General features: G+C 64.8%; 49 protein-coding genes and 1 pseudogene (2 of these 50 cut by a window edge). 38 read left to right on the top strand and 12 right to left on the bottom strand.

What is annotated here, in order from left to right; all coding sequences use genetic code 11:
- The 4 genes in view from dnaK to MLB1_RS08040 are tightly spaced (at most 47 nt apart) and all read left to right on the top strand, a layout consistent with a single transcriptional unit that may run on beyond the window.
- A protein-coding gene (dnaK, locus tag MLB1_RS08055) for a molecular chaperone DnaK (RefSeq protein ID WP_180749143.1) crosses the window boundary here: on the top strand, positions 1-38 show its 3' portion. The gene continues 1,831 nt to the left of window position 1, outside the view; only the last 38 of its 1,869 coding nucleotides appear in the window; its start codon lies beyond the left edge, outside the window; the stop codon is at positions 36-38.
- Complete coding sequence (grpE, locus tag MLB1_RS08050; RefSeq protein WP_180749142.1) at positions 35-727, top strand: nucleotide exchange factor GrpE; 693 nt, start codon at positions 35-37, stop codon at positions 725-727. Before dnaK ends, grpE begins: the two co-directional genes overlap by 4 nt.
- Positions 728-774: 47 nt before the next feature.
- Positions 775-1,956 (top strand): molecular chaperone DnaJ, encoded by a 1,182-nt coding sequence (gene dnaJ, locus MLB1_RS08045; protein ID WP_180749141.1) that lies wholly within the window; start codon positions 775-777, stop codon positions 1,954-1,956.
- Between the two features lie 28 nt (positions 1,957-1,984).
- Positions 1,985-2,377 (top strand): heat shock protein transcriptional repressor HspR, encoded by a 393-nt coding sequence (locus tag MLB1_RS08040; protein WP_180749140.1) that lies wholly within the window; start codon positions 1,985-1,987, stop codon positions 2,375-2,377.
- Positions 2,378-2,423: 46 nt separating this feature from the next.
- Here MLB1_RS08040 and MLB1_RS08035 read toward each other — a convergent pair whose 3' ends face one another.
- Together MLB1_RS08035 and MLB1_RS08030 are read right to left on the bottom strand one after the other, a co-directional pair.
- Positions 2,424-3,578 carry an FAD-binding oxidoreductase gene (locus MLB1_RS08035; protein ID WP_180749139.1) on the bottom strand — a complete coding sequence of 385 codons (1,155 nt, stop codon included), beginning with the start codon at positions 3,576-3,578 and terminating at the stop codon, positions 2,424-2,426.
- A gap of 274 nt (positions 3,579-3,852) precedes the next feature.
- Positions 3,853-4,887 (bottom strand): ABC transporter permease, encoded by a 1,035-nt coding sequence (locus MLB1_RS08030; RefSeq protein WP_255485606.1) that lies wholly within the window; start codon positions 4,885-4,887, stop codon positions 3,853-3,855.
- 97 nt (positions 4,888-4,984) lie between these two features.
- Here MLB1_RS08030 and MLB1_RS08025 point away from each other — a divergent pair, with 97 nt between their 5' ends.
- The 6 genes from MLB1_RS08025 to ttfA all read left to right on the top strand — a co-directional run bounded on the left by MLB1_RS08025 (position 4,985) and on the right by ttfA (position 11,316).
- Complete coding sequence (locus MLB1_RS08025; protein ID WP_180749138.1) at positions 4,985-5,608, top strand: TetR family transcriptional regulator; 624 nt, start codon at positions 4,985-4,987, stop codon at positions 5,606-5,608.
- Positions 5,609-5,680: 72 nt separating this feature from the next.
- Positions 5,681-6,190, top strand: coding sequence for an SRPBCC domain-containing protein (locus tag MLB1_RS08020; RefSeq protein ID WP_371750572.1), 510 nt, complete (start codon positions 5,681-5,683; stop codon positions 6,188-6,190).
- A gap of 37 nt (positions 6,191-6,227) precedes the next feature.
- The gene (locus MLB1_RS08015; RefSeq protein WP_180749137.1) at positions 6,228-6,764 is read left to right on the top strand and encodes an SRPBCC domain-containing protein; all 537 of its coding nucleotides are present in this window, start codon (positions 6,228-6,230) and stop codon (positions 6,762-6,764) included.
- A 39-nt stretch (positions 6,765-6,803) separates the two neighbouring features.
- Entirely contained in the window at positions 6,804-7,721 is a 918-nt protein-coding gene (locus MLB1_RS08010) for an SRPBCC domain-containing protein (RefSeq protein ID WP_180749136.1), read from the top strand.
- Between the two features lie 141 nt (positions 7,722-7,862).
- Entirely contained in the window at positions 7,863-10,409 is a 2,547-nt protein-coding gene (gene clpB / locus MLB1_RS08005; protein WP_180749135.1) for an ATP-dependent chaperone ClpB, read from the top strand.
- 169 nt (positions 10,410-10,578) lie between these two features.
- Positions 10,579-11,316, top strand: coding sequence for a trehalose monomycolate transport factor TtfA (gene ttfA, locus MLB1_RS08000; RefSeq protein ID WP_180749134.1), 738 nt, complete (start codon positions 10,579-10,581; stop codon positions 11,314-11,316).
- Here ttfA and MLB1_RS07995 read toward each other — a convergent pair.
- Together MLB1_RS07995 and MLB1_RS07990 are read right to left on the bottom strand one after the other, a co-directional pair.
- On the bottom strand, positions 11,313-14,111 hold the full coding sequence (locus MLB1_RS07995) for an RND family transporter (RefSeq protein WP_180749133.1): 2,799 nt from the start codon (positions 14,109-14,111) through the stop codon (positions 11,313-11,315). The two genes, ttfA and MLB1_RS07995, sit on opposite strands and share 4 nt — an antisense overlap.
- On the bottom strand, positions 14,111-14,578 hold the full coding sequence (locus MLB1_RS07990; protein WP_180749131.1) for an MmpS family transport accessory protein: 468 nt from the start codon (positions 14,576-14,578) through the stop codon (positions 14,111-14,113). The genes MLB1_RS07995 and MLB1_RS07990 overlap by 1 nt, the downstream gene beginning before the upstream one ends.
- 120 nt (positions 14,579-14,698) lie before the next feature.
- Between MLB1_RS07990 and MLB1_RS07985 the strand changes: the two genes are divergently transcribed.
- From MLB1_RS07985 to MLB1_RS07960, 6 genes and pseudogenes are all read left to right on the top strand, one after another.
- Positions 14,699-15,496, top strand: a complete 798-nt coding sequence (locus MLB1_RS07985; RefSeq protein ID WP_180749129.1) for an SDR family oxidoreductase — start codon at positions 14,699-14,701, stop codon at positions 15,494-15,496.
- The gene (pyrE, locus tag MLB1_RS07980) at positions 15,477-16,043 is read left to right on the top strand and encodes an orotate phosphoribosyltransferase (RefSeq protein ID WP_180749126.1); all 567 of its coding nucleotides are present in this window, start codon (positions 15,477-15,479) and stop codon (positions 16,041-16,043) included. Before MLB1_RS07985 ends, pyrE begins: the two co-directional genes overlap by 20 nt.
- Positions 16,040-16,942 (top strand): hypothetical protein, encoded by a 903-nt coding sequence (locus tag MLB1_RS07975; protein WP_180749124.1) that lies wholly within the window; start codon positions 16,040-16,042, stop codon positions 16,940-16,942. Before pyrE ends, MLB1_RS07975 begins: the two co-directional genes overlap by 4 nt.
- On the top strand, positions 16,914-17,627 hold the full coding sequence (locus MLB1_RS07970) for an RNA methyltransferase (RefSeq protein WP_180749122.1): 714 nt from the start codon (positions 16,914-16,916) through the stop codon (positions 17,625-17,627). Before MLB1_RS07975 ends, MLB1_RS07970 begins: the two co-directional genes overlap by 29 nt.
- Positions 17,628-17,657: 30 nt before the next feature.
- On the top strand, positions 17,658-18,755 hold the full coding sequence (locus MLB1_RS07965) for a glycoside hydrolase family 76 protein (RefSeq protein WP_180749121.1): 1,098 nt from the start codon (positions 17,658-17,660) through the stop codon (positions 18,753-18,755).
- Positions 18,756-18,781: 26 nt separating this feature from the next.
- Positions 18,782-19,212, top strand: a pseudogene (locus MLB1_RS07960) (acyl-CoA thioesterase).
- Here MLB1_RS07960 and MLB1_RS07955 read toward each other — a convergent pair.
- Entirely contained in the window at positions 19,209-19,898 is a 690-nt protein-coding gene (locus MLB1_RS07955) for a VTT domain-containing protein (protein WP_219602884.1), read from the bottom strand. The pseudogene MLB1_RS07960 and the gene MLB1_RS07955 overlap by 4 nt on opposite strands.
- Before the next feature lie 120 nt (positions 19,899-20,018).
- Between MLB1_RS07955 and fbaA the strand changes: the two genes are divergently transcribed.
- From fbaA to MLB1_RS07940, 3 genes are all read left to right on the top strand, one after another.
- On the top strand, positions 20,019-21,062 hold the full coding sequence (gene fbaA / locus MLB1_RS07950) for a class II fructose-bisphosphate aldolase (RefSeq protein ID WP_180749116.1): 1,044 nt from the start codon (positions 20,019-20,021) through the stop codon (positions 21,060-21,062).
- Between the two features lie 81 nt (positions 21,063-21,143).
- Positions 21,144-21,638: a hypothetical protein gene (locus MLB1_RS07945; protein ID WP_371750571.1), complete on the top strand. Its 495-nt coding sequence runs from the start codon at positions 21,144-21,146 to the stop codon at positions 21,636-21,638.
- Between the two features lie 346 nt (positions 21,639-21,984).
- Complete coding sequence (locus MLB1_RS07940) at positions 21,985-31,866, top strand: hypothetical protein (protein ID WP_180747721.1); 9,882 nt, start codon at positions 21,985-21,987, stop codon at positions 31,864-31,866.
- Here MLB1_RS07940 and MLB1_RS07935 read toward each other — a convergent pair.
- Complete coding sequence (locus MLB1_RS07935) at positions 31,863-32,642, bottom strand: DUF4878 domain-containing protein (protein WP_180749114.1); 780 nt, start codon at positions 32,640-32,642, stop codon at positions 31,863-31,865. The genes MLB1_RS07940 and MLB1_RS07935 overlap by 4 nt on opposite strands.
- Before the next feature lie 149 nt (positions 32,643-32,791).
- Here MLB1_RS07935 and MLB1_RS07930 point away from each other — a divergent pair, with 149 nt between their 5' ends.
- Positions 32,792-33,208: a DUF3151 domain-containing protein gene (locus tag MLB1_RS07930; RefSeq protein WP_180749112.1), complete on the top strand. Its 417-nt coding sequence runs from the start codon at positions 32,792-32,794 to the stop codon at positions 33,206-33,208.
- Positions 33,209-33,340: 132 nt separating this feature from the next.
- On the top strand, positions 33,341-34,252 hold the full coding sequence (locus MLB1_RS07925; protein ID WP_180749110.1) for a cation diffusion facilitator family transporter: 912 nt from the start codon (positions 33,341-33,343) through the stop codon (positions 34,250-34,252).
- Positions 34,253-34,284: 32 nt separating this feature from the next.
- Here the strand turns inward: MLB1_RS07925 and MLB1_RS07920 are convergent, their stop codons facing one another.
- Together MLB1_RS07920 and MLB1_RS07915 are read right to left on the bottom strand one after the other, a co-directional pair.
- Positions 34,285-35,049 carry a site-2 protease family protein gene (locus tag MLB1_RS07920; RefSeq protein WP_180749108.1) on the bottom strand — a complete coding sequence of 255 codons (765 nt, stop codon included), beginning with the start codon at positions 35,047-35,049 and terminating at the stop codon, positions 34,285-34,287.
- A 9-nt stretch (positions 35,050-35,058) separates the two neighbouring features.
- Positions 35,059-35,724 carry a peptidase M50 gene (locus MLB1_RS07915; RefSeq protein ID WP_180749756.1) on the bottom strand — a complete coding sequence of 222 codons (666 nt, stop codon included), beginning with the start codon at positions 35,722-35,724 and terminating at the stop codon, positions 35,059-35,061.
- A 148-nt stretch (positions 35,725-35,872) separates the two neighbouring features.
- Between MLB1_RS07915 and MLB1_RS07910 the strand changes: the two genes are divergently transcribed.
- Together MLB1_RS07910 and MLB1_RS07905 are read left to right on the top strand one after the other, a co-directional pair.
- Positions 35,873-37,168: an adenylosuccinate synthase gene (locus MLB1_RS07910; protein ID WP_180749106.1), complete on the top strand. Its 1,296-nt coding sequence runs from the start codon at positions 35,873-35,875 to the stop codon at positions 37,166-37,168.
- A complete protein-coding gene (locus tag MLB1_RS07905) occupies positions 37,165-37,827 on the top strand; it encodes a PaaI family thioesterase (RefSeq protein WP_180749104.1) in 663 nt (220 codons plus the stop codon). Before MLB1_RS07910 ends, MLB1_RS07905 begins: the two co-directional genes overlap by 4 nt.
- 4 nt (positions 37,828-37,831) lie before the next feature.
- Here MLB1_RS07905 and MLB1_RS07900 read toward each other — a convergent pair whose 3' ends face one another.
- Positions 37,832-39,412 carry a Na+/H+ antiporter gene (locus tag MLB1_RS07900; protein ID WP_180749102.1) on the bottom strand — a complete coding sequence of 527 codons (1,581 nt, stop codon included), beginning with the start codon at positions 39,410-39,412 and terminating at the stop codon, positions 37,832-37,834.
- A 60-nt stretch (positions 39,413-39,472) separates the two neighbouring features.
- Here MLB1_RS07900 and MLB1_RS07895 point away from each other — a divergent pair, with 60 nt between their 5' ends.
- The 7 genes from MLB1_RS07895 to MLB1_RS07865 all read left to right on the top strand — a co-directional run bounded on the left by MLB1_RS07895 (position 39,473) and on the right by MLB1_RS07865 (position 46,890).
- Complete coding sequence (locus MLB1_RS07895; RefSeq protein ID WP_180749101.1) at positions 39,473-39,799, top strand: UBP-type zinc finger domain-containing protein; 327 nt, start codon at positions 39,473-39,475, stop codon at positions 39,797-39,799.
- A 62-nt stretch (positions 39,800-39,861) separates the two neighbouring features.
- Positions 39,862-41,235, top strand: a complete 1,374-nt coding sequence (purT, locus tag MLB1_RS07890; RefSeq protein ID WP_180749099.1) for a formate-dependent phosphoribosylglycinamide formyltransferase — start codon at positions 39,862-39,864, stop codon at positions 41,233-41,235.
- Positions 41,232-41,681, top strand: coding sequence for a nuclear transport factor 2 family protein (locus MLB1_RS07885; RefSeq protein ID WP_180749095.1), 450 nt, complete (start codon positions 41,232-41,234; stop codon positions 41,679-41,681). The genes purT and MLB1_RS07885 overlap by 4 nt, the downstream gene beginning before the upstream one ends.
- Before the next feature lie 14 nt (positions 41,682-41,695).
- Complete coding sequence (locus MLB1_RS07880; protein ID WP_180749093.1) at positions 41,696-42,121, top strand: rhodanese-like domain-containing protein; 426 nt, start codon at positions 41,696-41,698, stop codon at positions 42,119-42,121.
- Positions 42,118-43,350 (top strand): O-succinylhomoserine sulfhydrylase, encoded by a 1,233-nt coding sequence (locus MLB1_RS07875; protein ID WP_180749091.1) that lies wholly within the window; start codon positions 42,118-42,120, stop codon positions 43,348-43,350. Before MLB1_RS07880 ends, MLB1_RS07875 begins: the two co-directional genes overlap by 4 nt.
- A gap of 62 nt (positions 43,351-43,412) precedes the next feature.
- The gene (locus MLB1_RS07870) at positions 43,413-43,886 is read left to right on the top strand and encodes a hypothetical protein (protein ID WP_180749089.1); all 474 of its coding nucleotides are present in this window, start codon (positions 43,413-43,415) and stop codon (positions 43,884-43,886) included.
- A 10-nt stretch (positions 43,887-43,896) separates the two neighbouring features.
- The gene (locus tag MLB1_RS07865) at positions 43,897-46,890 is read left to right on the top strand and encodes an RND family transporter (protein WP_180749087.1); all 2,994 of its coding nucleotides are present in this window, start codon (positions 43,897-43,899) and stop codon (positions 46,888-46,890) included.
- Positions 46,891-46,905: 15 nt separating this feature from the next.
- Here MLB1_RS07865 and MLB1_RS07860 read toward each other — a convergent pair whose 3' ends face one another.
- On the bottom strand, positions 46,906-48,411 hold the full coding sequence (locus tag MLB1_RS07860; protein WP_180749085.1) for a carotenoid oxygenase family protein: 1,506 nt from the start codon (positions 48,409-48,411) through the stop codon (positions 46,906-46,908).
- Positions 48,412-48,508: 97 nt separating this feature from the next.
- Here MLB1_RS07860 and MLB1_RS07855 point away from each other — a divergent pair, with 97 nt between their 5' ends.
- Positions 48,509-49,129, top strand: a complete 621-nt coding sequence (locus MLB1_RS07855) for a TetR family transcriptional regulator (RefSeq protein ID WP_180749083.1) — start codon at positions 48,509-48,511, stop codon at positions 49,127-49,129.
- Here the strand turns inward: MLB1_RS07855 and MLB1_RS07850 are convergent.
- A complete protein-coding gene (locus MLB1_RS07850) occupies positions 49,126-49,521 on the bottom strand; it encodes a PPOX class F420-dependent oxidoreductase (protein WP_180749081.1) in 396 nt (131 codons plus the stop codon). The genes MLB1_RS07855 and MLB1_RS07850 overlap by 4 nt on opposite strands.
- A gap of 123 nt (positions 49,522-49,644) precedes the next feature.
- On the opposite strand from MLB1_RS07850, the gene MLB1_RS07845 reads away from it, so the two are divergent.
- The 4 genes from MLB1_RS07845 to MLB1_RS07830 are packed head-to-tail and all read left to right on the top strand — an operon-like array spanning position 49,645 to position 52,712.
- Positions 49,645-50,535, top strand: coding sequence for an amino acid ABC transporter permease (locus MLB1_RS07845; RefSeq protein WP_180749075.1), 891 nt, complete (start codon positions 49,645-49,647; stop codon positions 50,533-50,535).
- Positions 50,532-51,293: an amino acid ABC transporter ATP-binding protein gene (locus MLB1_RS07840; protein WP_180749074.1), complete on the top strand. Its 762-nt coding sequence runs from the start codon at positions 50,532-50,534 to the stop codon at positions 51,291-51,293. Before MLB1_RS07845 ends, MLB1_RS07840 begins: the two co-directional genes overlap by 4 nt.
- The gene (locus MLB1_RS07835) at positions 51,290-52,222 is read left to right on the top strand and encodes an ABC transporter substrate-binding protein (protein ID WP_180749072.1); all 933 of its coding nucleotides are present in this window, start codon (positions 51,290-51,292) and stop codon (positions 52,220-52,222) included. The genes MLB1_RS07840 and MLB1_RS07835 overlap by 4 nt, the downstream gene beginning before the upstream one ends.
- A 1-nt stretch (position 52,223) precedes the next feature.
- Positions 52,224-52,712 (top strand): GNAT family N-acetyltransferase, encoded by a 489-nt coding sequence (locus MLB1_RS07830; RefSeq protein WP_180749070.1) that lies wholly within the window; start codon positions 52,224-52,226, stop codon positions 52,710-52,712.
- Here MLB1_RS07830 and MLB1_RS07825 read toward each other — a convergent pair.
- Positions 52,709-54,619, bottom strand: coding sequence for an HNH endonuclease signature motif containing protein (locus tag MLB1_RS07825; RefSeq protein ID WP_180749068.1), 1,911 nt, complete (start codon positions 54,617-54,619; stop codon positions 52,709-52,711). The genes MLB1_RS07830 and MLB1_RS07825 overlap by 4 nt on opposite strands.
- A 231-nt stretch (positions 54,620-54,850) precedes the next feature.
- Between MLB1_RS07825 and MLB1_RS07820 the strand changes: the two genes are divergently transcribed.
- The 3 genes in view from MLB1_RS07820 to MLB1_RS07810 are tightly spaced (each overlapping or abutting the next) and all read left to right on the top strand, a layout consistent with a single transcriptional unit that may run on beyond the window.
- Complete coding sequence (locus MLB1_RS07820) at positions 54,851-55,900, top strand: LLM class flavin-dependent oxidoreductase (protein WP_180749066.1); 1,050 nt, start codon at positions 54,851-54,853, stop codon at positions 55,898-55,900.
- Positions 55,897-57,009 carry an LLM class flavin-dependent oxidoreductase gene (locus MLB1_RS07815; RefSeq protein WP_180749064.1) on the top strand — a complete coding sequence of 371 codons (1,113 nt, stop codon included), beginning with the start codon at positions 55,897-55,899 and terminating at the stop codon, positions 57,007-57,009. The genes MLB1_RS07820 and MLB1_RS07815 overlap by 4 nt, the downstream gene beginning before the upstream one ends.
- Positions 56,994-57,671 carry the beginning of an NtaA/DmoA family FMN-dependent monooxygenase gene (locus tag MLB1_RS07810; RefSeq protein WP_180749062.1) on the top strand. Its footprint extends 678 nt past the window's final position, so the window shows 678 of its 1,356 coding nt (coding positions 1-678); it begins with the start codon at positions 56,994-56,996; its stop codon lies beyond the right edge, outside the window. Before MLB1_RS07815 ends, MLB1_RS07810 begins: the two co-directional genes overlap by 16 nt.

Genomic DNA, 57,671 nt, shown 5'->3' with positions numbered 1-57,671 from the left:
ATGCCGAGGTCGTCGACGAGGAGAAGGACAACAAGTGACCCAGTCCGGTGGGCAAGATCGGGAAGAAGAGCGCGAGCCGGTGATTGTCACCGATAAGCGCCGGATCGACCCCAACACCGGTGCGGTCCGTGAAGAGGCAAAGGCGGCTGAAAAGACGGCTGCTGCAGCGGAACCGGGCGCTTCGGCGCCCGGGACCGTGGCCTCAGACGGCGACTCGGATGTGGAAGCCAAGGTGGCCGAACTGACGGCCGACCTGCAGCGTGCGCATGCCGACTTCGCCAACTACCGCAAGCGGGTGGAACGGGACCGCCAGGCCGTCATCGATTCGGCCAAGGCATCCGTGGTGGCTCAGTTGCTGGGCGTGCTCGACGACCTTGACCGCGCACGGGAGCACGGCGACCTGGAATCGGGTCCGCTGCGCAGTGTTTCGGACAAGCTGACCGCGGCCTTCGAAGGGCTGGGGCTGGTGACATTCGGCGCCGAGGGTGACGACTTCGATCCCTCGCTGCACGAGGCAGTCCAGCACGACGGCCAAGACGGCCACCCCGTGCTGGCTGCGGTGCTGCGCAAGGGCTACCAGATGGGTGACCGGGTGTTACGTACTGCGATGGTCGTGGTCGGGGATGGTAGTCCCGATGACGCCGCAAAGCCCGAAGGTGGCGACACGGCGCCTGAGGACCCCGAAACTGCGGGTGCCGAAACGCAATCCAAGACAGAATCAGAGTAAGAACTGCACACTGTAAGGCCCGAAGGACGCGAAGGAGGTGATGTCGGGTGACGCAACGTGAATGGGTAGAGAAGGATTTCTACAAGGAGCTCGGCATCTCCTCCACCGCGACCCAGGACGAGATCAAGAAGGCCGCGCGCAAGCTGCTGGCCGAGAATCACCCGGATCGCAACCCGGGAAACCAGGCCGCTGAGGATCGATACAAAGTCATCAGCGAGGCCAAGGATGTGCTGTCGGATCCGGCCAAGCGCAAGGAGTACGACGAGACTCGTCGACTCTTCGCCGGCGGCGGATTCGGACGGCGCTTCGGCGACAATGGATTTGGTAGCGGCGGCGGATTCGGCGACGGTAACAGCGCCGAGTTCAACCTGAACGACCTGTTCGGAAACGCCGACACCTCAGGTGGCGGCGGAATCGGCGACCTCTTCGGCGGCCTGTTCGGACAGCGTGCGCAACCGCGTGCCAGCCGGCCGCGTCGCGGCAACGATCTGGAAACCGAAACCCAGCTCGACTTCGTCGAAGCGTGCAAGGGCGTGTCGGTTCCGCTGCGGCTCACCAGTCCGGCGCCGTGTACCACGTGCCACGGTAGTGGAGCCCGCCCCGGTACCAGCCCCAAGGTCTGCGTCTCGTGCAACGGCAGTGGCGTCATCAATCGCAATCAGGGCGCGTTCGGGTTCTCCGAACCATGCGCCGATTGCCGTGGCACGGGCTCGATCATCGAAAACCCCTGCACAGACTGCCAGGGCACCGGAGTCACCACCCGAACCCGCACCATCACCGTGCGGATCCCGCCGGGAGTCGGCGACGGACAACGCATTCGACTCGCAGGACAAGGTGAGGCCGGTCTGCGTGGCGCCCCCTCCGGCGACCTCTATGTCACCGTGCATGTGCGGCCAGACAAGGTGTTCAGCCGTGACGGTGACGATCTGACCCTCACCGTTCCGGTGGGTTTCACCGAGTTGGCTTTGGGCGCTACCGTTTCCGTACCCACTTTGGAGGGTCGCGTCGGCGTGAAGGTGCCTGCGGGTACCTCCGACGGGCGAATCCTGCGGGTGCGTGGGCGGGGTATCCCGAAGCGAGCGGGCGGTAACGGCGATCTGCTGGTCACCGTCAAGGTTGCGGTGCCGTCGAAGCTGGAAGACAGTGCCCTGGAGGCATTGCAGCGCTATCAGGTTGCCGAGAAGGCGAGCGGATTCGATCCGCGGGCTGGGTGGGCGGGTGCACGATGAGCCGCTTGCGCGAAGTGCGGGGACTCCGATGACCCGGCGCCGTCACCCCGAGCGAGGCGCTCGCACCTTCCTGATCTCCGTGGCCGCCGAGCTGGCCGGAATGCACGCACAGACCCTGCGCACGTACGACCGACTAGGACTGGTCATCCCCGAACGCACCAGTGGCGGTGGTCGGCGCTATTCGCAGCGTGATGTGGACTTGCTGCGCGAGGTCCAGCGGTTGTCGCAGGACGAAGGCGTTAATCTTGCTGGTATCAAACGCGTTATCGAACTGGCCAATCAGGTCGAGGCGCTGCAGGCGAAGGTTTCCGAGCTAACGGCCGAGGTAACCCAGCTGCGTGTCGCGACATCAGGCCGTGAGGTCGCAATCATTCCCAAGAGCACCGCTGTCGTCGTGTGGCAGCCGCGTCAGCAACGCTGAACCGGTGATCTCGGCCGAGAAGGCCACCGGGCACTACCCGGCAGGGTTAGAGCGGGTCGTGCTGGATTCTGGAGGAATCGGCGCCCTTGGAGGTCAATGCCTCCTTGGTGGCCTTGATCATCGACGCCGACCCGCCGAGGAGAATCTGGCGGTCACCCCAACCGCCGTAGGCTGTGACCACCTCGGATAGCAGTCCCGTCTGACGGACATGGAGGCCGCGAGGCGGTGTCGGATCGTGGTATTTGGTGGCCCAGTCCGGGTTTCGGGCGTACTCGGTGACCGGCGTCACCGACAGCCACGGATTGATCGAGGCGATATGCCACAGCGTCCACAGATCATAGAGTTCCTGCGGATAGCGTGCCCCATAAAACAGGTGAACCCTTGGGTTTTCGGCCCATTGCGACAACTCCATGATGAGGCACCGCAGTGGTGCGATACCGGTGCTGCCCGCGACCATGAGGACATCCCCACCGTCGCGGTTCACAGACAGTGCGCCGAGCGGCGGCGATATCCGCCAGGTGTCGCCCACCTTGGTCCCGTTGACCATATCGCCACTGACCAACCCGCCGGGTACCGCCTTGACATGAAATTCGATGTGGCCCTCAGGGTCTGGTGGAATCGCCAGGCTGAGATAGCGCCAATTCCGGGGGCTCTGCGGCACCTGGACGTGAACGTACTGCCCGCAGTGATAGTCCATGGGTGCGTTGAGTTTTAGCCGGATTAACGCGAGATCCCGAGAGGTGCGGTGGTATTCGATGACTTTTCCGTCCCACCAGGGTTGGCCGCTGTCGGAGGCGGCGGCGCTGCGCATCACCTCGATGATCACGGAGTAGACCTCGGTGGCAGTTGACTCCATCCGGGCATCCCAAATTGGTTGCAGCACCTCACGCGTGGTGTCGAGGAGTGCCTGACGCATGGTGTCGTACTGGCTGTCGGTGGCGCCGAACTTCCGGTGGTCGCGTCCTAGCTGGGCGAGGAAGTTGACCAGACCTTCGGTGCGATAGGCCGCCATTTCCCAGAGCACGTACTGCAGTGCCTGCCGGAAATGTTCGCGCTGTGCCGCCATGTGTGGGGGGAAGAGGTCGCCGACTGAGGGGTCGATGACGAACCAACGGCTGTAGAAGCTCTTGACAAGTTTCTCCCCCGATAGCTCGACCCCGCCGACCAAGTCGTGCAGCGCTTCGACGTCATCAAGCCCCACGACTTTCGTTGCCTCACCTTTCCGGGGTCCTGCCTACCGAGACGCCAGTCTAGGAGGGAAGCCCCCGGCCCGTCTGGGACTGTCTGAGGTCAGATTGGGAAGTGTCGGCCCCGCGGCTAATCATCCGTGCGCTGAGATAGCTCCTGAAATCAGCCTTTCGCGACTACAGAGCTGGTGGGATGCATGTTTTTAGGGTTTGCCGGCGTTCGTGAACATCGGGACATGGGGAACGTGACATCCGTGTCGACACGCGGGAACCGATGCAATCCCGGAGCTAGACGAGCTCCGGCACCCGCGGTTTCGTCTCCCCGCTAACCCGCACCGTGGCGCGCTGCCGCACCCCATCGAGTGCCAACATCGCGGCACCAAAACCCACCCAGCAGCACAGGATCAGGATCACCCCGGCCGAACCTGCTCCATCGAAGTAGGCCATGGACCGCAGCAGGGTGCCATTGGCCCCAGGTGGTAGGAATTGGCCAAGCAGGCCAAGGCCCTTGGGTAAAAACTCCGGCGCGGCGGTCAGCCCGGACAGCGGGTTCCCGACCAAAACCGCCAATGCGGCGCCCAGCCCGATTCCGGGATAGCCCAGTAGTCCGCCGAGACCGGTGATGCTGAACGACATGGCCATCATTCCGAGTGTCAGGCCCGCCACCACACCCCAGAAATTCTGGGTTATCACGCCCAACCAGGAATCCAGGATGATGCAGATCGTAACCGCGGCGAGAAACGAAAACCCGGCAGCGGTAAGCGCTTTAAGCCAGGCCCGGCCCGGAAACAGCAGCGTCAGGGCGACCGCCGGAAGTATCCCGCCGAGGGTCATCGGCAGCGCGGCCGCGGCCAATCCGATGCCACGCGGATCCGAGGGCGGCAGCGGCGCGAGTTCCTTGATGGATACCGTCATTCCGGTTTGCTTGCCGAGCTGCTGTCCAATTCCCGTGAGCGTCTGTGCAACTGCCGGACTGCCACCTGTCGCGACCACCACCGTCGGCGTCGGCGGCGCGAGGACGAATCCGCCGTAGACGGCCCGGTTCTTGGTGGCTTCCTCCAGTTTGGTTTGACTGGGGTAGTGCGTGATGGCGAATGCGCCGGGTGACACGCCCTCGAGCCGTTTGGTGAGCGTGTCCACCTGGGCCGCGGGTCCCGTGACGCCGATCGGCACGTCCCGTGGCGCCGATCGCGCCGATGGCCAGGCGAAGGCGATGAAGATGACGCCGAGTACGACCGTCAGAAGTGCGATCGCCGCGGTGGCCCGGGCCCAATCCGGTACCTGATGGGCGGCGCCTGGTTGGAGTTCGTGTTGGCCGGTCATGACGACCTCCATTTCACTGAGTGTTGAATTAATTGGAATGAGCGTAGATTGCGGGGAGAAGTTTTTCAACACTTGTAGAAAATTGGTACTGTGAATCATGACAACCAGCACGAATGCTGCGCGCAGGGGCAGGCGTCGCGGCGAGGCGGTGTCGCGGGAACATGTGCTTGACATTGCGAAGCGGTCGTTTGCAGAGCGCGGCTATGAAAAGACCACCATGCGGGGCATCGCCCGTGACGCCGGTATTGACCCCTCGATGGTGGTGTACCTCTTCGGGTCAAAGGACGAGTTGTTCCGTCAGTCGATCCGGCTGATGATCGACCCCAACGAGCTGGTGCTCGCGATCCGCAATGGCGAGGGCACTATCGGTGAGCGGTTCGTCAACGCATACCTGTCGATGTGGGAACAGGCGGGCACCGTCGACACCATGCTCGCGATTCTGCAGTCGGCCACCACCAATGACGACGCGCATCACGCGTTCCGCGAGTTCATGCAGAACTACGTGCTGGCCGCGCTGAGCGAGGAATTGGGTGGAGGACCCGAGGTGCGGACGCGGTTCGCCTTGGCGGCCACCTCGATGGTCGGGACCGCGCTCCTGCGGTATGCACTCAAGATCGATCCGCTGGTCGCGCTCACCAGGGAACAAATGGTCGCCGTGTTGGCGCCAACGGTGGATCGGTACCTGACCGCTGACGCTTCCGAACTAGGTTTGCCTGGCTAACGATTTCGATCACGGCGGTCGCCGGTCTCGCAGAGTACAAAGGGGTGACACACCAACGATGGAGCGTGCCTCGTGGGCGATCTGAAAGACCCGACGGATGTCGTCGCCGATTTCTTCTATCCGCACCCTCCCGAGCGTGTGTGGGGTGTGCTGGTCAACCCCGAAGTCATGGGGGACTGGTTCGTCGAACAGGTGGGGTTCCGTCCTGTGGCGGGTACGCGGTTCCGGCTCGTCGACTTTCCCGTGCCGATTGCCAATTATTCCGGGGCAATCGCCTCTGAGGTATTGGTGGCTACGCGGAACGAAACGCTGGCCATCGCCTGGTGGGATACGAAGTCGCCCGAGCCGGTGACCTGGAGAACGATGTGGACACTATGCGCGGTGCCGAACGGCACCATGGTGACCTTGAGTCGGCCCGCCTTCGGCAGCGATGATCCTGCGCTGCGCAGGATGGCGGCGCTCTCCGATCGATTCTGGCCGACCGCGATGACGAAACTCGGGCGTCTGATCGATCGTGCAGCGACTGCCCCAGCTGGTGAGGGCGGCGTTGAGCGCTCGTGCGGCCCGAGTTTGCCTGGCTAACATATGAGAACACAGCGGTGACCCAGATTCATGGGGTATGAAAGGTAACCCCATGAATCCGGAGAATGCCGTGCCCGACGACGTGAACGACATCGCCACCATCATGTTCGACCAGTTCTATCCGCATCCGCCCGAGCGCGTGTGGAAAGTGCTGGCGTGTCCAGATGCCATGGAGGAATGGCTGATGGACCCCATTGGATTTCGGCCGCAGGTAGGAACCCGTTTCCGCTTCAATGCCTTTCCCTTGCCGATGGCCGACTTTTCGGGGGCGCTGTCGTGTGAGGTGCTTGCGGCTACCCCAAACAGAGTGCTGTCGATCCGCTGGTGGGATATGAAATCGTCGAAACCAACGGTCTGGACGGTGACCTGGACGCTGCACGAGGTTCCGGGCGGCACCATGGTGGCGCTGCGTCACGACGGCTTCGATCGGGGCGATTCCGGCACGCGTGTGTATCGGACGATCTCCGAGCGCGGTTGGCCAGGGACGATGGGCAGGCTCGGTCGATGTATCGACAGTGCATCGGCCGATGGTCACCGGCCGCCGCGCTGTTTGGTGACGGATGTATCCGCCTGATCGACCACATGCGTCACGCAACTGCGGTATCCCAGGGGTATGACCGAGCTACGGGATGACCCGACATCGGTGACGGTTGGGCAGTTCTACCCGTATCCGGCCGACCAGGTGTGGCGCGCCATCACGTCGGCCGCTTCGATCTCCGACTGGACGACTGATCTTCACGAGGACTCCGTGGAGATCGGTAAGTCGTTCTCATTCACCACCTTCCCGATGCCGGAGGTTAACTTCAGCGGTCGCGGCGAGTGCGAGTTCACCTCTGTCGTGCCCAACGAGCGCATGGCATATCGATTCACCACGCCCGAGAAGTCCTGGGATTTGCAGGTCACCTGGACGCTTCATTCCGAGCCAGGTGGGACGCGGTTACTAGTCGTGCACAACGGATTTGACGTTGCGTATCCAGCCCACGGGCGGCTTCGCGTGCTCGTTCGGGATATCTGGGTGTTGGTCATGTCGCGTATCGGGGAGCTGTTGGGCGTCCCGGAACTCGGTGAGGATCCTCCGCCCGACGATGCGACGTCATTCAGCCTGGGCGAGTTCTATGACTACTCGCCACAAACGGTATGGCAGGTCATCACCTCGAAGGAGTTTGTCAGCGACCTGGTGAACGAAAGCGATCTGGGGTCGGTGGAGAAAGGCAGCCGGCTGTCCGTGGCCACCTACCCGGTCCCGCTCATCGGGTTCAACGGGAAGGTCGATATGGAGTTTCTGGAGGTGCGCGAGCCCGAGCTCATCGCGTGCAGCTTCGAGATCCCCATCATGGGGAGTATCACCACTCTCCAGATGACCTGGCGATTGCGGTCGAGGGACGGCGGAACCCAACTGTGGTTCACGCTGAATGGATTCGACCCCGGGTCCCATCTCAACCGCCAGCTCCGTTCGGTTCTGCGGGGCGGAGCGCTTCCGGTGTTGTCGAGAGTCGGCGAGCTGCTTGAGGGGCGCGGCCACCGGGTGTGATCTCCGATTCGGTTCGGCGCACCCCTCATTGTGATGAGGTAGACACGGCCTCGGGAACTTTTCTAAAGTTGAGCGGAACAGACTCAAGGTTTGGGACGTTAGACGTACTGATAAGCATTTCTCTCAACTAACGGAGGTGTTGTGGACTCGTTCAATCCGACCACGAAAACCCAGGCCGCGCTGACAGCTGCCCTTCAGGCGGCGACGACGGCAGGCAACCCTGAAATCCGTCCCGCACACCTGCTGGTGGCGCTGCTGAGCCAGACCGATGGCATCGCCGCGCCGCTTCTGCAGGCTGTGGGCGTCGACCCCGCGACCGTACGTAACGAGGCGCAAGCCATCGCCGACCGGCTTCCTCAGGTCAGCAATGCCAGCGCCAACCCGCAGCTTTCGCGCGACTCCATTGCTGCGATCACCACGGCGCAGCAGCTCGCCACCGAGCTCAACGACGAGTACGTATCCACTGAGCACCTGCTCGTCGGATTGGCCACCGGTGATTCCGATATCGCCAAGCTGCTCAGCAACAACGGCGCCACCTCGCACGCGCTACGTGATGCCTTTGTCCAGGTGCGCGGCAGCGGCCGGGTGACCAGCGCCGAGCCCGAGGCGACGTTCCAGGCGCTGGAGAAGTACTCCACCGACCTGACCGCACTTGCCCGCGAAGGCAAGCTTGACCCGGTGATCGGTCGCGATACCGAGATCCGCCGCGTCGTACAGGTTCTCAGCCGCCGTACCAAAAACAATCCGGTACTGATCGGTGAGCCCGGTGTCGGTAAGACCGCGATCGTCGAGGGCTTGGCGCAGCGCATCGTCGCCGGCGATGTACCCGAGAGCCTGCGCGGCAAGACTGTTGTCTCGCTGGACCTGGGCTCGATGGTCGCCGGGGCGAAGTACCGGGGTGAGTTTGAGGAACGGCTCAAGGCCGTCCTGGATGAGATCAAGAACTCTGCGGGACAACTGGTTACGTTCATCGACGAGCTGCACACGATCGTGGGTGCGGGCGCGACCGGTGAGTCGGCGATGGACGCCGGCAACATGATCAAGCCCATGCTGGCCCGCGGCGAGCTGCGCTTGGTCGGTGCCACCACCCTCGACGAGTACCGCAAGTACATCGAGAAGGACGCCGCATTGGAGCGTCGCTTTCAGCAGGTGTTGGTGGGCGAGCCCTCGGTGGAGGACACCGTAGGCATCCTGCGCGGGATCAAGGAGCGCTACGAGGTTCACCACGGCGTGCGGATCACCGACTCCGCTCTGGTGGCCGCCGCGACCCTGTCCGACCGGTACATCACCTCGCGCTTCCTGCCGGATAAGGCCATCGATCTGGTCGATGAGGCCGGATCCCGCCTGCGCATGGAAATCGATTCGCGCCCTGTCGAAATCGACGAGGTCGAACGCGTCGTCCGCCGTCTCGAGATCGAGGAGATGGCGCTGACCAAGGAGGAGGACACCGCCTCCCAGCAGCGTCTGGAGAAGCTCCGGGAGGAGCTGGCCGATAAGAAAGAGCGGCTCGCCGAGCTGACCGCACGCTGGCAGAACGAGAAGAACGCCATCGATGCGGTCCGTGATCTCAAGGAGCAGTTGGAGACCCTGAAGGGTGAATCCGATCGCGCCGAGCGGGACGGCGATCTGGGGAAGGCCGCGGAGCTGCGCTACGGGCGCATCCCCGAGCTCGAGAAGCAACTGGAAGATGCTCTTCCCAGGGCAGAGGCGCGCGAAAGCGTCATGCTCAAGGAAGAGGTCGGTCCCGACGATGTTGCCGATGTCGTGTCGGCCTGGACCGGTATTCCGGCTGGCCGGCTCATGGAAGGCGAGACCGCCAAGCTGCTCCGCATGGAAGACGTGCTGGGCGCGCGAGTGGTGGGGCAAAAGGAAGCCGTCACTGCGGTTTCCGATGCGGTACGCCGCGCCCGGGCCGGTGTCGCCGACCCCAATCGGCCCACCGGTTCGTTCCTGTTCCTGGGGCCCACTGGTGTCGGCAAGACCGAGCTGGCCAAGGCACTTGCGGACTTCCTGTTCGACGACGAGCACGCCATGGTGCGCATCGACATGTCCGAGTACGGCGAAAAGCACTCGGTCGCAAGGCTTGTCGGTGCCCCACCCGGATACGTCGGATACGACGCCGGCGGCCAGCTGACCGAGGCGGTGCGGCGACGCCCGTACACAGTGGTGCTGTTCGACGAGGTCGAGAAGGCGCACCCGGACGTGTTCGACGTGCTGCTGCAGGTGCTCGACGAGGGACGTCTTACCGACGGCCAGGGCCGCACGGTGGACTTCCGGAACACCATCTTGATCCTCACCTCTAACCTGGGGTCCGGTGGTTCCGAGGAGCAGGTGATGGCGGCGGTGCGCGCAAAGTTCAAGCCGGAGTTCATTAACCGGCTCGACGATGTGCTCATCTTCGAGGGCCTCAACCCCGAGGAGCTGGTGCATATCGTCGACATCCAGCTGGGGCAGCTGCAGAAGCGGCTGGCGCAGCGCCAGCTCACCCTGGAGGTATCGGAGCCGGCCAAGAAATGGCTGGCCCATCGTGGGTTCGACCCGATCTATGGGGCGCGTCCGCTCCGGCGCCTGGTGCAACAGGCGATCGGCGACCAGCTGGCCAAGCTGCTGCTGGCAGGCGATGTGCACGATGGCGACGTCGTTCCGGTGAATGTCAGCGCCGACGGCGACTCGCTCATCTTGGGCTGACGCATTGGTTAGGTAGCCGCGAGTGTGCGCCCACTGCGAGATTTCGGCTGATATCTCGCAGTGGGCGCACACTCGCGGCTCTGTCCTACCCATCACGGACCGGTAACTCTCGGTCACGATCCGAGCTCTCTGCGCGGCAGTTGGGCCAGTACCGGTTAGGCTGTCGCGGATGGCTCTGCTCTGGTTCACGCTGTCCGCACTTTGCTTCGTCTGTGCGGGCGTGCTGCTGTACGTGGATATCGGCCGCCGTCGCGGTCGCGGACATCGCCGGAAGGCGTGGGCGCGATCTCACGGGTTCGACTACATGGCGCAGGACAAAGAGGTAGTCAAGCGCTGGAACCGCGGCGTGATGTCGAGTGCGGGATCTGCAGCGGCCGCCAATGTGGTCCTCGGACAGATCCGTGGAGAAGCCGTCTACGTCTTCGACCTGGAGGATGTCGCGACCATCATCGCGCTGCACCGCAAGGTTGGCACGAACGTCATGGTGGACCTGCGGCTCAAGGTCATGCAGGAGCCCCGCGAATCCGATATCTGGCTGCTGGGGGCCATCGGGCCGCGCATGGTGTACTCCACCAACCTGGATGCCGCCCGTCGGGCCTGCGACCGGCGCATGGTCACGTTCGCCCATACCGCGCCCGAAGCGGCCGAGGTCTTGTGGAACGAACAGCACTGGACGCTGGCCGCGCTACCCGTCAACAGCTCACGCGAGCATTGGGATGAGGGGCTCAAGGCCGTCCGCCAGTTCAACGATCTGCTGCGGGTGTTGCCCCCGTCCGGTGAATCGGCTCCTTCGCCCATTCAGGCCGCGGAGCGGCCCAGCCGACCTATCGGGACCAACGCCCAGGCACAACGCGAGCAGCTCCAGCCGGCACCTGCGGTGCAAGGCGGCCAGCCCCAGGGTCGCTAGGCCCGTCGCCAGAGTTGGGTGATCGACAGCGGCCACCAGAACTTCTTGTCGAGGATGACTGCGAGCGTCGGCACCGTAAAGGTGCGCACCACAAAGGTGTCGATGATCAATCCCAGCCCGATGGTCGATCCCATCTGGGCGACATTGACCAGGCTGGATCCCATCATGGCGAACTGTGTCATCGCGAAGACCAGGCCCGCGGTGGTGACCACCCCGCCGGTGCCGGCGATGGAGCGGATGACACCCGTACGGACACCGACACCCATTTCTTCTTTGAAGCGCGAAGCGACCAGCAGGTTATAGTCGGCGCCCACCGAGATCAGGATCGCGAACACCGCGACCGGCACCGACCAATGCAGTTGGATGCCGAGCACGTGCTGCCAAATCACCAGGGCCAGACCGAGTGTGGAGCCAAAGGACACCAGTACCGAGCCGATGACGACGAGTGAGGCCACCAATCCCCGCAGCAGGAGCAGCACCACGGTGAAAATCACCGTGAGGCAGCCGACCATGATCAGCTTCTCATCGCGGTCGAGTATTGCGCGCATATCGCCGATTAGCGCTGCCGGGCCGGCGATTTCGATCACGCTACCTTCCAACCGAGTGCCTTTGAGCGCGTACTTCATCTCCGCGGCCAGGTCGCGGACGCGTTGGATGCCCTCGTCGCCGTAGCTGCTGCCGTTGCCGATGGCGATCATTCGGGTGGTGGAGCCGTCCTCGGAGAACATCATCTTCAGGTACGGCTTGAATCGCGGATCCGAGAGCATCTGTGCGGGGAAGTAGAAGTAATCTCCGGTTCCCGCGCTGCTACGGCCAAGGTCCTGCATGAGCGACGTCATGGTGTCCATCTGCGACATCATCTGCGACATTTGCTCATTGGTCTCGGTCATCAGGTCTTGCATCTCGGACATGGATGCGAGCATTTTGGGCATGGTTTGCGTCGCCTGGGCCAGACCCCCAGTCATCGACCCGGTGGTGTTGACGAGATCGCGCATCTGATCGGTGACATTGGACATGTTCTCGAAGTTGGACAACGCGGTCTGTGTGCCCGCGCACATCGGATCGGCGGCGCAGTTGGGCGTGGATTTCACCGCCTCCCGTGCAGGCCCCATCGTCGAATTAATTTGCGATTTCAGTTGATTCAGACTTGTCTGGATGGGCGCGGCGGCGGAGCTGAGCTGTTTGGCGCCCTGTTGCGCCTTACGCAATGTGCCCTGTAGGCCCTGTAGCGTCGACACCATTGAACCCATGTTCTCGTTCATTGTGCGCATCCGCTGCTGTCGCTGCTCCATCACAATCTTGTTCTGCGACATCATCGTTCCGGCCATCCCCACGCTGTACATGAGCGAGGTTTGATCCATAGGCGTTCCCCCAGGCCGGGTGATCCACTGCACCGAGGCCACACTGTCCAGCTTGGTGATCTGTTGTGCAGCCTTTTCCAACAGCCCGATGTTGGCAGAGGTGCGTAGATCCTCGGGGGAGCGGATCAAGATCATGTCTGGGTTCATCTGCCCGGCGGGGAAATGCTTTTGAATCGCGATCATACCGGCCGCGCTGGGCATGTCTTTCGGAATGAATTGCAGCTCATCGTAATTAAATGATGCGCTGGGTATCACCATCATGAGCATGATGAGAAATGAGAACGTGCCCACGAATATCGGTTTGGGCCAGCGCGCCACCCGGATGCCGATGCGGCGCCACAGCCGGGTTGAGCGGATGGTCGACCTGGGCTCGAACCAGCCGAACCTACGCGCTCCGATCAGTAGCGCGCCAGGAGTCACCGTCACGGCGGACAGTGCGGTGAAGATCATCGTGAGGGCGCCGGGAACGCCCATCGATTTCATCATGTCGAGCTGCGCGAAACTCATACAAGACAAGGCGCCTGCGACCGTCAATCCGGACGCGATCACAACCGGCGCCACACCTCGATAACTGGCGCGGAACGCATCGTCGACGCTGAGGCCGCTGCGTCGGCCCTCTTGATAACGACCGATGAAGAAGATGGAGTAGTCGGTACCTGCGCCTAGCGCGAGGGCGCCCATTAACGCGTTGGTCATCATGGATGTGGGAATCAGCCCCGCCAGGGTGAGGAAACTGGCAATCGGGGTCGCGATTCCGACGGCGACGCCGACTGTTATCAGTGGCAAGAACGCGACCACGAGCGAGCGGTACACCAGCAGCAACAGACCGCCGACCAGAAGAAGCGACAGCCCGCCGATGACCACGGTGTCCCGCATTATCGTAGTGATCTGGTCGGCGGCGGCCTGGCTGGTTCCAGTGGCATAAATCGTTGTACCCGAAGGCTTCTCGATCTCGTCGATGATGCGCTGCACGGCCTGGGCAGACTCCATAGCCTTGGGGCCGCCAACCTCCCCGGCCAATGACAGCTGCGCGAGCGCAACCTTCTTGTCGGGGCTTTCGCTCGCGGCCGCGAACTGGGGATCAGACCACATGTCCATCCCGGGTTCCACATGAGCGGTGTCGGCCTTGAGCTTCTTCATCAGTTCGGCCCGAAACGCACGGTCTGCGTCGGTGAAGGGTTGATCTTTCTCGACGACGATGGCCGCGGTGTTATTGGATTCCGATTCACCGAACGCCTTGGCCATGTGCTTGAGACTCAACCCGGACTGGGTGTTGGTCGGCATCATGGGGCTGCCGTGCGTCCGGGCGAGTTCTTCGAGGTTGGGCGCCGATGCCATCAGCCCACCGGCCACCAGCATCAAGAGCCCGATGAGCAATCCGGCGTGCCTGCTGATGACGCCGGCGAAGCGGCCGAATATGGGACTGTCGTGCATTAGGGCTGCCTCACCGGTTCGAGTTTTTGGAAAGCCACGAGATTGCAGCTGACCGAGGGATCACGGCCGGTGTCGGTCTTCTCGTCGGCCACCTTGCCGTCGACGGTGATGCGACAGGTGACGGTATCCGCTGACAACGCGGTGATACCGGCTGCGAAACCAAAGTCATTGGTGGTCACACTGGTTCGCCACGGCGCCACGCCGGTAAAGAGCTTGGATTGACCCTTCTCGTCCAGGTAGGACACCGTGATGGGCTTGCCGCCGCTAGACACCTCATAGGTGACCGTTTTCGGCTGGCTCAGCGACAGCATGCTCGCGGGGCGCGCGGTGGGGGTGGCGGCGGTATCGGGCAGCGCGACCTTTGGGGAAGTGATCATGTACGTCCCAGCGGCTATCCACAGCGCGATCAGCACCGGGTAGACCCAGCGCTGATGTTCGGTGAGCCATCGCACCATCCGATCGAACATGTCGGGATGCTAGCAACGCTTGTTTGGGCTAGCACCAGTTTCCGGACAAATTGTATTAGAAACTAATAGTACTAGTTACTTGAGATAGGCTCCTGGCCGTTATCGGTAGGCTGACCAACCATGGCCGGCCCCATTTCGACGCCCGCGCGTGCGACTGCGCTCATCACGGGTCCCACCTCAGGTTTGGGTGCTGGATTCGCCCGCAAGTACGCCTCACAGGGGTACGGCGTGGTGCTGGTCGCCCGCGATGAGCAGCGGCTCAGTGCTCTCGCCGACGAACTCACCTGCCGGTATCGCGTCAACGCCGAGGTGTTGCCGACCGACCTGACGCAAGCGGCCGATCGCGCAAAGGTGGCCGAGCGTCTTTCCCAGGGCGTATCTGTTTTGGTGAACAACGCCGGGTTCGCCACTGCCGGCGAATTCTGGAAGGCATCGCCCGAGTTGCTGCACTCGCAGCTGGACGTCAACGTCACCGCTGTCATGGAGCTGACTCATGCGGCGCTCCCGCCGATGATCGATGCGGGTACCGGCACAGTGATCAATGTGGCCAGCGTGGCCGGCCTGCTCTCCGGCCGCGGTTCCACCTACACGGCATCCAAGGCGTGGGTGGTGTCCTTCACCGAGGGTCTGGCCAACGGTTTGGAGGGCACCGGAGTCGGTATGCACGTGCTGTGCCCGGGATTCATCCACACCGAGTTCCATGAGCGCGCCGGGATCGAGATGGACACCATCCCGGAGTTCATGTGGCTCAACGTGGACGACGTCGTCAACACCTGCCTGCAGGACATCGCAGCCGGGAAGGTGCTCAGTGTGCCCGGCCTCCAATACAAGACGCTAACCTCTCTGGGGCGTTTGGTACCAAGGAATTTGGTGCGGAAGTTCAACAATGTAATGGGACGTGGCCGTGGGAGAACCTGATCTGACAGTGCAAGACCGCGACGAATTGGCGGCCTTGGTCCGCGATATCGCTGTGGTGCACGGCAAGGTGACGTTGTCGTCCGGCAAGGAGGCCGACTACTACGTCGACCTGCGTCGCGCGACGCTGCACCATCGGGCGTCGGCCCTCATCGGGCGGTTGGTGCGGGAGCTGACCATCGACTGGGAATACGCGGGCGTGGGTGGGCTGACCCTCGGCGCCGACCCGGTGGCCACCGCGGTCATGCACGCGCCAGGCCGGCCCATCGACGCGTTCGTCGTGCGCAAATCGGTGAAAACCCATGGGATGCAGCGCTTGATCGAAGGCTTTGATATCACCGGGCAACGGGTGCTGGTGGTCGAGGACACCAGTACTACCGGCGGTTCGGCTCTCACTGCCGTGCGCGCGGTCCGCGAGGCCGGTGGAGAGGTCATTGGGGTGGCCACCGTGGTCGACCGTGACACCGGTGCTGCCGAGGCCATTCGCGCCGAGGGTGTGCCGTACCGGTTTGTGCTGGGACTGGCGGATCTCGGCCTGGCCGGATCGTGAGACTTCGGCGGGTATGCGCCGCCCTGCTCGCCACCACGCTCGTCGTGGCCGGATGCTCGAAAGACCCTGAGAAGCAGCTGGTTTACGGAGCGCAGGCGGCGCAGCTCGGTGAGACGCAGAACCTGCTGGGCTGGAATATCGGCGTCGCCAACCTGCGCTTCCAGAATGGGTACGTGCTGGTGGATGTCACCGGGGCGGCCGCCAGACCGGGGGAGAAGCCGGCTGCCGCCGCGGATCTGCGCTTCGGGCTGTATGGGTCCTTATCGCATCCTCTCGAGGTTTCGGCATTGAACAGCTGTCGGGAGGTGAGCGACCTCGCGATCCATCCGCTTGCCGCGCCGACTCCCGAACAGCTCACCGGCACAGTCTGTCTGGGCCCCATGCAGAACCAGAGCGCCGTGCGGGGCGTGTACGTCTACTCGGCGAAAGACCGAATCGCAGGTAGCACCGTTGCCTACCCGGTGGCATATCCGATGGGTCTGCTGCCTACGCCCCAAAATGATTCCGGCCTGGTCATTACCACCAAGAGCATGGAGGCGTGGCGCGAGAGCGGACAGCAGCTCAGTCAGGCGGACCTCGGTGATCCGAATGCGTTTATCGGTAACGGGTTTTCGCTCTTGGGTCTGAACATCTCGGGCCTCGCCGAGCGTTACCGCGATGAGTCGGCAGAGCGTGGCGGCCCGCTGATGGTGACGGTGGCACCCACGCGTCCTGGGGACGGTATCGCCCGCAGTTGCTCCATCTACGGGGCGTCGGTGCTGGTCCTGCCTGACGCGAAACTCAATGCGGTGCAGCTACAACCGTCGCTGTGTATGCAGGGTGAGATCAACGCCGCGGTGCTCGCCGGGACGCTCTCGGTGATCGGCACCCATGCCGCGGTCTGGACCAACCGTGAGTGAGGACTCTAAGGGCGCTAAGGACCATAAGGACAGGCCCACTGACCCTTCGCTGTGGGGTGCCACCGGAAACGGGGTAGGCCCCTGGGCCGTCGAACAGGGTCTACCGCTACCCGAGGATTCGCGTTACGACCCGGAGCTGCTGCGCGACGGCGATGCGCGCAATGTTGTTGATGCCTATCGATATTGGCGACGCGAGGCGATCGTTGCCGATATCGATACCCGGCGACACCGGCTGCAGATCGCCATCGAGAATTTCGAGAACGACGCCAATATCGGGACGGTGGTGCGTACCGCTAATGCCTTCGCGGTGCAGACCGTGCACATCGTGGGTAAGCGCCGCTGGAACAGGCGCGGCGCCATGGTCACGGACCGCTACCAGCATTTGATGCACCACGACAGCACCGCGGAACTCATGCAGTACGCACAGCTCGCCGGCCTTACGGTGGTGGCTGTCGATAACGTGCCCGGGTCCGTGCCGCTGGAGACTGCTCCGCTGCCCGCAGACTGCCTGATGGTGTTCGGGCAGGAGGGGCCCGGTGTCACCGAGGCGACGAAAAATGGTGCAGTGATGACGGTTTCGATAGCGCAGTTTGGATCGACCCGCAGCATCAACGCCGGAGTGGCCGCGGGTATCGCCATGCACGCCTGGGTTCGTCAGCACGCCGACCTGAAGAAGGCGTGGTAGTCCCGTCTCGACCGCGGATAGACTCTCCGCATGGATGTGCTGTGGGCCAACCGCGCCAGTAGCGCCGAAGCCGCAATCACCGCCAGACACTTCTCGTCGCTGTGGCATCTGCCGCGTATGCGTCTGGGCGTCGTCACCTGGCCGCCTGCGCCGGGCGCCAATTGGTTCAAGAACTGGCATTACTGGTGGCAGGCGCACCTGCAGGACTGCCTGATCGATGCTCAGCTGCGCGATCCGCGACCGGAGCGGCTCAAGCACATCGCGGATATGCAACGCGCACACCGGTTCCGCAATGTCGGCATGTGGACCAATCAGTACTACGACGATATGGCCTGGCTAGCCTTGGCAATGCAGCGTGCTTCCGAGCTCCTGGGCCTGGAGCGTCCCCGCGCGCTGAATCGCTTGCGGCAGCAGTTCCTCGATGCGTGGATGCCGCAGTACGGCGGTGGCATACCGTGGCGTAAACAGGACAAGTTCTTCAACACTCCTGCCAACGGACCGGCGGCAATCGTGTTGGCGCGCACCGGAAGGGTGTGGCGCGCCGAGGTGATGTCCGACTGGATCGACAAGACTCTCGTCGACCCCGAATCGCATCTGGTGATCGATGGCATACAGGAGGACGGCACGCTCGAGCGGGCCACCTACACCTACTGCCAAGGCGTGGTGCTCGGGCTGGAGACCGAGCTTGCCGTGCGGACCGGCGAACCGCGGCATGCCGAGCGCGTGCATCGGCTCGTCAACGCCGTCAGCGATCGGATGACGGAGGATGGCGTCATCAGCGGCAGCGGTGGCGGAGACGGTGGGCTGTTCAACGGCATTCTTGCCCGCTACCTGGCGCTGGTGGTCACGACGCTGCCCGAGAACAGCGCGCTGGATACGAGTGCCCGCGCTACTGCCCGCGACATCCTGCTGGCCTCCGCCGAGGCTGCCTGGGCCAATCGGTTGATCGTGGAGGACCTTCCGTTGTTCGGTGCGGATTGGACACGCACGGCGGATCTGCCGACCGCACATTCGCACGCATCCCGATTCGTCGCCGGCGCGGTCAATCCGTCGAAGGTGCCCGAGCGTGACCTGTCGGTGCAACTGTCCGGCTGGATGCTGCTCGAAGCCGCCCACTCTGTCGCATAACCGCTCACACAGAAGGAAGGCCTGACGTGGCGCGCGAGGATTTCAGTTTCTTTCATCCGCTGCGCGTGCGGTGGGCCGAGGTCGATATGCAGGGCGTGGTCTTCAACGCGCACTATCTGGCGTTCTTCGATGCCGCGCTCACCGAGTACTGGGCCGTTCTGACCGGTGCGCGCAATGCCACCGGCGACGGGGTTTTTGAGCATATGTATGTGGTGAAGTCGGTCATCGACTATCACTCGCCCGCTCGCTTCGATGACGTATCGATATCGGGGTCCGCATCGCCCGGATGGGTCGCGCGAGCATGACCTGTCATTTCGAAATTCACCGCGGTAGTGAACATCTCATCACCGGCGAGACCGTGTACGTACACGCGATCGACGGAGGATCTTCGCCGTTCCCAGGTGACTTCCGGGACAAGGTGGCCGAATTCGAGAAGACCTCGGTGGACCAGAGCTAGGCCTCGGTCGGTGTCTCCGACTGTTTCGCGGCCTTGCGGCGCCGCATCCATTCGAAGAACATCGGGGCCACCGAGGCCAGCACGATCAGGATGAAGATCGGTTCGAGCAGCTTCTGAATGATCGCGAACTGACCCAGCCAATACCCGAGAAGGGTGAGGCCGGCACCCCACACCAGGGCTCCGAGGATGTTGTAGAGCGCGAAGATCGGGTAGCTCATTTTGGCCGCACCCGCGGTGATCGGTGCCAGGGTCCGCACGATCGGCACGAACCGGGCGATCACGATGGCGAATGGGCCGCGCTTCTCGAAGAAGGCGTGGGCCTCATCGAGGTAGATCTGCTTGAGGAACCGGGCGTCGGGTTTGAACATGGAGGTACCGATGCCGCGGCCGATCCAATAGCCAACCTGTCCGCCCAGGATGGCGGCGATGGGAACGAAGACCAACAGCTGCCAGAGCTGGAAGTTGGCCTGAGATGCGCCGTCGACCGCGGCGGCGGCCGTGCCCGCGGCCAGCATGCCGGCAACGAACAACAACGAGTCACCGGGCAGCACCGGGAACAGCACACCCGATTCCACGAAGATCACCACCAACAACCCCACTAGCGCCCAGGTGCCGAAGTGGCCGAGGAGCTTGATGGGGTCCAGAAAATCCGGCATCAGGGCGACGTTTGTGGTCGTGGCAAGCATTGTCACGCGGCCAACCCTACCGGCGGTATCTGTCCGCAACCTGGCTGGCTTATGGTGAGGGGCGATTTCAGTTGAACAAGCCTGCACAAGCCTGAACAAGCACTGACATGGAGGTCACCCGTGCCCATCGCGACGCCCGAGGTCTACGCGGAAATGCTGAACCGGGCCAAGGAACATTCCTTTGCCTTCCCGGCAATCAACTGCACCTCGTCGGAAACCATCAACGCCGCGATCAAGGGTTTCGCCGACGCGGGTAGCGACGGCATCATCCAGTTCTCCACCGGTGGTGCTGAGTTCGGCTCGGGTCTGGGCATCAAGGACATGGTGACCGGTGCGGTCGCGCTGGCCGAGTTCGCGCATGTGGTGGCTGCCAAGTACGGCATCACCGTTGCGCTGCACACCGACCATTGCCCCAAGGACAAGCTGGATACGTATGTCCGTCCGCTGCTGGCCATCTCCCAGGAACGCGTCAACGCCGGCCAGGCCCCGCTGTTCCAGTCGCATATGTGGGACGGCTCGGCGGTGCCGATCGCCGAGAACCTGACCATCGCCCAGGAGCTGCTGGCCGCCGCTGTTAAGGCGCACATCATCCTCGAGGTCGAGATCGGCGTTGTCGGCGGCGAGGAGGATGGCGTCGAGGCCGAGATCAACGAGAAGCTGTACACCACCCCCGAGGACTTCGAGAAGACCGTCGACGCACTCGGCGCCGGGGACAAGGGCCGGTACCTTTTGGCCGCTACCTTCGGCAACGTGCACGGCGTGTACAAGCCCGGCAACGTCAAGCTCAAGCCCGAGGTGCTGGCCGAGGGCCAGCAGGTCGCTGCGGCCAAGCTCGGTCTGGCGGCGGGTTCCAAGCCGTTCGACTTCGTGTTCCACGGTGGTTCGGGCTCGCTGAAATCGGAGATCGAGGACTCGCTGCGCTACGGCGTGGTGAAGATGAACGTCGACACCGACACCCAGTACGCCTTCACCCGTCCGATCGCCGGGCATATGTTCGCCAACTACGACGGTGTACTCAAGGTCGACGGCGAGGTGGGTGACAAGAAGTTTTACGACCCGCGTGGCTACCTCAAGAAGGCCGAGGCCAACATGACCGAGCGTGTCATCGAGGCCTGCAACGACCTGAAGTCGGCGGGGCGGTCAGTCTCCGCAGGATTGGCGTAGTCGCTTTCGTTCTCCCGCCACCGGCCCACCACAAGTGGGACACTTCTGGCCGCAGATCTTGTTCGCGGAGAAGAGGGAATCGTGGCGACGCTGTGGCGGAAACTTGTGGCTGCCGGCAAACGGGTGGCCGGTGTCGTGGCCCTGCTCGCGCTAGCGGTCGCGGTGGCGGCGTTGGTGCTTACCCTCTGGTGGGGGCGAGGATCAGCCCAGGAGGACTACACCGAGGCACAGCGGACCAATGCGAAGGCGCAGGCGTGTGCCAACGCCGAACTTGTCCGGAATGCCGTTATGCAGAACACCAACCGCGCGCTCCCCGAGAACGCGGGCACGGTGGGGACGTTGGCCACCGCAGCCAACGCGCGGATCGCGCTTTTCAACGGTGGCCAGTACCTGTTGGCGCGACTGGATCCCGCGACGCCGCCCGATCTTGCGAACAATGTTCGGGAGTTCGGCAACGCGTTGATGGACGTAGGTGCCGCGGCCATTGCTGAGACACCGAACACCGACCCGAACCAGGCGCAGCGATTGAGCAAGGCCGACGAGCTGAGCAAGCACATCGTTGAACTCTGCAAGTAGTGCTATCTGACACGTGTGCAGTGATCTTGCTGTTTGTTCCCTTGATGTTTCGCTGCAGTCGTCGAATTCCTGGGACTCCCGATCCCAGTTGAGTGCCGCGTGGCAACGGCACTACATCCTTAGTAGACACGGTTCTCAATTACTGCGTAGCTGACCCCTGAGTAAGGTTACTGGCAAACTAGTTAAAACTTCACTAAATTGAGTATTTATGCGTTTTCACATGGGCCTTTACTGTTTTCTCAGGTAACTTTCTTGCTTTCCAGCGCATACTTGTGCGGCGAGGTCTAATCTCCGGTTACCGACCCACATTGGCGTGTGCCGGATGGTCAGGCAAGTGAGGCAGCCCATGCAGTTCTCGCGATCTAAGAGGGCCCTCGCAATATTTGCGACAACCGTCGTTGTCGCGGGCGGCAGTAGTTCGGTTTCCCGGGCGGTCATCGAGCAGCAGCGCTCACTATTCAGCGGCGACGCCAGCCTGGCGGCGCTCTCGGGTGCCTGGTCTGAGGGCGCAGTCGTGCCAAGCTCGGGGCCCGCGTCCGAGGCGCAGGGTTACGCGGACACCGCAGCTGGGGCGGCTGCGGTCGCCGATCTGATGGCGAAGGCCGCCGCAGACGCGGCTGCTCGTGCGGCGCTGCGCAAGGCTGAAGCAGGCAAGGCCGCTGCGGATGCCGCGGCCAACCCGGCGGTCGCAGAGTTACAAGCGAAGGCCGAGGCCGCTGCCGCGGCCGCTGAACAAGCCCGTCATGACGCCGACAATGCCGCACAGGCAGCGCACGTGGCGCAGGCCGCTCTCGATGCGGCCGCGGCCAGCCAGAACAGCGCATCGGCCACTGCGGCGGCCAATGAGAAGGCCTACCAGGACGCGCAGGTCGCCGCCGCTGCGGCACTTGCTCAGCAGCAGGCAGCAGATGCCGCCAAGGCTGCCGCCGAGAAGGCCTTCGCCGATGCGCAGAGCCATGCGGCGGTGGGGGATAAGGCCTATCAAGACGCCAAGGCTGCACTGGATGCCGCCACGGCCCAGCAGCAGGCTGCGAATGCGGCGAAGGCTGCCGCCGACATTGCGTTGGCCGATGCGCAGGGCAAGGCGTCTGCCGCTTCCTTGGCCTTGGCCGACGCCGCTGCCGCCAAGACGGCGGCAGATAACGCTGCAGCAGATGCGTTGGCGGCCAAGACCACTGCGGATATCGAGCGCGCGAACGCCGCCAAGATCGCGCAGGATGCCGCTACGGCAAAGGATGCCGCCGCGCAAAGGGTCACCGATGCGGCGAAAGCCGCGGCTGATGCTGCGGTGGTCAAGGCTGCCGCCGAGAAGGCTTTTGTCGATGCGCAGAGCCATGCGGCGGTCGGGGATAGGGCCTATCAAGATGCCAAGGCTGCGCTGGATGCGGCCAGTGCGGACAAGGCCGCCAAGGATGCCGCCAAAGTTGCCGCTGACAAGGCACGCGCCGATGCCGACAAGATCGCGCAGGATGCCGCCGCAGCGGCGGCAACGGCTGCGGCTAACGACACAGCGGCGGCGGCCGCCTCGGATGCTGCAGCGGCGGCGAAGTCGGCTGCTGATGTGGCGTTGGCGGATGCGGGCAGGGCTGCTTCGGATGCTGCGGCGGCTAAGGATGCTGCTGCGCTGAAGGCTGTTGATGCGGCGAAGGCTTCTGTTGATGCGTTGGCGGCCAAGAACATTGCTGATGCCGCCTTGACGGATTCGCAGGCCAACGCTGCGGCCGCCGCCTCGGCGTTGGCTGGTGCCACCGCAGCCAAGGCTGCCGCCGATGCCGATAAGTCGGTGAAGGATGCGGCGAAGTCGGCTGCTGATGTGGCGTTGGCGGATGCGGGGAGGGCTGCTTCGGATGCTGCGGCGGCCAAGGATGCTGCTGCGCTGAAGGCTGTTGATGCGGCGAAGGCTTCTGTTGATGCGTTGGCGGCCAAGAACATTGCTGATGTCGCATCGACGGACGCGCAGGCCAAGGCGGCGGCGAGCGAATCTGCATCGGCCGCCGCGACCGCCGCGAAAGTGGCTGCCGATCAGGCTGCTTCGGATGCGATGGCCGCCAAGACTGTTGCGGATCAGGTGGCGGGTCAGGCGAAGACTGTTGCGGATGCGGCCACCGCGGATAAGGCCGGAAAGGACGCGGCGAAGGTCGCCGCGGATGCCGATAAGTCGGTGAAGGATGCGGCGAAGTCGGCTGCTGATGTGGCGTTGGCGGACGCGGGGAGGGCTGCTTCGGATGCTGCGGCGGCCAAGGATGCTGCTGCGCTGAAGGCTGTTGATGCGACCAAGGCCGCTGCCGATGCTGCCGCGGTGAAGACGGCTGCTGAGACGGCTTTTGCCGAAGCGCAGAGTCATGCTGCGGTCGGCGATAGGACCTATCAGGATGCCAAGGCCGCGCTGGATGCGGCCAACGCTGATAAGACCACCAAGGATGTCGCCAAGACTGCCGCGGATGCGGCGTTGACGGATGCGCAGGGCAAGGTGGCGGCCAGTGATCGGGTGTTGGCGGATGCCACAGCGGCCAAGGTGGCTGCGGATCAGGCTGCGGCGGATGCGTTGGCTGCTAAGACTGTTGCGGATCAGGTGGCGGGTCAGGCGAAGTCGGTTGCGGATGCGGCGAATGCGGATAAGTCGGCGAAGGATGCGTCGAAGGCTGCGGCGGATGGTGCGGCCGCGGATGCGTTGGCGGCTAAGACTGTTGCGGATCAGCTCGCTGCGCAGGCGAAGTCGGTTGCGGATGCGGCGAATGCGGATAAGTCGGCGAAGGATGCGTCGAAGGTGGCTGCGGATCAGGCTGCGGCGGATGCGTTGGCGGCTAAGACTGTTGCGGATCAGGTGGCGGGTCAGGCGAAGACTGTTGCGGATGCGGCGAATGCGGATAAGTCGGCGAAGGATGCGTCGAAGGTGGCTGCGGATCAGGCTGCGGCGGATGCGTTGGCGGCCAAGAACACTGCCGATGCCGCGTTGACGAATGCGCAGGCCACGGCAGCCGCCAGTAACCAGGCCTTGGCCGATGCCTCTGCCGCCAAGGCGGCCGCCGACGCCGATAAGTCAGCCAAAGACGCGGCCAAGGCCGCGGCCGACACTGCAATGGCGGATGCGAATGGCGCCGCCGCAGCGGCGGCAGACGCAGTGACGCTTGCGGGCCAGAAGGCCGCCGCTGCGGGCAAGGCTGCCAACGATGCCGCTGCCGCCAAGGCCACTACCGACAATGCGCTAGCTAATGCTGTACAGACAGCATCAGCTGCCGCCGCAGCCAAGTCCGCTGCGGACCAGCAGGTTACGGCTGCGGATCAGGCTGCGGCGGATGCGTTGGCTGCTAAGACTGTTGCGGATCAGCTCGCTGCGCAGGCGAAGACTGCTGCGGATGCGGCGAATGCGGATAAGTCGGCGAAGGATGCGTCGAAGGCTGCGGCGGATGGTGCGGCCGCGGATGCGTTGGCGGCTAAGACTGTTGCGGATCAGGTGGCGGGTCAGGCGAAGACTGTTGCGGATGCGGCGAATGCGGATAAGTCGGCGAAGGATGCGTCGAAGGTGGCTGCGGATCAGGCTGCGGCGGATGCGTTGGCGGCCAAGAACACTGCCGATGCCGCGTTGACGAATGCGCAGGCCACGGCAGCCGCCAGTAACCAGGCCTTGGCCGATGCCTCTGCCGCCAAGGCGGCCGCCGACGCCGATAAGTCAGCCAAAGACGCGGCCAAGGCCGCGGCGGATCAGACAGCAGCACAAGCAAAGTCGGCCTCAGACGCGGCGAATGCGGATAAGGCAGCCAAGGATGCTGCCAAAGCTGCGGCGGACGCGGATAAGGCTGCCAAGGATGCTGCCAAGGCCACCGCCGACGCCGCGTTGGCGGATGCGCAAACCAATGCGACTGCGAGTAACCAGGCCGTGTCGAATGCCCAGGCGGCGTTGACCGCGGCGAACACCGCCAAACAGAACGCAGACACGGCGAAAGTCAATGCGGACAAGGCATTGAGCGATGCGCAGAAGGTCGTCGACGCCATTCAGAAGGCCAAGGATGATGCGACAGCCGCCACTGCCGAGGCGCAGCGCACCCAGACCGTCTACCAGCAGGCGCACACTGCCACCGTGGCCGCGCAGCAGCAGCGCGATCAGGCCCAGGCCGACGTCACCTACTACACAACCAACCTCGTCGGCATCGCGTTGAACCTGACATCGCTGGGCACGCTCTTGGCTGGAGCTCAACAGCGACTCACCACGGGCAATGTCGCGGTGACGCAGGCGCAGGCAACCGAGGCCACTGCGAAGACCACCGCTGACAACGCGGCCGCAGCCAAGACCGCCGCCGATGCCGCCGTGGCAACCGCGGTCAGCCAAGAGCCGGCGGCGATCGCGGCGCGCAATGCGGCACAGACCAACGCGAACACCGCCAACAACAACGTCACGGCTGCCGCCCAACAGGTCGGCACTGCGCAGCAGGCCGTCACCACCACGACGGCAGCCAAGGCTGTGACCGACCAGGCGTTGACTGATGCGGCCAACGCGGCTGCGGCCGCGGCTGCCGCCAAGACTGCGGCGGATCAGAAGGCGGTTGATGCCAAGACCGCCGCGGACGCGGCTGCAGCGGTGAAGGCCACTGCGGATCAAGCGCTGGCAGCTGCGAATAACGCCGCGGCAGCCGCGTTGGCGGCGAAGACCGCGGCCGATCAGAAGGTCCTCGATGCGCAGCAGGCCGTCACCGCCGCCACGACGGCCAAGACCACCGCGGATGCGGCGGTGGCAGATGCGACCAGCGTGGCCGCGGCCGCGGCTGCCGCCAAGACTGTGGCGGATCAGCGGGCGGTTGATGCCAGAACGGCTGCGGATGCTGCTGCGGCGGTGAAGGTCACTATGGATAAGGCGTTGGTGGATGCGGATAAGGCCGCCGGTGATGCGGCTGCCGCCAAGATCGTGGCGGATCAGCGGGCGGTTGATGCCAGAACGGCTGCGGATGCTGCTGCGGCGGTGAAGGTCACTACGGATAAGGCGTTGGTGGATGCGGATAAGGCCGCCGGTGATGCGGCTGCCGCCAAGACCGTGGCGGATCAGAAGGCGACCGATGCGGCCGCAGCCGTCACTGCTGCGGATGCCGTCAAGGTCGCTGCCGACAAAGCATCGGCCGATGCGGCGACCGCGGCCACGGCTGCGGCGGATACCGCGACGGCCAAAGCTCAGGATGCCGCCGCCGCCAAGGCAGCCGGGGATGCCGCCGCCGCGGCGAAGTCCACGGCGGATGCAGCATTGACGGATGCGCAGACCAACGCTGCCGCGAGCGATAAGGCGTTGACAGATGCCGTTGCGGCCAAGGCTGCGGCGGATGCAGATAAGTCGGCGAAGGATGCCGCGAAGGTTGTCGCGGACGCCGCGTTGGCGGATGCGACGAACGCTACTGCCGCCGCATCGGCAGCCAAGATGGCCGCGGATCAGAAGGCGGTTGATGCCAAGACGGTCGTGGACGCGGCGACTGCGGCGAAGGTCAATGCGGACAACCTATTAACGGGTGCGACGCAGGTGGCCGCGGATGCCGCGACAGCCAAGACGGCTGCGGATCAGCAGGCGGTTGACGCCAAGTCGGCTGCGGATGCTGCTGCGGCGGTGAAGGTCACCGCCGATACGGCGTTGGCAGATGCGGATAAGACCGCTAGTGATGCGGCTGTCGCCAAGACCGCCGCGGACACGAAGGCCGCTGACGCCGCCAAGGCGGCCGCGGATGCTGCTGCGGCGAAAGCCATCACCGATAAGGCACTGACCGATGCAGGCAAGGCGGCCACCGATGCCGCAGCGGCGGCCAACGACGCCGCAGACAAGGCATCCGCAGCCAAAACGGCTGCGGATGCGGCCGCTGCGGTGAAGGTCACCGCGGATAGGGCGTTGGTGGCTGCGGATCAGGCTGCGGCGGATTCCGCGACTGCCAAGAGCGTGGCAGATCAGAAGGCCGCGGAGGCGAGGGCTGCGGCGGATGCCGCCACCACCGATAAGGCGGTCACCGACAAGGCGCTTGCCGATGCGGACAAGGCAGCGGCGGATGCGGCGGCGGCCAAAGCTGCGGCAGACCAGAAGGCCGTTGATGCCAGGACGGCATCGGATGCGGCGGCCGCCGCGAAAGCTGCCGCCGATAAAGCACTCGCCGACGCCGATAAGGCTGCGACAGATGCCATCACCGCCGCCACGGATGCTGCCGACAAGTCCGCAGCCGCCCAAGCCGCCGATGACGCGGCGGCAGCGATAAAGGCCAATGCGGACAAGGCGGTCACGGACGCGGGTAAGGCGGCGACCGATGCCGCGGCGAGCGCGGGAGAGGCCGCAGATAAGGCAAATGCCGCCAAGACGGCCGCCGATGCGGCGGCTGCGGTGAAGGCCGCAGCGGATACGGCATTGGCCGATGCGGGTAAGGCGGCGTCGGATGCGGCGGCCGCGAAGACTGCTTCGGATCAGAGGGCGGTTGATGCGGGTGCCGCTGCCGATGTAGCGGCCGCCGCCAAGGTGGCTGCCGACAAGGTTTTTGCGGATACCTCACAGGCCGCTGCGGACGCGGCCACCGTGGCGAAGGATGCTGCCGATAAGTCCGCGGCCGCGCAGGCTGCCGATGATGCCGCCGGTGTGGCTAAGTCTGCGGCGGACAAGACGTTCGCGGATGCGGGTAAGGCGGCGTCGGATGCGGCGGCCGCGAAGACTGCTTCGGATCAGAAGGCCGCTGATGCCAAGACGGCCGCGGATGCGGCGGCAGCGGCGAAAATCAACGCGGACACCGCGTTGGCAGATGCGGATAAGGGCGCTACCGATGCCGCCACCACGGCGAAGGATGCCGCCGATAGGGCCGTCGCCGCTGCCAACGCCGCGGTCGACGCGTCAGCGGCCAAGGACACTGCGGACCAGAAGGCTGCCGATGCGACGAAGGCCGCGGCGGATGCGGTGGCGGCCAAGGCTGTTGCGGATCAGAAGGCAGTGGCGGCCAAGGCTGCCGCTGATGCTGCCGTCGCCGCTAAGGCCGCAGCCGACAGCTCCTTGGCCGCTGCGAGCAGTGCTGCTCAAGGCGCGGTTTCCGCATCGGATGCGGCAGGTGTGAAGGTTACCGATGCGGCCCAGGCCGCCGCCGCTGCGGAAGCTGCGAAGGTGCTCGCCGACAAGGCATTTGCCGATGCCGATAAGGCAGCCAAGGATGCGCTATCCGCCGCCGACGTGGCGAATCAGGCGGCGTCGAGCGCTAATGCAGCTGCCGCAGATGCTGCCGCGGCGAAAGACGCCGCGGACCGCAAGGCCGCGGATGCCGCGAAGGCTGCCGTCGATGCCGCAGGCATCAACGACGCTGCGGACCGGACGGCGGCCGAGGCCAAGATCGCTGCCGATGTTGCCGCGGCGGCGAAGACCGCCACGGATTCCGCACTGTCAGACGCGGACAGGGCAGCCACGGATGCCGCCGCGGCGAAGGCTGCGGCCGACCTGAAGCTTTCCGGCGCTGCCACGACGGCTGATGCCGCGGCCGCCGCGAAGGCCGCAGCCGATAAGGCGTTGGCGGACGCGAATGCTGCTGCCAAGGCCGCGGTGGATGCAGCCAAGAGTGCCGGTGACAAGGCGGCCCAGGATGCCAAGGCCGCCGCCGACGCCCAGGCTGCCAAGGCTGCTGCCGATAAGGCGCTGGCCGATGCGGCGAAGGCGGCCCAGGATGCACAGGCCGCCAAGGACGCGGCCGCAGCCCAGGCCACACACACCGCAGATGCGGTCAAGGCGGCGACCGATGCGGCCGCCGCCGCGAAGTCTGCGGCAGAACAGGCGGTTGGCGACCAGAAGGCCGTTATCGACGCGGCAACGCAGGCCGGTGTCGACAAGGCGGCGGTCGACAAGGCCGCAGCTGATGCCTTGCGCTCGGCCGAAGCTGCCGCGGCGTCCTCGGCGCGCGCCGCTGCCGCCGCCAAGGTATTCGACGAGGCTCAAGCCGCGGCCGCGCGTGACCGGGCGGCTGCCGAGCAGGCATTGAAGGATAAGGATGCGGCGGCGCAGGCCGCGGCCGCCGATTCCGCCAAGGCTGCCGAGGATCGTGCCGCCGCCGCCAAGATCGAGGCGCAGAGCGCTTCCGATGCCGCAGCGGTCCAGGCAGCGGAGGGCGAGGCGGCCTTCCAGAAGCTGGCGGCGGAGAAGGCTGCGGCTGACCGTGCGGCCATGGACAAAGCAGCACAAGAGGCGAAGCAGCGTCTCAATGTCATTGCGGCCGATTGCCGTCCGATCTTCGCCGAGGCGGCGGCGGCCGCGCAGACCGATCCGAAGGCTCAGGCGGATCAGAAGGTCCAATCCACTGAGGCGCAGGTCGGCTCGGCGGCGCAGTTGGCCCAGGTTCGGGATACCCGGCAGTCATCTGCCGAACGATCGGTAGCCGATAAGACCGCGACCGCCGAGAGCGCGGGCACCGCGGCCGGAGCGGCCCTGACCGATGCGACGACCGCTCGTGCCAAGGCCGTCGAAACCGCGACCCAGGCGGCCACGGCGCAGGCTGCGGTGGATACGGCGGTGAGTGCCGGGGCCCCGTCGCCCGAGGTTGCCGAGGCTCAGAACGCGGCCCGAATTGCCGCGGAGCAGGCCGATGAGGCCGAGCGCGCTGCGCAAGCCGCCGAGGCATTGGCCGCTCAAGCCACGGCCGCGGCACAGTCGGCGGCCGGCGACCGAGTAGCCGCAGAGGCGGCCGCCACGGCAGCCGCAGATCAAGCAGCCGCGGCAAAGGCGGACGCACAGCGGGCCGCCGAGCTACTGGCGACCGCGCAGCAGCAGGCAGACGGTTACGCGGCGGCCAAAGCTGCCGCCGATAAGGCCGCGGCCGATTACACGGCCGCTGCGGCACGGGACCGTTTGGCGTCGGCGAAGTCGGCCGAGGAAAAGGCCATCGCGGAGCGGGCCTACGCCGACTGCGTGTCCGGTGCCGCAGGCAAGTGCGGCGCCACGAATGTCGGTAACGGGGGATCGGCGTGGAATCTGTTCGGCGGGCGGCCGCTGTTCGGCCCAGGTGGCCTGATCATCGGTGACGGTGGCCTCGGCCAGGACGGCGGTCTGCTGATCGGCAACGGCGGCAAGGGTTTACCCGGTCAAAAGGGCGGTAACGGCGGCCTGCTGTTCGGCAACGGTGGCGTCGGTGGCGATGGCCTACCGGGACAAAAGGGTGGTGACGGCGGCAATGCCGGACTGATCGGTACCGGCGGCGTGGGAGGCAAGGGTGGAGACGCGTCTGCGACGGCCGACGGGAAATCCGGTGTCGGCGGCGCGGGCGGTACCGGCGGTAAGGGTGGCGCCCTTGCCGGTGATGGTGGTGCCGGTGGCAAGGGGGGCGAGGGCAGCAACTTCTTCACCGGTACGTCCACCGGGGGTGTCGGTGGTGACGGTGGCAATGCGGGGCTACTCGGTACCGGTGGCACTGGCGGTCAGGGCGGCACCTCCAACTCGTTCGATACCCGGACATCCGAACCGGGCACCGGTGGAAACGGCGGTGTCGGCGGTAGTGGTGGGGTGATCGCGGGCAGCGGTGGCGCCGGTGGTGCGGGCGGTGAGGCCAAATCGACCTATGGGGAGACCAAGGGCGGCACCGGTGGTGTCGGTGGCTCCTCGGGTGCGCTGGCCGGTGACGGAGGTTCGGGCGGCGCCGGCGGGGCTTCGTCGAGCCTGGGCGGCACGGCCGTCGGCGGTAATGGCGGTGACGGCGCCAACTCGCACGCGGTTGTCGGGAACGGCGGTGGCGGTGGTGCCGGAGGTAAGGCCGAAACCTCACAGGGTGTGGTGAAAACGGGTCCTGCGACCGGTGGATCCGGTGGTGCCGGTGGCAAGTCGGGTGCCGTTGGTAACGGTGGTGGCGGTGGTGCCGGCGGCGATGCAACCGGTAACGGGGACAAGGGTAAAACCAACACCGGTGGCGCCGGTGGATCCGGTGGCAGCTCCCAAGGTCTGGGCAATGGTGGTGCTGCTGGCCACGGTGGCCACTCGCATGCGGTGGACGGGGACAGTAAGGGCGGCGCCGGTGGTACCGGCGGTAATGGTGGCCCCATTCACCGGGGCGGTGCCGGCGGCAATGGTGGGAACTCGTCGTCCGTGAAGGGCTCACGCACGGGAGGGGCCGGTGGCCCCGGTGGACGTGGCGGTGTCGCGGGCAAGCCGGGTGAGGCGGGTTCTAGCTCGGCCGGCAGTCCCGATGGTGCCAGTAGCTCGAAGTCGGCAAGCACCTCATCGGGCGGTTCCACCTCGTCCTCGGGTGGCACGAACTAGTCGGACTGGCAGATCTTCCATTCCTTATCGCGGAACTGCAGATCGAAGCTCCGCGATGACCGGGTCTGCGGTGCGAACGCCATGAACGAAGTGACGTTGGCCTCGGCATGTTCGCCGTTGACGACTACCTCGTCGACGCTGGCCACCACCGGGTATTGCTTGGCGGCTGCCACCTTCTGGTAGGTCTGTGACCACTCGGTATCGGGGTAGCGGACGTAGCTGTCGCGGGTCTCGCCGCAGGTGATTGTCCGCAGCGCGGCCAGGTTGCCGGTCTGAATGGCGTTGTCGTAGCTCTGAATGCTGTTGCGCACCAGTTCTTCTTGCGAAGCTTTCGGGGTGCTGGTGCGCGAGATGATGACGGCGGCAAGCACGATCACGGCGGCCAGCGCGGCCACGACGAGCGCGAGTGCGATCACCCAGCCCCAGCTGCGCTTCTCGTCCTTGCGCGGAGCGATGGTTTCGGGGGTTGCGGCCTTGGCGCGCAACTGTGGTGACAGCGGACGGATGAGCTCGGTCTTCGGATCATCGGCGACGGGCACGATCATCTCGGTCTTGTTGGCATCGAATCCCGGCGCCGTGTAACGCGGAACATCAGGCTTGGCCGGAGCCATCACGACGGTCTGGGCGTCATCGGGTGCGGGGACCGGGCCGGTGTCGGTGGTGTCGGCTGGTTCCGTGATGTTCGCGGTGCCTTCCGGCTGCTCGGTGGAGTCCGCAGGCTTGCCGCTGGGTGCGTCGGGCTTGGCCTCGGGGTTTCCACCGGTGGGGTTCGCCATGCGTCTGTTTCCTTATCCGTACATAACGCTTTTCGCGCAGCGCCTCATCGATCTGGGATCGACCGGGCCCACCCTATCGTGATCGCGGCAGACGGTTGGCGTCAGAATGGTTTCCATGAGTCTTCCCCCCGAGTCCTTCCTCAAGTCCAATGCGTGATCTGCTGGGTCCCGAGCCGGTGCTGCTGCCTGGTGACGAAGACGCCGAATCGGCCCTGCTCAACGGCCAGGATCCCGCGGCGGTGGCGGCGGCGTGGCCTGCCGCATCGATCGCCTGGGCGGAACTGGCCGAAGGCGCGCTGGACGATGACGGTTCCATCGGCAGCATCGTCACTGCCTACGCGTTCGCTCGCACCGGGTACCACCGTGGCTTGGACCAGTTGCGGCGGAACGGGTGGAAGGGCTTCGGTCCGGTGCCGTACTCGCATGAGTCCAATCGCGGCTTCCTGCGCGCCGTAGCGGCCCTGGCACGCGCCGCTCAGCTGATCGGCGAGGACCATGAGTACGCGCGGTGCTGCGATCTGCTCGACGACTGCGATCCGGCGGCCCGTCCCGCGCTCGGTCTGTAACTCTCCTCCCCCGACACGCCGTCTCGTGGCGGCCTCATGCGATACGAACCTGCCGTAACGCGGCGTGTCGGCGGACGCATTGACCTATGCGAACATTTGCATATAAGTTCGGATAGGTCGAAGGGAGCCGCAGTGGGAGTAGGGCACGATCACGGGCGTGTCGCCGATCCGGCCGACGCCCGGGTGGGGCGCATGGTGGTGTCCCTGGGCATCGTCGGGTCGTTTTTCATCCTGGAACTCGTCGTCGCCCTGCTGATCAACTCGCTGGCTCTGTTGGCCGATGCCGGTCACATGCTCACCGACCTCGTCGGTCTCATCATGGGGCTCAGTGCCATCTCGTTGGCCCGCCGTGGAAGTGCGTCCGCGGCAAGGACCTACGGCTGGCACCGGGCCGAGGTCCTCACCGCGATCGTCAATGCGGCGCTCCTCACGGGTATCGCGGTCTTTGTCATGTACGAGGCGGTGGAACGTCTCACCAGCGGCGCACCCCCGGAGGTCCCCGGCCTGCCGATGATGGTCGTCGCGCTGGCCGGGCTTGCCGCCAACGTGGTGGTGATCTGGCTGCTGCGCTCGCATGCCGAGAGCAGCCTTGCGGTCCGAGGTGCCTACATGGAGGTGCTGGCCGACGCTGTCGGCAGCGTCGGGGTGCTGGTGGCCGCCATCATCACTCTCACCACCGGCTGGAAGTACGCGGATATCGTTGTCGGCGTCCTTATTTCGCTGTGGATCCTGCCGCGGGCGTTCGCGCTGGCGCGGGCCGCGCTGCGCATCCTGACCGAAACCTCGCCCAAACACATCGATGTCGAGGAGCTAAGGGCGGCGCTACTCGCGGTGGACGGTGTGAGCAGTGTGCACGATCTGCATGTGTGGACCCTGGTGCCCGGTAAGGACATGGCCACCGCACACCTGACCAGCACCGCCGACGCGGCGCAGGTGCTGAAGGCCGCACGGCTAGTGCTCACCGAGCGCGGTCTGCCCCATGCCACCATTCAGGTGGAACCGCCTGAGGCGCAAGAGCATTGCGAAGAGCACGCCAACTGGTAGATGAGCCGCTCGCGCCAAGACCGCAGGCCCGGCTAGAGCAGCTTGGCCCAGAAGCGAAACAGCCAGCCGCCCAGTCGGGCGAGGTCGGGTTCGACGCCCAATGATGCGACTATCCAGTAGACGGCATCGAAGAATGCTTGGTTGATCGGTGGCACCATCAGCAGCACGAACAGGATCAGGAACCCGAACGTCTTGAAGGTCTCCAGCGAGCGGCGCGTCTGTGGGTTCAGATGCGGTTCGAGTGCGCCGTAGCCGTCCAGGCCGGGTACGGGTAACAGGTTGAGCACCACCGCCGTCACCTGAAGGAATCCGAGAAAGGCCATCGCCGCCCAGAACACCGCATGGTCGCGATCGAAGAAAAGCGTTGTCGCCCCCAGGATCAGCACTGCAAGCGCGGCGTTCGCGCTGGGCCCGGCCAGGCTCACCAGGGTGCGTTGGCGATTGCTCATCCCGGCGGTGTGTACATACACCGCGCCGCCCGGCAGCCCGATACCGCCGAGAGCGATGAACACCAGTGGCAGCGCCAAGGACAGCACCGGGTCGGTGTATTGGAGCGGGTTCAACGTCAGATACCCGCGCGCTCCGGTATCGCCGAAACGCCATGCGGTGTAGGCGTGCCCGAACTCGTGCAGGCACAGCGACACCACCCAGCCGGCGAGCACGAAGACGAACACCCCACCGCGTGCCAGTGGCTCGGTGGAGTTGCCGCCCCACCATGCGGCCACCGCCCCGGCGATGGTGAGCGCGACGAGCGCCAGAAATACCGGGCTGGGACGGACGGACTGCTTGACGTTCACGGGCAAAAGCTACCGGACGAGCAGCCATCCCTGCTGATGCCGATAGAACGTCGACCTGGTCACCGGACGAGGGCCCGCGACACCGTCACGGACGACAACGGCGCCCTCGGTGCCCAGCTGAACTGCCCTTCCGGTGGCCCAGTGGCGGGGAAGGAGCCGTGGTCGGCGCCGTACCGAGGCCCGCAGGCCCGGTACCGACTCGGTGGGCTCGACGTCGACGGTGGCGGCGCCATCGGAGGGACCGAACAGCAGGGTGTCATCGACTGTGGCCTCGCCGATGACGGTCTGCCATGAGGCGCGCCCGGCGAGGGCGGTGCCGGTGTCGTCTCGGATGAGCGGCACCCGGTGTGCGCTGCCATCGCGTGCCCGTCGTGCCGAACCGAACCTGATCCGGTAGATCCGCCGCGCGCGTGAGCGGCGGTCCGGTACGAAACCTAATTCCACATCCAGCTTCTCGGCACGCATCAGCCGGGTCAACACCTGTCCGAGGTCATCGTCCCCGCCGACCACGATGAGCCGCCTCGTGCCGTCCGGGAGTCCATCCACGAGTGCGCGTAGCCCCTCGGCGCCGTCCGGCCGGTCGGTGGGCAGTGCCCGCAGCGCATGCGGCAGCCGCCGCGCACCGAACAGCAAAACTCGCGCCGATGCGGCCCCTGTGGTGCTTGTGATACTCAGCGCAGCTCCTTTTTGCCCGTCCAGATACGCACAAAGCCTGTGGCCTCGGATACAGTGACTCACCGGCTGAACAACATTTTGCACGCGCAGCGCTGCGCCGCGATGGCCCGCGGTGTGGGCTGCCTCCAGGAAGCGCAGAGAAACGCACATGCCGGCAATAGTCCTGATCGGCGCCCAATGGGGTGACGAGGGAAAAGGCAAGGCGACCGACCTGCTCGGTGGCTCGGTTCAATGGGTAGTCCGCTACCAAGGCGGTAACAACGCCGGACACACTGTCGTGTTACCCAACGGGGAGAACTTCGCCCTGCACCTGATCCCCTCGGGGATCCTCACCCCGGGGGTGACGAACGTCATCGGCAACGGGGTCGTCGTCGACCCCGGAGTGCTGCTGACCGAGCTCGCGGGTCTCGAGGAGCGGGGTATCGACACCGGCCGCCTGATCATCTCGGCGGACGCGCATCTACTCATGCCGTATCACGTGGCGATCGACAAGGTGACCGAAAGGTACCTGGGGTCCAAGAAGATTGGCACCACCGGCCGCGGTATCGGACCCTGCTACCAGGACAAGGTGGCGCGTATCGGTATCCGTGCGGCCGATGTGCTGGACGAGGAATCGCTGCGGCAGAAGGTGCACGCCGCACTGGAATTCAAGAACCAGGTGCTCATCAAGATCTACAACCGCAAGGCCCTCGATCCCGACCAAGTGGTCGACGGGGTGCTGGAGCAGGCCGAGGGATTCAAGCATCGCATCGCCGACGCCCGCCTGCTCCTCAATCAGGCGCTGGAACGCGGCGAGACGGTGCTGCTGGAGGGGTCCCAGGGCACGCTGCTCGATGTCGACCACGGCACGTATCCGTTTGTGACGTCCTCGAATCCAACCGCGGGCGGTGCATCGGTGGGCTCGGGTATCGGTCCCACGCGGATCAACACCGTGCTGGGGATCCTGAAGGCCTACACGACGCGGGTGGGTTCGGGTCCGTTCCCGACGGAGCTGTTCGACGAGCACGGCGCATACCTGGCCAAGACGGGCGGCGAGGTGGGCGTCACCACCGGCCGCGCCCGGCGGTGCGGATGGTTCGACGCCGTCATCGCCCGGTACGCCACCCGGGTCAACGGCATCACCGACTACTTCCTGACCAAGCTGGACGTGCTGTCGAGTCTGCAGACGGTGCCCATCTGTGTCGGGTACGAGGTGGACGGTAAGCGCACCAGTGAAATGCCGATGACGCAGAGCGAGATCTACCGCGCCACACCGGTTTACGAAGAGCTTCCGGGCTGGTGGGAGGACATCTCCGCTGCGCGTGAGTTCGCCGACCTGCCCGCCAAGGCCCAGGACTATGTGCTGCGCTTGGAGGAGCTGGCCGGTGCGCCGATGTCGTGCATCGGTGTCGGACCGGGCCGGGATCAGACGATCGTGCGGCGGGACATACTCTCGAGGTCATGACGGCCGATGCGGACAGACTCGCCGCACTGCATGAAGAGATGAATCGGGCGATCCGTGAAATCCGCGGCGGAGGGTTCCCGCAGTACTCGCCGTCCTCGGTCGGTCCGGGCTTTGGGCGATTCCTGACCGCCATGCGGAAGCTCCAGAGCCTTGCGGTGTCCGCCGATATGGACGATCCGGGCTGGGATGAAGCCGCCGATCTCACCGAGAAGCTGGTCGAGCTGATGGCCCCGCACCAGGCGGCCGAGGGCGTCGGACCCGCCAATCGGGTTGCCGACGAACCGGCGAATGGACATCTGCTGCTGCCGCCGTGGTTCATCGACACGGCCGGCCCGGACGGCATCGAGGCCCACGGGGACTTCCCCCGGTACTACCTGGGCGGCAACGGTGCGGTACATGGCGGCATCCTGCCGCTGTTGTTCGATCACCTCTTCGGGATGACGGTGATCATGGCGGGCCGCACCATCAGCCGTACGGCCTTCCTGCACGTCAACTATCGGCAGGTAGTTCCGATCGAGGTCCCGTTGACGGCTCGTAGCCGCATCGACGAGGTCGATCGCCGCAAGGCCTTTGTCTCGGCGGAGCTGTACGACGCGCACGGCACGGTGCTGGCCGATGCCAACGGGCTCATGGTGCAGCTGCTGCCCGGCCAGCCCTGACCTCTTACCGGTCGGCCTGATTCATGGTGGCCTCTTCGAGGTCGAGGCCCCGGAGCACGGTGCGTAACACCTCGTCGTCGATATTGCCGGAGTCGCGTTCGGCGATGAACACCTCGCGCTCCACCTCCAGCATCTCCAGGCGCAGGTTCCGGAAGGCCGCCATGGGGCTCTCACCGGCGTCCTCGTCGCTCCGTCCGAGGCGCTCCCATGCCGCGTTACGCCTGCGGGTGTTCCAGTGCCGCAATATTTCGGCGGCACGGCTCCGCACGTTGGTGTCCTCGATACCGTCGTTGTCATCGAGCAGTTCCTCGAGACGGTCGGCGGCAGCGCGGGCGGCCTTGTCCTGAGCCGCGGCCTCGGCGAGGGCGTCCTTGCGTTCGTCATCGCTTTGTACGCCGAGGACCCGGATCACCCATGGCAACGTAAGACCGTGTAGCAGCAGGGTTCCCACCACGACCACAAAGGTCAGGAACACGATGTGCGGATGTCCGGGCAGTGGCTCGCCGGTGACGGTGGTGAGAGGTACCGCGAAGGCCATCGCCAGGGACACCACGCCACGCATACCTGCCCACGCCACCACGAAAACCCCACGCGCCGAGGGGCGTTGGCCAGGTGGCCGCAGGTAGGCGAATGCGAAGACGAACAGGATGCGTACCACGATCACCGTTGTCAGTACCGCGATCGAGGACAGCACGATGGTGCTGAAGGACAGTCCCCGAAGTCCTTCGATCACCTTAGGCAGCTGCAACCCGATGAGCAGGAACGCGAAGGATTCCAGCAGCAGCTGAACGGCCTTCCACACTGCGTCGTCCTGTAGCCGGGTGGCGTATCCGGCGTGCACCGAGCGGTGACCCAACATGAGCCCGGCGACCACGACGGCGATCACGCCGGAGCCATGAATCTCCTCGGCGAGCAGGTACGCGAAGAACGGCACCACCAGGCCGATCGCGCTCTCGGACAATGGATCGTCGAGCTTGCACCGGATGATGTTGACCAACTTGCCGATGACGAAACCGACGAACAGCCCGCCCACGGCGGCGAGTGCGAATATTTTGAGCCCGTCGGTCACGGTGGCGCCGAGCCCGATCGCCACGGCGATCGCCACCCGATACGCGGTGAGCGCGGTCGCGTCGTTGAGCAGGCTCTCGCCGCCCAGCAGCGTCATGATGTTGCGCGGCAGTCCGAGGCGTCGGCCGATGGCGGTGGCCGATACCGCGTCGGGCGGTGCCACGATGGCACCGAGCACCAGCGCGCCGGCCAGTGGCAGCTCGGGGACGGTGTAGAACGCCACGAAGCCCACCGCGACGGTGGTGAGCAGCGGCAGTATCACGGCGAGGCCGCTTACTGCTCTGATGTTTTTACGCAGGTTGACGTAGGAACTTTCCAGCGCCGTCGTGTAGAGCAGCGGGGGGAGGATCACGAACAGCACGAGGTCGGGATCCATCTCGATGGGCGGCAAGCCGGGGATCGCGGTGGCCGCCAATCCGGCCACGACCAGCACCAACGGCGAGGGAAGGCCGAATCGCCGGGAAATCGCCGCCAGCACCAGCGCGGCCGTCAGTACTGCCAGCAGGGAAACGTTCACGTTCGTATTGTGTGCGGTGTCCGGACTGGCAGGGTAAGCGGGCAGAGGAGGTGGGTAGAGATGAGACGGCTGTTTCGACGTGGGGCGGCGGTATCCGAGTCGGCTGGGTCGACAACGGGCGGTGGCCTATGCCCCGAGCTGGCCGCTGCCGTTGGCCAAGATCCACAACCCCGGACTCCCGGTGAGTGCGAAGACTGCGCGGCATTGGGCGAGCAGGTGTGGGCACATTTGCGGATGTGCCTGGAATGTGGCCGGGTCGGCTGTTGCGATTCCAGCCCCCACCAGCACGCCACTGCGCATTTTCACTCCTCCGGGCATCCAGTGATGCGTTCACACGAGCCGGGGGAGAACTGGCGTTGGTGCTATGTCCACAGCACTCTTGGTTGATGGCCTGTGGCAATCTGGCACGCTAGGCACGGTCCGATAGGGCAACAGAGCGACCAGAAGGCGTGGAGGGCATCGTGGTGACGCAGGAGGGTTCGCCCCCCAGCGAGCAGGGTTCGACGGGGTCAACCGGCACCACCGTCGAATCTGAGCCCGTCGAATCCGGGTCGGTTACCGAGGACGCCATCCGCGCCACAAACGGCGCCAGGTCCGGTTCCAACGCAGCCAAGACGCCCGAAGCGGCCAAGGCCACGAAGCCCGAGCCGCAGCCGGAACCTTCCAACGCGAACCGCACCACCGTGATGCTGCTCGGCTCGGGTGAGCTGGCCAGGGAACTGGCGATCTCCTTCCAGCGCCTGGGCGCGGACGTAGTGGTGGTGGACTCCAGGGAGGGCGGACCCGCCCAGGATGCGGCGGACCGTACGGTGCTGGCGCCGATCGATGAATCGGAGCGTCTGTTCGAGCTCATCGAGAAGGAACGACCCCGTTTCGTGGTGCCCCTGGTGGAGACGGCGTCCGGGGATGCGCTGGACAAGGTGGCCGAGCAGAAAGTCGCCCAGGTGATTCCTACCGTCAAGGCGGTCCGACTCGCCCGCGACCGCGAGGCGATGCGCCGGATGGCGGCCGATGAGCTCGGCTTGCCCACACCCGCGTTCTGGTTCGCGAATTCGGTCGAGGAGCTGCACGAGGTGCTCGAAACCTCGGGTTTCCCGGCGGTGGTGCGCCCGGTGTCGGCGACATACGGCCAAGGCCAGTCGGTGGTGCTGCGTGACAGTGATGCCGAACCGGCATGGGAACAGGCCATCGCATCCAGCGTCGGAGGCATCCAGCGGGTGCTGGTGGAGACCGCGGTGGAGATCGACTACGAGATCACGTTGCTCACCGTGCGGACGGCCGGGGTTGGCGGCGCGACGAGGCTTTACTTCTGTGAGCCCATCGCGCACCGGCAAAGCGGAACCGACGCGATGCAGATGTGGCAGCCGCAGCCGCTGAGCCAGGCGGCCCTGGAGCTGGCACGGTCGATCGCCGCGCGGGCGGTTAATGCCCTTGGCGGGCATGGTGTTTACGGTGTCGAACTGTTCGTACGCGGTGACGAGGTGTACTTCTGCGATGTGAGTGCGCGGCCCTATGATTCCGGGCTTGTGACGGTGCGGTCACAGCGACTGTCGGAGTTCGATATGCACGCGCGTGCGGTCTTGGGTGCGCCCATCGACACCATCCTGGTGTCGCCGGCGGCCGCCGAGGTGGTCTACGGAGACGGTGACGGTCCGTCACCCCGGCAGCTCGATGAGGCGCTCCAGGTACCGGAAAGTGATATTCGGGTGTTCGGACACGCGGAAACCCACCGGCGCCGCCGCATCGGGGTGGGACTGGCGACCGCCCCCAACACTGCGCTGGCGCTCACGCGCGCGCAGCAGGTCGCCAGGCATCTCCGATGACGCCGCAGGAACAGGCATCGGATTCCGAGGATGGGGCCAGCATCGCCCCGTTCATCGCCGGAGCGGTGATCTTTGGAATCGTGGTGATCGGTATCGCCGTATCGGTGATCTTCCGGTCGAGTGACGGCCTCACCGAAGAGGGCCGAGTGGGGCGGGCTGTTGTTGCGCAGAACGACGCACTGCAGCGACGCGCGTACGCCGACTATGTGGCGAACAGCTGTCGGGCGATCGTCACTCCAGAGCAGAATCTGATTGCCGCGCAGGACAAATCCGAGGCATCGCGCGGAAACCGATATGTGGATGACGTCAAAGACGTCAAGATCAGCGGGGATGCCGCCACCGCACAGGTGACCTATCACTACATGAAATCCGAGGACAACAAGCTCACCGCCGCCGCCACCCTCACCAAGGAAGACGGCTCGTGGAGGGTGTGCACTCAGTACTAATAGACTGGCTCTTCGTGGGCTACGCAGGAGATATCACCCCCGAGGCGGCGTGGGCGCTGCTGAAGGAAAACCCAGAAGCCGTGCTCGTGGATGTGCGCACGTCGGCCGAGTGGAAGTGGGTCGGAGTTCCCGACCTGACAGAGCTCGAGCGCGATGTCGTGTACGTCGAGTGGACCCGTTCCAACGGCCAGCACAATGACGACTTCCTCGACGAGCTGGCGGCCGCGGGCGTGACCGGGCCTTCCGAAGGGGATAACCGGCCCGTGGTGTTCCTCTGCCGGTCCGGTAACCGCTCGATCGGCTCCGCGGAGATCGCGACGGAGGCGGGAATCGCGCCCTCCTACAACGTGCTTGATGGCTTCGAGGGCAATCTCGATGAGCACGGGCACCGAGGCGGCGTGGGCTGGCGCGCCATCGGTCTGCCGTGGCGGCAGTCATGAACCAGACTCCGGACGGCATTCCTTCTGTCCGCATTCCGAAAGCCCTGCCGGACGGGGTGAGCCAGGCGACCATCGGGGTGCGCGGCGGGCTGCTGCGCTCCGGATTCGAGGAAACCGCCGAGGCCATGTACCTGACGTCCGGGTATGTGTACGAGAGCGCGGCGGCCGCGGAGAAGGCGTTCACCGGCGAGGTCGACCGGTACGTGTACTCGCGATACGGCAACCCGACGGTCTCGATGTTCGAGGAGCGGCTGCGGCTGATCGAGGGCTCGCAGGCGGCGTTCGCGACGGCGACGGGCATGTCGGCGGTCTTCACCGCGCTGGGTGCGCTGCTGGCCGCCGGCGACCGGCTGGTTGCCGCGCGCAGCCTGTTCGGTTCCTGTTTCGTGGTCTGCAATGAGATCCTGCCCCGCTGGGGTGTGGAGACCGTGTTCGTCGACGGCGAGGACCTCTCTCAGTGGGAGGAGGCGCTGTCGGTTCCGACGCAGGCCGTTTTCTTCGAAACCCCTTCCAACCCAATGCAATCGCTTGTCGATATCGAGGCGGTGTGCACGCTCGCGCATGCGGCGGGCGCAAAGGTGGTGCTGGACAATGTCTTTGCCACTCCGCTGTTGCAGCAGGGTATCCCGCTCGGTGCCGATGTGGTGGTCTACTCAGGTACCAAACACATCGACGGCCAGGGCCGGGTGCTTGGTGGTGCGATTCTGGGTGAAACCGAGTACATCGAGGGACCGGTCAAGACGCTGATGCGGCACACCGGGCCGGCTCTCAGCCCGTTCAATGCCTGGACGCTGGTGAAAGGCCTTGAGACGCTGGCGGTTCGAGTCAATCATTCGAACGAATCCGCGCTGCAGATCGCGCGGTTCCTGGAGCAGCATCCGGCGGTTCGTTGGGTGCGGTACCCGTTCCTGGAGACGCATCCGCAGCATGAGCTGGCGAAGCGTCAGATGCGCGGCGGCGGAACCGTCGTGACATTTGAACTCGATGCCGACGGCGATGCCGGTAAGCAGGCCGCCTTCCGGGTGCTCGACGGGACGTCGCTCATCGATATCTCCAATAACCTGGGCGACTCCAAGTCGCTCATCACTCATCCCGCCACGACGACGCACCGCGCGATGGGCCCGGACGGGCGGGCCGCGATCGGGCTCTCCGATGGCGTGGTGAGGCTCTCCGTCGGGCTGGAGTCGACAGAGGACCTCATTGCCGACCTGGAACGGGCGCTGAGCTAACTAGGGCTAGCTTTAGTTAGCAGGGGCTAGCACTCCTCGATTCTTCTTTGTAGTATTCCGCCATGGCGCAACGAAGCGTTCATGTCGCGGTACTCGTGTTTGCCGCCGCATTGATGACGACGGCTGTAACTGCCTGTTCGATGTCCGATTTCGTGGGCGGAGCCGTAGAACGCACCACGTATCCGCCGGTCACGCCCATACCGCAGCCCCCGCCCGGGGTCAGCATTCTGCCCGCTGACTTTCCGAGCGATATCCCTGTCGTCAAGGGCACATATCGCCAAGATGCCGAGGGCGATTCGCGGACCCTGGCCGTTAGAGGTGTCGACGCGTCGGCGGTGGCCGCGGCCGGCAAGCTGCTCACCGATGCCGGATTCGAACATCAAACCGTCATGGGCCAGGACGCCTACCTCAATTCCAAGTACACCGTCATGGTGGTCGGCGACGACCTCGGCGGAACCTTCACCCTCCGATACACCGTCATGTCGATGACGGGTGTGCCATCCATGCCGAGCATGATCTTCCCGCCGCTGATTTGAGGAGCTGACGATGTCGCACCAATACAGTCCGGCGTTCGAGCGGGCGGGGCGCTTCGTGGCGAAGCACGCCAAGCTGGTGATACTGGCCTGGCTCGCGGTCGGGGTTCTCGTCAACACCGCCTGGCCGCAGCTGGAGCGGGTGGCCAACGAGCACTCGGTGAGTCCGCTGCCCACGGGTGAGGTGAGCCCGGCGCTCGCGTCGATGAAGGAGATGGGAAAGGCGTTCGGCCGTCCCGGCATCGACAACGCCGTCATCATCGTGATGCACAGCGATAAGGGCTTCGACGCCGACGCGCAGGCCCGCTACGCGGCGCTGATCGACCGGCTCAATGGGAACAAGGAGTACGTCACCTTCGTCCAGGATCAGCTGGGCGATCCGCGGATGCGGAATAACCCGGTGGCTCGCAAGCAGGTGCTCAGCGAGGACGGCACCACCTGGTACGCGATGGCGGGCCTGGGCGGGGATCTGGGTACTCCGTTGGCGCAGCGGGCGTATCGCTCGGTCGATGATCTGGTGAAGCAGACGTTCGCCGGTTCGGCCACCACCGCGAATATCACCGGGGCGGCGGGAACCGTCAGCGATATGGGCAACGCGGCGTTGGGAGATCTGCCCAAGATCGGCGCCGTGACCGTGGTTGTCATCGGCCTGATCCTGCTGTTGGTGTTTCGGTCGTGGTTCACCGCGATGCTGCCCCTGCTGGTAATGGGAATGAGCCTGCTCATCGCTCGTGGCGTCATCGCCGGGCTCGCCGATCGCGGTCTGGTTCCGGTGTCCTCGGTGTCGGCCGGACTGATGATGGCCGTGTTGATGGGGGCGAGTGTCAACTACACGGTCTTCCTGGTGAGCCGGTACCACGAACGAATACGCGCGGGGGAGACCCCGGAGGACGCCCTGGCACACGCCTGCGGCTCGATGACCCGGGTCATTCTGGCGACGGCCGCCACGGTGGCGATCGCGAATATCGCGCAGCTGACCGCCAAGCTGGCCTTTCTCGCGGCATCGGGACCCGCGGTGTCGATGGGTGTGATCGTCGCGTTCTTCGTGGTCACCACCATGCTGCCCGCGACACTGAGCCTGGCCACAAAGCGTGGGCTCGGCCTACCGGGGCCCGATCGGGCGGGGGTGTATTGGCATCGCATCGGCGTGACCGTCGTGCGACATCCGTGGCCGGTATTCGCCGCGGCCACCGCAATCCTGTTGGCCGCCGCGGCCTTCGTCCCCTTCATGCGGCCCAGTTTTGACATGTCGAAGGTGCTGCCGGAATCGGCCCAGTCAACGCAGGGCATGCGCACCCTCAACGAGCATTTCCCCGCCAATTCGACGATGCCTCAATACCTTTTGGTGCAGGCACAGTCGGATCTGCGCACCCCGCGCGCGCTGGCCGATCTGGACCAGATGGCCGAGCGCATCTCGCAGCTCAGGGGTGTGGGGAAGGTTGTCGGCATTACGCGGCCCGACGGCAACAAACTCACCCAGGCCACCCTGGCGTGGCAGATCGGGTACATGGGAACGCAGATCGACAAGACCAGCGGTCAGGTCAACGCCGACCTACGGCCCCAGCTCGAACGGATGTCAAAGCTCGCCGATGTCATGTCGGCGATGACTAATGAGCTCGGCGACGGGGACCTGGCTCGGATGCAGCAGATGATGCCGCAGATGTTGTCGATGGCGAAAGAGGTTGGGGAACAGCTCGATCGGTACCAGTCGCTGATATCCCAGATGGGCACCGTGGCGGGGATGGTGGACCAGTTGGCCAAGATGGGGCCCTCGGTGGAGGCGACGTTCTCCGCGCTCGACGCCGGGGCGTCGTTGACCCAGACGCTGGCCCAATCTCCGTTCTGCCCGGTGCAGCCGGACTGTGTGAAGTTGCGAGATCAGCTGATCGAGCTGCGCGACACGGGCCCGCTCTCCTCGGTGGAAAGTCTGCGCGAGTCGGTGCGGGCGGTCACCGGCGGCAAGACGATCACCCAGCTGCTGAGCGATATGAATGGTCAGTTCAAGCAGATTCGTGGACTACTTGCGAAATTACCTGAGATGGAACGGAAATTCGAGCGCATTTCGGGCTACTTCCAGCAGCTGCAGGGGCTCGGCGTCGACATGAACTCCGTCAAGACGATGGGCGTTCGGATGCGTGATCTGAACACCCAGTTGGAGGACACCGTACGGTCCATGGGCGAGGCCGCCGTCACCCTGCAGACCATCAGCAAGGACTCCAATTCGCCTGCGGCATCGGGATTTTCCATGCCGCAAGCGATGCTGCAGAATCCTGGATTCAAGGAGCTGAGTTCGGCATTCCTGCAGGAAGACGGTCGTACCGCGATGTATCTGATCCAGTCGCCGCTCAATCCGTATGGGCCCGAAGCGATGCAGTTGAGCCGCGATATGGAGCGCGTCGGCAACGAAGCCACACCCAATACCGCGCTGGCCGGTGCCACGGTTTCGGTCGGTGGGTTCCCGGCCATCAATGCCGACCTGAAGAAGGCGTATAACAGCGACCTGCGAGAAATCATCGGGGTGACACTGCTCATCATCTTTCTGGTGATGTGTCTGCTGCTGCGGGCGGTCGTCGCGCCGCTTTACCTGCTGGGTACGGTGCTTCTCACCTACATCGCGTCACTGGGCATCGGCGTGCTGGTGTTCCAAGTTCTCCTTGGGCAACAACTCGATTGGGCTGTCCCGGCCATGACCTTCGTACTTATCGTCGCCGTCGGGGCCGATTACAACATGCTGTTCATCTCGCGCCTGAGGGAGGAGAGCACCCGCAATATGCGGGTCGGCATCATTCGGACCGTGCGCCAGACCGGCTCGGTGATCACCTCGGCCGGGCTGGTGTTCGCCGCCAGCCTGTTGGGCATGATGGTCGGCTCGGTGAACCAGATGGTGCAGATGGGCTTCATCATCGGCGTGGGCATTCTGCTGGATACCTTCATCGTCAGGACCCTGATGGTTCCGACCCTCGCGCAGGCCTTCGGCAAGCTGAGCTGGTGGCCGTCCAAGGCGTGACGGGGCATGGGCCTGTTAGGACAGCAAGGCCGGATGGGGCAGTGGCGCAAACGGGTCGGCGACTCGCGGCGTGAAGGTCCCGTGGAACCCGATGGGTAGGTGATGCGTCAGGTGCGCCACCGCCAATGGGCCCTGCTCGACATCACGCGCGTCGAGAATCACTAACTGCGAACGGTTTTCCACAAGATCGTGATTGACCGCGAGCAGCCAGCCGTCATCCTGTGCCGCGTCTTTGTTGCGCGGCACAAAGATCGGTTCGCAGACCGAGGCCTTTCCGAAATCGCAATGTGTCATGGTGCCGGTGCGATGGTCGAACTTGAAGATGCCGTTGTAGTGGCCCTCGCGCTCCAGCGTTCCGGCGGTGTAGGTGATCTGATGGTTACGCGTGGACTGTCGCCAGTCATATTGCGGGAATTCGATTTTCGCGGACTGTGACACCACTTCCTCGGTGATCCTGCCGGTTGGTGATATGCGGAATCGAACCAGGTGACTGTCCGGAAATTCGCGGACTACCAGATGGTGATGAGGATTTGGGTGGTCCTTCGGCCCCATGGCGGCGTCCAGTGTTCGTCGTAAGAAATCCAGGCTCTCGTACCTAACGAATTCCACCACCGCGTCGGGCCCGTCTTGGAATGCGTTGGTGACGTGGATATGCAGCTGTGGATCATGTTCGAAGACAAGTGGCTTGGAGCCGTCTCTGGGGACCAGTATGAACTTGGTGCTCCCGTTGGTGAGTTGGTATTCGAGGCTTTCGTCGAAGCTCTTCCCGCGGATGAGCTGTCCGATGTTGGGCCGGATGGGGTCGAGCACGAATACGAGATACTTCTCCGTCAGTGCGAAGTCATGGTTCCATCCCATGTCCCAGAGAGTCACCGAATTTATCTGTGACATCCTCCCGTCAGCGCTCACGCGATAGCAGCGAAGTCGAGGTGTGGGAAAGACATCCAGACCGAAGTTGAACATCTCGCCGGTAACCGGATCCCACTTGGGGTGTGCGGAGAAGGCGCCGACATATCCGAGCTTGCCGCCAAAGTCATTGGTACCCAGGGTTTCCAGCGTGTTCGGGTCGATCCGGTGTGGCGGACCGCCTTCCCAGAGTGCCAACATCTCGCCACCAAGCGGAACGATGTTGGTGTTCGCCGTGTTCGCGGGCAGCCGGAGATTGGCGAGCAGTTTCCCGGGGACGTTGGTGGTGATGCCTCGCCTGCGCATCGCGCTGTCCTGCAACCCGTCCCGGAATTGTTGGGTGCGCACGTATCGGTTCGTGAAACGCACCGATGAACCGTCCAGGATGAAACGCGACACCATGCCGTCGGCATCGAATATCGTGCGAAGCACGGTGGTTCCGACCTCGAACTTGCCGGGGCCAATGCGGAAAAGCGTGCCGGTCAGTTCGGGCGGCAGTGTGCCGTCGACCTCTGTGACCTCGTAGTCGTACTCGCGGAGCTGGGATTCGAAGGGGCGGGCGACCAGCTCCTCGAAGTCCGTGTCGGAGGCTGAATGCTCGGGCGCAAGTGTCATGAACTCTCCTAGACCACATTGTCGGGCAGTTTCTGATGACGTGTGTCCTCAACATTAGCGAGTAGGTTGCGTATGTCAAGACGAAGGGCGTGTCAGCGTGACGAACGGGCAGATTCACCGCACGTACGGTGGCAAGACGCGAGAGCAGCGCCAGGATGAGCGGCGCGTGGCACTGGTGCGGGCGGGCCGTGAGCTCTGGAGTGACAAGGGGCTGGCCGCGGTCACCGTTCGGGGTGTTTGTGCTCGGACCCGGCTGACCGATCGATACTTCTATGAGCAGTTCTCGGTGATCGGCGACTTGGTTCTACAGATCGTGGACGACGTGTTCGCCGAACTGTTCCAGTCGATGGCAGAAGCCGGCCGGGTGGCTGGCGACAACCCGCATGCGCAGCTGACGGCGGGGCTCACGGCCTATCTTGAGCAGTCCATCGCGGACCGGGCGGTCCTGCGGATTCTGACATCCGATCTGGACGGATTTCCCGGGCTGGCCGCCAAGCGCCGCAGTCTTCAGCACCGTGTCGCGCGGGCAATACTTCTGACCATTGCGCCAGAGGTCTCGAAACCAGAGCCGGCCCTGCTCGATAGGGCCGTGTTCGGGGTCGGCGGCGTCACTCTCCTCATGGAGGACTGGCTCGCCGATGAAAATAGGTGCAGCGCCGGAGAACTGGGAGCTAAAGCCACCGACATGTGTATGCGCTTGCTGGGGCCGCTGACCTAGCCGTGGCTCAGGAACTTGGTGGGCCGTAGGTACAGGATCACCCGGTCCGCCTCATCGCCGGTGCTCTGTCCCGCCCACGGAGCCTGGTAGAGGTGAGCCAGTTCCTGGATGAATGACCCGGTGGGATCGTCGTCGATCTGGTCGATGGTGCCCCGCACCTCGAGGTATCGGTACGGGTTCGTGGGGTCCAGGATCGAGAAGGCGACGCGTGGCTCGGTCTGGATGTTGCGGAACTTGGCCCGCTTGTTGGTGTGGGTGAATCGCAGCCGCTCGCCGTCCCAGCTGAACCACATGGGACTGGACTGTGCGGAACCGTCGCCGCCGATCGTGGCCAGGTGGCCATAGAGCTGCTGTTCCAGGAGATCTTCGAAGCCTGCGGGGATTTCTGGCATGACCTATTTGAACATTCGGGCGGCACGGATGCTTCCCCGGTCAGACATGACGGATAGCTTCCGTTCGATTCGCCGGGAGCCAAAGACTGTTGTGCACTGGTCGGTGTTCCTAGGTTCGATCGCATGACATCGGCACCTGCTGCGCCCCCGCGGGCTCGGGTGCCAGCGGAGACTGCCGAGCCGCTGCGGGTGCGGCGCCGTCCGCGTCCGGGCAACTGGATCCTCTCGGGTGTGGCGCTGCTGTTGGTGGCGATGTTCGTGCATGGTCTGGTGCGTAACCCGGGATGGGACTGGCCGACCTTCGCGCGGTATTTCACCGCCAAGTCGGTGCTGGCCGCGCTGTGGCTGACCATCCGGCTGACCATTTACGGCACGGTGCTGGGGTTTGTGGTCGGTGTCGCGCTGGCGGCCGCGCGCCTCTCCAAGAACCCGGTCCTGCAGGTCATCTCGTGGACCTATGTATGGATCTTTCGGTCCATACCGTTGATCGTGCAGCTGCTGTTCTGGTTCAACATCGCCTACCTGTACGACACCATCAGCTTCGGGATTCCTTTCGGGCCGAGCCTGATCACCGTCGACACCAACGAGCTGCTGAGCGGTCTGACCGCCGCGGTGATCGGGTTGACCCTGCACCAGGGCGCCTATTTCGCCGAGATCATCCGGGGCGGAATTTTGTCGGTCGACGAGGGCCAGCTGGAAGCCGCTGCAGCCCTCGGTATTCCGCGACGGCGTCAGTTCTTCCGGATCGTGCTGCCGCAGGCCATGCGATCGATCATGCCCAATGCAGCCAACGAGGTCATCAGCCTGGTGAAGGGCACGTCCATTGTGTCCACCATGGCCATCGCCGATCTCTTCTACCAGGTGCAGGTCATTTTCGGGCGCAACGGACGCGTGGTTCCGCTGCTCATGGTGGCGACGATCTGGTACATCGTCATCACCTCGGTGCTGACGGTGGTGCAGTACTACATCGAGCGGCACTATGCGCGGGGTGTCAGCAGAGGGACCGGCCCGTGAGCACCATCGAGGTGCGCGGGGTGCGCAAGTCGTACGGTCAGCTGCTCGCGTTGCACGATGTGGATCTGACCGTGGAACAGGGGGAAGTGACGGTCATCATCGGTCCGTCCGGGTCCGGAAAGTCAACGCTCCTGCGCACGCTGAACCATCTGGAGAAGGTGGATGCTGGGACGGTACGGATCGACGGTGAGCTCATCGGATACCGGCAGCGGGGATCGGTGCTCTACGAGCTGTCGGAGCGGGCCATCTTGCGTCAGCGGTCGCAGGTCGGGTTCGTGTTCCAGAACTTCAACCTGTTTCCGCATCTGACGGTGCTGGAGAACGTCATTGAGGCGCCCTTGGCCGCACGGCGAGGTCCGCGAGCCGAGCTGATTGCCGAGGCGACCCGGCTGCTCGAACGGGTGGGAGTCGCCGACAAGGCGGCGGAGTATCCGCGGCGACTCTCCGGTGGCCAGCAGCAGCGGGTGGCCATCGCACGCGCATTGGCATTGCGGCCCAAGGTCATTCTGTTCGACGAGCCAACATCGGCCCTCGATCCTGAGTTGGTGACCGAGGTGCTCGACGTGATCCGTCAGCTTGCCCGCGATGGCGCCACCCTGGTGATCGTGACGCACGAGATCGGTCTGGCCCGGGAGATCGCCGACACCGTGGTCTTCATGGATCATGGCGCCATCGTCGAGCAGGGTCCGCCGACGGAGGTGCTGGACAACCCGTCGCACCCGCGTACTGTCGGCTTCCTCTCGAAAGTGCTGCCATGAGAAGCCTTGTCGTCCTGCTCTGTGCTGCGGTGCTCGTCCTCAGTGGTTGTGGGTCGGGAGTTGACCCGGCGACATCAACCTCCTTCAATCTGAGCCCGAACCAGGACCGAGTGCATGCCGCCCGGGTGGACGAAATAGCCGCCGAGGTGCCCGCGGCAATTCGGGAGCGCGGCACCCTCGTTGTCACCGGGGACGCCAACTCCGCACCGCCACTGCGGTTCTACGCCGATGACGACAAGACGATGATCGGTATTGAGACGGATTTCGCCTATCTAGTGGCGGACATCCTGGGGTTGCGCGTTGACCTGCGTTCGGCCGATTGGGCGCAGAACTTCGTCAAGGTCGACTCGGGCGAGGTCGATGCGTTCATCTCCAATGTGACGGTGACCGAGGAGCGCAAGGAGAAGTTCGACTTCGCGACATACCGTCTGGACAATGTCAGTTTTGAGGCTCGACGATCGCTGGACTGGAAGGTCCAGGGTGCCAGGGATATTGCCGGCAAGACCATCGGCGTCGGGTCGGGTACCAACCAAGAGGCGCTGCTGGTCCGGTGGAACGAACAGAATATCGCGGCAGGTCTTCCCGCCGCTGATCTCAAGTATTTCCAACAGACCACCGGCTACTACTTGGCGCTGGCCTCCGGTCGCATCGACGCCTATGTGGGACCCAACCCAACGGCGGTATTCCATTCGGGGGCGACCGGACAGACCAAGCTAGTGGGCACCTTCTCGGGTGCGGGGGACGCACTGCAGGGGGAGATCGCGGTGCTCACCAAGAAGGACAATGGCCTGGTCCGCGCCCTCGCAGACGCCGTCAACCATGCCATTGCCAGCGGGACGTATCGTAAGGTGTTGCAGCGCTGGGGATTGGAAAGCGAGGCGGTCGCCAAGTCAGAGATCAATCCCCGCGGACTACCCAGGCAAGGATGACATGACGGCGTGCGAGGATCTGCTGCAGTTCGTGACGGTGGAGCAGCAGGATCCCTTGGCGGCCCCGCTACTGGCCGAGCTGGCGGTCGAGTACAGCACCCGGTACGGCGGAACCCTTGACGAGCATCACGACTTCCTGGTCAACTACCCGGCCGCCCACTTCACGGCTCCCGACGGTGGGCTGCTGATCGGCGTGCAAGGCGGTGTGGCGGTCACCGGTGGCGCTTTCCAGCGTTACGACGCGGATACCGCCGAACTCAAGCGGATCTGGACATCCAGTGCCCATCGTCGCCAGGGCCTCGCGGTGCGCACGCTGGCCGCATTGGAGCTCGAGATCCGCGGCCGCGGGTATCGACGCATCTACCTCACCACCGGTCCGCGCCAACCCGAGGCCAAGGCGCTGTATCTCGCCGCGGGGTATCGACCGCTGTACGACCCCACCTTGTCCGCCGAAGAGGTCGGTATCCATCCGTTCGAGAAGGATCTCTAGGCCGCCCTCGCCCAACGCGGCAGCGACTGCCGTCGCCGCGCCACGATCATGAGATGGTCGTGATAACGGTCGGCCAGGCTCTGTAGTTCGCCGCGCACCTCGGGGTCGAAGATGCGGTCGACCTCCGCCTGTGACGGACCAATCTCATTGCCGTAGTGGACCTCCCACCAGGACTCCTCGAAGAACAGCGCCTCTGCCTCGATGACGGTCAGATCATCGGGGCAGGCGTACCCCTCGATGCGGGCCAGTGGCAGCTCGTCGACGACTTGCGGACCTGTCGGTATCGCGCCGAGCTCTGGTTGGGTAACCCCGCAGTCCCCGGTACGCGCGGCCCAGCGCACGGAGCCGTCGGTCATCCGGGTGGCACGCAGGTGCCGACGGGTCTTCAGGTCGTGATGGTCGTGGCAGACCGGGTGCAGATTCTCGAAGATGGTCCAGCCGCCGCACATCGGTGCGTCGTGATCGAACTCGACGATATGGTCCAGTTCGCATCGACTCGATGACATCGAGCAGCCTGGGAACGTGCAGGTAGGAAAGGCAGCTCGCACCCCGTCCGCGAGCCCGGCGGGGGGACGGTAGGTGAGTGCACCGGGCGGTGGATCCGTGTATCCGCCGCGGCCATCCGTGGGCGCGGGCTGTGGCGCTGCTGCCGTCGGGGGCGCCGAACCCGGTGCTGGGGTGTCGGTGATCGGTGCGGGCAGCGGCGTGCGCTTCACCACCGATCGACCGCCGACGGTGGGCGCCATCTTGCGCAGCTCCGTGAAAATTGCTTGCCAGTGGGCATTTTCGGCAATCTGTCGTGCCAGTTCCGGATCGATCGCCGAGCCGTCGCCGAGCCGCGCGGGATTACTGGCCAACCCCAGGAGCGTCTCCAAATCCACCACCACCTGCGCGAGATGCAGATGTTGAGGTGGGGCCTTGATGCCGAGATACGGACAATCGCTGACGCCGCATTGGCATTGGATGTGGTGCCCTCCCGCGAGGATCGACATAAAGGCATCCGCCATGCGCTGCCCATGGGTGCGTGGATCCTGCCGGCATACGGTGGACGCCACATCCTCGATCCTTCGCTCCGCCGTCCGGGCCTCCAACAGGGTGAGATGCGCTGTCAGGAAGGCCATCCCATCGGGGCTGGGCTGGACGCGAACATAGCGATTACCGGCGGCCTGCTCGCGGGCACGGGCCGCCTCGTCGGCATCATGCCGGATCCAGCGTCGCCAGATCGCGGACCGGAGACGTTGTGGCGGAAGCGTCTTCGCAAGCTCGGTAACCTCGGCGCTTATCACGTCGATGGTGTTCTGCGAGGCGGTAGCCAGCACCGAGCTGATCACGCACGCGTTGGCGTAGGACAGGTCCCCGTCGAGGAATGACTTTTCCACCAATGGCATTCGACGGCCCACCTGCTCGGCGCAGGTGATCAGCGTGGAGGTCGCCGATCGCGACAACCCCAGTGCCAACCCGATCTCCGCGCGGGCGAGCCTGACACCGGTCACCTCCTCGCCGTACTCGGCAAGCGACTGACACATGCGCTCTTCCAACACTCGCAGCGCCAGTAGAACACGTTGTGCTGCAGCGCGATTCTCGGCGTGTGCTCGATCGCGCATCTCGTCGAGCAGATGGGCCACCAGCTGGTCCGGGGCCGCATCCGGCTGAAACGAGGGATCTACACCGACATCCGGCGGGCATACTCCGTCCCCGGTATCTATCCGTCGAAACAGCTCGTCAAGCTCGGCGCGACGTCGGGATTCCTTGGTGGATAACCACTCTGCCTGCTCGGTCTCATTGGCCAACCACTGTTCGATCGGATCGACGAATGCCGCGTGGGCCTCATCCTCCTCGGCGGCCTGAGCGGCCATCATGAGGTCGGCCTGCTCGGAGGTGAGAAGCCTCACCCTTGAATCGAACATACGTTCGAGTATAAATGTGGTCCCGCCTCGCGTCAAGAGAAGGGTTTGCGCATCCGCACGGCCTGTCGGGGCCGGTCGCCATCAGGTCGAGCAGCACCTTGGTGCACGCCCGGTCCACGGGTTCGGCGCCGACACCGAGTGCGGACCAGCCCCAGAAGGCCTCACGCGCCCCCTTTCCTTCAGGGTGAGATTAACGCCGTCATCACTCGGATCGCGGACGTTGAGCCAACTGTGACGACACTGCTCGGCCTGGCCCTGGACGGGTACGGGTGGCATCCCAGCCAGGACAAGCACGCCAATGGCCCCCTCACCGGGAAGTACTGGACCGAACAGGTCCAGCTCGCCGAGCGTGGGCTATTGGATTTCGTAACCTTCGAAGACTCCTTCGCGCGGACTCCCGGCGGCCGCCTTGACGCGGTGCTGACCGCCGCGCGCGTGGCGCCGGCGACAACGCATATCGGACTCATCCCGACCGCACCGGCCACCCATAACGAGCCGTTCCACATCTCCAAAGCGATTGCCACCCTGGACATCGTGTCCGGTGGTCGTGCCGGCTGGCAGGTGACCATCGCCGATACCGAGGAAGAGGCCGATGCATTCGGCCGCACCAAGGTTCTGCCGCTGCAGGACCTGCTCGACGAGGCCGCGGACGTCGTCGAGGTGACCCGACGGTTGTGGGACAGCTGGGAGGACGACGCCGAGATCAGAGACCTGGACACCGGCCGCTTCATCGATAGGGAGAGGCTGCACTACGTCGACTTCGAGGGCCGGTTCTTCTCGGTCAAGGGGCCGTCCATCACCCCGAGGTCCCCGCAAGGGCAGTCGGTGGTCGCGGCGCTGGCCCGCAGCCGTCCCGGGCAGGTGTTCGCCGCGAAGAATGCCGATATCGTCTTCGTCACCCCGCACGACGGGGCATCCGCCGCCGAAATCCCGGCACGCCTGCACAACACGTCGAGCCATCGCATCATCAAGGTGCTGGCAGACCTCGTGGTCGCGTTCGGTCGCGATGACGAATTCCACTCGGATGCTGCCATATTCACCGGATCGGCCGCGGAACTGGCGGACCTTATCGGTCAATGGCACGAATGGGGAATAGACGGATTGCGCCTGCGACCGGCCGTCAACGCGCTCGATATCCCGGTCATAGTTGACGAACTCGTGCCCCTTCTTCAGACCCACCACGGGTTCCGCACGCAGTATGAGGCTGGCGCCTCCGAAACTCTCAGAGCGCGGTTCGGCCTGCCTACCGCCACCAACCGCTATGCAAGGAAGTCGGCATGAACGTCCCATTGTCGGTTCTCGACCTGTCGCCAGTCAGCCAAGGATCGGATGCCGCCACGGCACTGCGTAATTCAGTCGATCTGGCCCAGCGCGCCGAACAATGGGGCTACCGCCGCTACTGGCTCGCCGAACACCATTTCGTCGCGGTGGCCAGCACCGTGCCCGCCCTGGTGATCGCGCAGGTCGCCGCCGCCACCAGTCGCATCCGGGTCGGTGCCGGTGCAGTCCAGGTCGCCTCGACCACGGCGGCCGCGGTGGTCGAGAGCTTCGGCATCCTCGATGCGCTGTACCCCGGACGCATCGACCTCGGGCTCGGGCGAACGGGCCATCGGATCAGGGACCGTCTCGCCGGTAACGAGAAGAAGCCCGAACCCGCACCGGCCCGGGACGTCGATGGACTGTTCATCCCGCAGCCGCCCGCTGAGTTCGGGATCAAGGACAACCCGAAGCTGCGCGCGACCGTGGCCACCTTGCAGCAGCCCGGCGCTCAGATCCCCGATTTCGAACAACAGGTGGCCGATATCCAGGCATTCCTCGACGGCACCTATGTGAGCCCGGAAGGCGTTGCGCTGCATATCCGTCCGGGAGAGGGTGCCGATCTGCCGTTATGGCTTTTCGGCTCCAGCAAGGGGGAGTCGGCCCAGGTCGCCGCGCGACGGGGACTGCCGTTCGTGGCGAGCTACCACACCACCCCGTGGTCCACCCTGGAAGCGGTCGAGGCGTACCGCGATGCCTTCCGTCCGTCGTCGGCGCTGACGCAGCCGTATGTGATTGTCTCCGCGGACGCGGTCGCCGCCGATGACGAGCAGACGGCACGCCACCTCACCAGCACCTTCGGACAGTGGGTGCACTCGATTCGTTCCGGGCGCGGCGCCATACCGTATCCCAATCCCGATGATGCACAACCACTTACCCACGAGGAACGCCAACAGGTGGAGGACCGTGTCGCCACCCAGTTCGTCGGCGATGCGGGCCAGGTCGTCGAGCGGCTCGATGCCCTGGCGCGGGTCACCGGCGCCGACGAGCTCGTCATCACCTCCATCACCCACCGTCACGAGGACCGGCTGCGCTCCTACGAACTCGTCGCCAAGGAATGGGGGCTTATCTGATGACGGACACCGAAGTCAGGGAAGGCAAGCATCGCAAGCCCATCCACCTCGCCGCGCACTTTCCGGGAGTCAACAACACCACGGTGTGGTCGGACCCGGCCTCGGGCAGCCAGGTCGATTTCGCATCCTTCGTGCATCTGGCGCGCGTCGCGGAGCGGGGGCTGTTCGACTTCTTCTTTCTTGCCGAGGGGCTGCGACTGCGTGAGCATCGTGGCCGGATCCACGATCTCGATGTCGTCGGACGGCCCGATACCTTCACGGTGCTCGCCGCGCTGGGCGCCGTCACCGACCAGCTCGGGCTGGTGGGCACCATCAACACCACCTTCAATGAACCCTTTAACGTCGCACGGCAATTCGCCACCCTCGACCATCTGTCGGACGGCCGGGCAGGCTGGAACATGGTCACTTCATCTGATGCCTTCACCGGCGAGAACTTCCGGCGCGGCGGATTCCTGAACCACGCCGACCGGTACCACCGGGCCGAGGAATTCATCAGCGTGGCACGCAAGTTCTGGGACAGCTGGGACGAGACGGGCGGCGTCAACCCGGTGTCGCATCAGGGGCCGCAGTTCACGGTGAGTGGCGTCGCCAGCGCGCCGGCCTCCCCGCAACGCCATCCGGTGCTGCTGCAGGCGGGGGATTCCGCGGACGGGCGCGACTTC

It is taken from the genome of Mycobacteroides sp. LB1 (genome assembly GCF_013449725.1).
In the GTDB taxonomy this organism is placed as follows: Bacteria; Actinomycetota; Actinomycetes; order Mycobacteriales; family Mycobacteriaceae; genus Mycobacterium.
The sequence above is the reverse complement of the archived record's forward strand: the minus strand, read 5'-3'. Positions and strand labels throughout refer to the sequence as shown.

Bases quoted from the DNA above. Each gene is read 5' to 3' on its own strand.
- MLB1_RS08040 (WP_180749140.1), top strand. From the start codon at position 1,985: ATGACCCGGCGCCGTCACCCCGAGCGAGGCGCTCGCACCTTCCTGATC.
- MLB1_RS08030 (WP_255485606.1), bottom strand. From the start codon at position 4,887: ATGACCGGCCAACACGAACTCCAACCAGGCGCCGCCCATCAGGTACCG.
- MLB1_RS08025 (WP_180749138.1), top strand. From the start codon at position 4,985: ATGACAACCAGCACGAATGCTGCGCGCAGGGGCAGGCGTCGCGGCGAG.
- MLB1_RS08015 (WP_180749137.1), top strand. From the start codon at position 6,228: ATGAAAGGTAACCCCATGAATCCGGAGAATGCCGTGCCCGACGACGTG.
- MLB1_RS08010 (WP_180749136.1), top strand. From the start codon at position 6,804: ATGACCGAGCTACGGGATGACCCGACATCGGTGACGGTTGGGCAGTTC.
- ttfA (WP_180749134.1), top strand. From the start codon at position 10,579: ATGGCTCTGCTCTGGTTCACGCTGTCCGCACTTTGCTTCGTCTGTGCG.
- MLB1_RS07995 (WP_180749133.1), bottom strand. From the start codon at position 14,111: ATGCACGACAGTCCCATATTCGGCCGCTTCGCCGGCGTCATCAGCAGG.
- MLB1_RS07990 (WP_180749131.1), bottom strand. From the start codon at position 14,578: ATGTTCGATCGGATGGTGCGATGGCTCACCGAACATCAGCGCTGGGTC.
- MLB1_RS07985 (WP_180749129.1), top strand. From the start codon at position 14,699: ATGGCCGGCCCCATTTCGACGCCCGCGCGTGCGACTGCGCTCATCACG.
- MLB1_RS07970 (WP_180749122.1), top strand. From the start codon at position 16,914: ATGCCGCGGTCTGGACCAACCGTGAGTGAGGACTCTAAGGGCGCTAAG.
- MLB1_RS07965 (WP_180749121.1), top strand. From the start codon at position 17,658: ATGGATGTGCTGTGGGCCAACCGCGCCAGTAGCGCCGAAGCCGCAATC.
- MLB1_RS07955 (WP_219602884.1), bottom strand. From the start codon at position 19,898: ATGCTTGCCACGACCACAAACGTCGCCCTGATGCCGGATTTTCTGGAC.
- MLB1_RS07940 (WP_180747721.1), top strand. From the start codon at position 21,985: ATGCAGTTCTCGCGATCTAAGAGGGCCCTCGCAATATTTGCGACAACC.
- MLB1_RS07935 (WP_180749114.1), bottom strand. From the start codon at position 32,642: ATGGCGAACCCCACCGGTGGAAACCCCGAGGCCAAGCCCGACGCACCC.
- MLB1_RS07930 (WP_180749112.1), top strand. From the start codon at position 32,792: ATGCGTGATCTGCTGGGTCCCGAGCCGGTGCTGCTGCCTGGTGACGAA.
- MLB1_RS07910 (WP_180749106.1), top strand. From the start codon at position 35,873: ATGCCGGCAATAGTCCTGATCGGCGCCCAATGGGGTGACGAGGGAAAA.
- MLB1_RS07905 (WP_180749104.1), top strand. From the start codon at position 37,165: ATGACGGCCGATGCGGACAGACTCGCCGCACTGCATGAAGAGATGAAT.
- MLB1_RS07895 (WP_180749101.1), top strand. From the start codon at position 39,473: ATGAGACGGCTGTTTCGACGTGGGGCGGCGGTATCCGAGTCGGCTGGG.
- MLB1_RS07885 (WP_180749095.1), top strand. From the start codon at position 41,232: ATGACGCCGCAGGAACAGGCATCGGATTCCGAGGATGGGGCCAGCATC.
- MLB1_RS07875 (WP_180749091.1), top strand. From the start codon at position 42,118: ATGAACCAGACTCCGGACGGCATTCCTTCTGTCCGCATTCCGAAAGCC.
- MLB1_RS07870 (WP_180749089.1), top strand. From the start codon at position 43,413: ATGGCGCAACGAAGCGTTCATGTCGCGGTACTCGTGTTTGCCGCCGCA.
- MLB1_RS07865 (WP_180749087.1), top strand. From the start codon at position 43,897: ATGTCGCACCAATACAGTCCGGCGTTCGAGCGGGCGGGGCGCTTCGTG.
- MLB1_RS07860 (WP_180749085.1), bottom strand. From the start codon at position 48,411: ATGACACTTGCGCCCGAGCATTCAGCCTCCGACACGGACTTCGAGGAG.
- MLB1_RS07850 (WP_180749081.1), bottom strand. From the start codon at position 49,521: ATGCCAGAAATCCCCGCAGGCTTCGAAGATCTCCTGGAACAGCAGCTC.
- MLB1_RS07845 (WP_180749075.1), top strand. From the start codon at position 49,645: ATGACATCGGCACCTGCTGCGCCCCCGCGGGCTCGGGTGCCAGCGGAG.
- MLB1_RS07835 (WP_180749072.1), top strand. From the start codon at position 51,290: ATGAGAAGCCTTGTCGTCCTGCTCTGTGCTGCGGTGCTCGTCCTCAGT.
- MLB1_RS07830 (WP_180749070.1), top strand. From the start codon at position 52,224: ATGACGGCGTGCGAGGATCTGCTGCAGTTCGTGACGGTGGAGCAGCAG.
- MLB1_RS07825 (WP_180749068.1), bottom strand. From the start codon at position 54,619: ATGTTCGATTCAAGGGTGAGGCTTCTCACCTCCGAGCAGGCCGACCTC.
- MLB1_RS07815 (WP_180749064.1), top strand. From the start codon at position 55,897: ATGAACGTCCCATTGTCGGTTCTCGACCTGTCGCCAGTCAGCCAAGGA.